Here is a 57,671-nt window from a genome sequence, read left to right on the forward strand (position 1 = left end):
GCGATGGTGCGTGCAGTATTGTTGCCCGACAGCGTTACTGCCGAAGTATTGTTGAAAACGAGCGCGCCTGTGCCGGAGGATTCGATAAAAGTCGTTCCGGCTGCCAGTGTGAAGAGCCGGTCCGTAGTGTCGCCGCTGCCGTTATAACGCAGCGTTGAACCGTTTCCGATCACGAGATTGCCCGCGGCCAGTGAAGATGCGCCGATGCTGCTGGCTTCGCCGCCATTGGACATTTTGTCGACAACCAGAACACCGCCGTTGATATTGGTTCTGCCGGTATAGGTGCTGTCAGGATTGGACAATACCCAGGTGCCTGTGCTCGCCTTGTTAAGCGATGTCACGCCGGTACCATTGTTCGTAAGCTGGGCAGCAAGCGTATTATTGCCGGTGTTTGTGCCGGTCAGGGTCAATGTCTGCGCGGTATTTGAACCACTGAATGTTACCGGCGCATTGCTGGCAAAACTGATCGCACCCGTGCCGGAGGCATCGAGCACATTACCGCCGGAAGCTCCCAGCGTGAACCGGCGATCCGTGCTGTCGCCTGACCCTATGTAGCGTAATGTCCCGCCATTGATAACGAGATTGCCGGCATCCGCGCTCGAAGCGCCGATCGAACTGTTCACGCCGCCATTGTTCAGATGAGTGACAGCCAGCACACCGCCATTGATTGTGGTCGGCCCGTCATAACTGCTGGTGGCCCCTGAAAGAGTCTGGATACCTGTACCAGCCTTGATTAGTGAACCGCTGCCCGAAATCGCACCGCTATAGGTCTGATTTGAACCATAAGTGATCGTCAGTGCGGCTCCGCCCAATGTAATTTCACCAGGTGTGCTGCTGCCGCCCTGTCCGATATAGAGCACATTGTTGTTGAAACCGGCCAGATCAACAATTGCGCCGGCATTATCCATCCGCAATCCGCTGTCGCCAAATGCGGCAGTGGATCCCGCACGCAAGGTTCCTTCGAGTGCAAACGTATGCCCGGTATAGCTATTGGCCCCTTCAAGAACCAGCGTTCCGGCACCCCGTTTTCTGAAACTGGCATTGCCGACGACTGCCCCCTCAAAGCCCAGCGTCGTTGTAGCTTCGGTCACAAAAATATCGCTTGTCCCGCCCACAGTGAGGCCGCGGTCGACGCTCACGCTGGTGCCTGTGTACTGGAGCGCTCCATTGGAAATGACAAGATTGGCTGAATCTGCGGTAGAGGCACCGATGCCGCTGGCCTGTCCGCCGTCAGCAAGACAATTTGTGCTCAGTATGCCCTTGATCGTCGTTGCGCCCGTATAGTCATTATTACAGCCGGATATGGTCAAAGTGTAGCTGCCAGTGCGCGTCAGGCCACCGGTACCGCTGATCGTACCGCTGAAGTTCCCCCCGGCGGCAACCTCAAGTGTTGCCGAACCAAGCTCGACCGCGCCGGCGCCAAAGAGACCGCCGACCGTGTTATCATAATCGTTGAGATTCAGACGCGCTCCGGCGTCGACCGTCATCGGTCCTGTGCCGAAGGCAGTCGTCGAACCGGCTTGCAACTCTCCCGCACTGACGATCGTGTCGCCCGTATAGCTGTTGTTGCCCGAGAGCAGCAGCGTTCCTGCTCCATATTTGCGCAGGCCGCCGTCTCCGACAACATCTCCGCTGAAACCGAGCGTCGTGCCAATGTCGGCAACATCGATGCCGCCCGCCGGTGTTTGCAGCGTAAAGCCGCGGTCAACACTTACACTGCTGCCTGTATATTGCAGTGTGCCGGAATTGCTCAGAACCAGATTGGCGGAGTCGCTTGACGAGGCGCCGATACCGCTGGCAAGTCCGCCATCGGCGAGCGTATTGACAGAAAGCGTACCGCCGGCAACAGTCGTTGCACCGATATAGTCGTTGCCGCCATTGGCAAGCGTCAGCGTGCCGGCACCTGTTTTCGTCAGCCCGCCATCGTCGGGGCTGGTTACTTTACCGGTGAATGTCAGGTTGGTCGAGGTATTGGCAACATCGATGGCAGCACTCGTTGCGCCGCCATTCACGACAGTAAATCCACGATCCGTAATGGTAGAGCCGCCCGTATATTGAAGCGTGCCGCTTTCCAGAACGAGATTCGCCGAGTCGCTGCTCGAAGCGCCGATGGCACTTGCGCTTCCGCCATTCCCGATGCTGTTGACGGATAAAGTGCCCTGACTGACGATCGTTGCACCGCTATAGGTGTTGGAGCCTGACAGAGTTGCGAGGCCGGTGCCGCCCTTGGTGACACCGATCGCACCGCCATTGTCCACGATCTGGGATCCAATGGTGAAATTGCCGGTGCTGTTTTGATGAATACCGACGACACCGCCGCCGGAACTCCCTGTCAGCATCCCACCCGTTATCGTCTGGTCATTCTTGCCGACACTCGGAGCAACGATAATGGTGCCGTCCACCCCAAGGGTTTGCCCGCCTGCAACCGTTACTGTGGAGGGTTTGCCAACCGTATAGCGCAAGCCACCAAGCTGAACGGTTGAGCCGACAGTTCCGAAAAAGCCGTCGACATCGGTAATATACTCTCCGTTCTGCCAGTTACCGGCATCGTCCTTGTCGGTATAATCCGCCTCGGTGAAAGCCACGATATTGCCGCCAACCACTTTGGCATAGTCGGTTCCGTTGACCGTCGCCCAGCCGCCAAGCACAGTGCTGGTTGTGGTGATGTTTCCGGTCGTAGGCAGGATAAAACTCACAATCCCGCCTGAATGAGTTACGGCCCCCAGATTGACGGTAAGGCTGCCCCCTGTACCCGAGGTCGCGCTGATCGTATTGCTGCCGGCTGTAACGCTCAGCCCATTGAAAGTCTGTTCATTGGCTGCCCCGGCACCACCTGTAATGCTGAGCCTGCCGCCAGCCATATTCAGGGCCGAAGCATTTGAAATAATATTGGAACCAGGTGCACCCGCAGCGGCGAAATCAAGCGCAAGCTCACCGCCGCCAATGATGGTGCTGCCCGTATAGGTGTTTGTGCCGCTCAGCGTCAGCTTGCCCGTACCAAGCTTCTCCAGACCGCCGCTACCGCTGATGCTTCCAGCAAAGCTCGTGCTGATGGTGCCATTGTTCGTCAGCTTGCCGCTGCCAAGTGCAACATTGCCACCAGTACCGGCCAGCGTCGGCGCAACGAGATCGTAACTGTTAAGATCGAGCGTACCGCCATTGACCGTAACGCCCGTTAGCACGCCAAAAGCAGCGGCGTTGCCAGCCCTCAGCGTGCCGCTATTGACAATCACAGCACCTTCGCGCGTGTTGGCAGCGCCGAGCGCCCAAGTGCCGGCGCCATCGCTTATGAGGTCGCCCTTGCCGCTGATAACGCCGGAAAGCGTGTTTACCCCGGCAAAGCTGCCACCGAGCGTAAAACTGTTATTGCTGGCGAGCGGATCGAGATTGACCCCACCGGAAAGTGTCAGGGCGCCACTGCCATCGTTGAGAATATTTCCCGATGCAATCGTCCACTGACGATTACTGTTCCCGCCGGTGCCAGTGTAGCTCAGCGTACCCTTATTCGAAATAGAGATGGGATCGGTACCCGCGCCGAGAGAGCTTGCAGTCCCCGCGTCCGCAAGCACCGAAGCGCGAACAGTGATGGTACTGATCTCGGATGTGCCAGTATAGGAATTGACGCCACCCAAGGTAATCGTCCGGCCAGTCTTCCCGCTGAAGTCGTACTTATCTCCGCTGAGCGTGCCCAGAAGCTCTATATCCGCATCTTCCGCGAAAAAACCGCTGGCGCCCGAAGTGAGGACATCGCCGGTTATCGACAGCGTTCCCGTACCCCGGTTACGGATGAGCGCCGCTCCCCCATACAGTTCCCAGTTGCGGTTGGAGCTGTCGCCGTCACCGAGATAGATGACATTGTCGGAATATTGGCTCGACTGGGCGAATATGATCGTGCCGTCGCTAACCGTCACCGGCGCTCCGAGGGAGCTTGCTTCACCGAGATTGCCGATTGACGTGAAATAGCTGCTGCCGGTGCCGTTGACACCGTTGAAGGTCGTGATGCCGGTATAGGTGCTGGCATCGTTGCTCATCGTGACGCCGACACCCACTGAGACTTGACCATTGCCCGTAACAAGCGCGGACCCTGCACCAGCGCCAGCCAGATTCAGCTTGCCGCCATCCCCGATATTAACTGTTCGGTTCGTATTCGCACCCGATATCGTCAACCCGACCGATGCACCAGCTGCCGTGACGATATTATTGCCAGCCGCACCCAAAGCGGCATCACTCCCCACATTGAGTGTACCTGCGTCGAGATTTATTCCGCCGGTGAATGTGTTGATGCCATTCAATGCCAGTATGCCACCTCCGGCTTTGGTCAAGCCGGATGTACCCGCGATCACAGAATTAATGGTACTCGTTCCAGTGCTGACCGTGACCGTCGGCATCACACCGCCCAGCGTTAGCGTACCGCCGCTCAGCGTATAGCCGTTCGTATTAAATGCGAGGCCATTGGCCGTGATCGGCGAGCCCAGTGTTACTGTGCCAGCCGTACCGCCAAAAATCGCGATGTCTAGTCCAGCATTGTTCCACGCAGTATAGGGGCCGCTGACCCCGTCCGCATTCGGGCTCCAGAAAGACGATGTCAGATTCCAGGTACCCGTACCGCCGGATCCGGGAGACGTCTGATTGGCATCCCAGTACTGATCAGCAGCCGCAGCCGGATAAAGCATAAGCCCGGCCAGCAAAGCCCCTGGGAGAGTGCTCGCACGCACCGCACGCGCAAAAACGGAAACAACCTGTCCAATATAGGGCGCATAGCTGGCGACCTCGCCCTTGTACTTCGTCATGCGCCCACCCCGCAGCAAGCACAGGAAAGCTCGCGCATGTGGCTGTGTTGTTCTACTTATTCTCTGAGCAACGGGATGATATCCACGCCAGTTCGACCGCTTTTTTGTCGGTGACATTATTTCTCTCCCGCGCTGCTAATTGCTTCAATAAACTCACCTGCGGTCGTCACATAATAACTGGCGGCACGCGCAGTGTTCATTGGGCTAAAAGAAAAAACACCTGCATACAGGAGCGTCCCAAAAGACTCCCCTGGACGCAATTTTCGAGCCAGAGTAATAGTCGAGTTAATGCGCCTTCTGGTTACGGGAATCGACATAATCGAGAAGGTCCTTTGTTCTGGCAGGTGTGTTTATGGTCTCAATAACAAAGATAATAATTTTTGCACAGTGTAAATAAGCTTTATGAAAAATTAGATAATACTTAATAGTTGCTTTAGTTAAAGCTAATATACTTATGGTTGTATAATGCCTGTGCAAGCAGTACGGTGCTTTTATATTTCAAGCTTTCGCGCACTACTAAAGGTTGAGGTTTCTGGCGTACTTAAAGACTGGAGCGATGAGCAACCATCGTCGACTGGTGGATCGCAACAGTTTGCGTTCTCGGTATTGATTTTTACTGATGGGTTGGAAGCTCGCTCTCACGAGCGTGTCGCAGAATGCCGTGATGGTGATGCTTTACGTCATCAATAGAGGAGGAGGCATCCATGGATGAAGTTATCATCGTTGGCGTCGCTGCCACTGTGTGTGATTGCAATGGAGCTTGTGATCGAAGGCAGGGAAGCGCTTGCGCGTCGGCATCAGGCTGATATTGGCAATGAGGCCGTATGTATCCGAACTCACGCATTTTCGTGATTGCAAATTGCTGACAAAAGTTCCTTAGATGAACGCTACAAGCAAGAGGCATTCTGTAAGATGCTTCTTAAATCATTGTTCTTCTTTAAGAAAACTGGAGCGGGCGAAGGGATTCGAACCCTCGACCCCAACCTTGGCAAGGTTGTGCTCTACCCCTGAGCTACACCCGCTCGCGCCAGTCGTTTCCGCCAAGCAGGCGCTATATGGACCAACACTTCGCCGATTGCAACAGGGAAATTGCAGGAAATGCCGTTTCCCTCAAATAAACTCTATGCTGCCCTGTAAGTAGCTGTAAAAACACTTTATTGTCCTTGAAGCCGATGGCGGTTCCGCTCCGGCGGCGAACCATATATGACTTTCAACAGGATATTTTCCGGTAAGAACCATCGAAATAGCCCGATTGCCGGGGGAAATGGAATAGATATGCCTCTGACGCCACAGGAACTTCACGATTATCTGCGCGATCTCGATATCGAGGTCAGGACTGTCGAACATCCGCCATTATTCACCGTGGCGGATTCGCAAGGCCTACGCGGGGAAATCACCGGTGGCCACACCAAGAATCTCTTTCTCAAGGACAAAAAGGACAATTTCTTTCTGGTGACGGTGGAAGAGGAGGCAGTCGTCGATCTCAAATCGATACACCATATCATCGGCGCAGCGAGCCGCGTTTCCTTCGGTAAGCCGGAAAAGCTGTTCGAATATCTGGGCGTCATTCCCGGCGCGGTGACGGTGTTCGGCGCGGTCAATGACAAAGAACATAATGTCGAGATCATTCTTGATGCAGGATTGATGCAACATGACATCATCAACGGTCATCCGCTGACCAATGAAGCCACGACTTCAATAGCGCGCGGCGATTTGATGCGCTTTCTTGAGGCAACGGGCCATAAGCCGCGTATTCTTGCCGTTTCGGAGGATGCGAAAGCCACTGTATCGGTATAGACTGCGGACGAATATTTGTTCGCCCGGCTGACTTGAAATCTGCGGACATAAGTACAAACTGAAATATCGAAACCGGTCACGCTTGCTGTCGTGCGAACCGGCAGACATGAGGAATATCCGATGACAAGCCAGAACAATCCCTATTCCAGCGCAGGCGGGCAAATGTCGGCCAATGTAACTTTTGGTGCATCGGGTGCCGCGCCGGCAGGGGCTGATCTGATCAAGGACACGACCACCGCAGGTTTTCAGGCGGACGTTATCGCCGAATCGCGCAAACAGCCGGTGCTTGTGGATTTCTGGGCACCATGGTGCGGCCCGTGCAAGCAATTGACGCCAGTGCTTGAAAACGCAGTGCGTCAGGCGGGTGGCGCAGTGAAGCTGGTCAAGATGAACATCGATGATCACCCGGCTATCGCCGGACAGCTTGGCATCCAGTCCATCCCCGCCGTGATTGCTTTCGTCAACGGCCAGCCTGCCGATGGTTTCATGGGCGCCGTACCCGAATCTCAGATCAAGGAATTCATCACCAGGATTGGCGGTCCCAGCGACCAGGAAACGGCGCTCAATGAGGCTATAAATGCCGCAGCCGAACTGCTTGAAAGCGGCGATTTCGTGCAGGCCGCCAAAATCTTCTCTTCGATTCTTCAGGCAACCCCCGACAATGTCGATGCGGCTGTTGGTCTTGCCACTTGCCTGCTGGAATCGGGCGATGCGGAAAAAGCGCGCGAAATACTGGCAAGCCTGCCTGCCGACAAGAAGGATGCGGCGTCCGTGCGGGCGCTTGAGGCCAAGTTGGCGCTGGCCGACCAGGTGAAGCTCATTGGCGATCCGATCGAGCTGGAACGCCGCGTTCAGGCGGATGGCAAGGATTATCAGGCTCGTTTCGACCTCGCGCAGGTGCGCAACGCGCAGGGACGGCGCGAGGAAGCTGCTGATGAATTACTGGCGATCATGCGGGCCGATCGCACATGGAACGACGATGGCGCGCGCAAGCAGCTTTTGCAGCTTTTTGAAGCGTGGGGCAATACCGATCCGGCAACGCTAGGTGCGCGCCGCAAACTCTCGTCTCTGCTCTTTTCCTGATCGGGAAGTCCGGAGGCGGGACTATTAGAGCATTTCCAGCAAAAGCGTGAAACGGTTTTGCGTCGGATAATGTGACAAAACAAAGATTTGGAGCGGGTCCGGTGACTCCGTTTAAACAGGAACCGCTCCAAGGGAGATTGCAATGCAAGTGGGCAATGCCCGTTACCGGACGGGCGCGGACATACCGGATGTTGTGGCGGTCTTTCCGTTGCGAGGCGCTCTGCTTCTGCCCGGCGGTAAGCTTCCGCTGAATATATTCGAGCCGCGCTATCTTGAAATGGTGGAAGCCGCCATTTCGAGCAAGCGGATCATCGGCATGATCCAGCCGCATATCCAACCGGATGAAGAGGAAAGTGACGAGCTTGACGAGACCGCAAAACCGCCTTTGAGCAAGGTTGGCTGCCTGGGACGCATAACTACATTTTCCGAAACCGGAGACGGGCGCATTCTCATTACGCTTGAAGGCATTTGCCGCTTCCGCGTGCTCGAAGAGGTTCACTGCCGCCGTCCTTATCGCCAGTGTCGCATCGCGCCATTCCTCACCGATCTCGAAGATGCGCGTGACGCCGCCAATATCGACCGCGAAGCATTGCTGCGTGCCTTCCGCGACTATCTCGAAGTGCATAATCTGGAAGCTGACTGGGACAGCATTTCACGCGCGGGAAATGAAACGCTGGTCAACGCCCTGTCGATGATGTCTCCTTTCGGAGCCGCGGAAAAACAGGCGCTGCTGGAAGCGGCGGATCTCAAAACGCGCGCGGCGACGCTGATCGCCATCACCGAAATGATGCTGGCCAAAATCAGGGATGATTATAGCTCGCGCCTGCAATGAAGATCGGGAGAAGATCGAGGAATGAAATGGCTGAATGTGAAAAGACCGATAATCTCGACGTGAAATTGCTCGAACTGCTTGTTTGCCCATTGACCAAGGGACCGCTCGAATATGATGCGGAACATCATGAATTGGTCTCGAAAAAGGCCCGGCTCGCCTACCCTATTCGCGGCGGAATCCCGATCATGCTGCCTTCGGAAGCGCGCACTCTCGATTGAGCCGCAGAGCCTTTCTGGCGCGCTTTGATGGGATATATTCCGACTGTTATATAATTTCTGATCGCGGCCTATTCTTTTTCATAAATTTCGCTGCGCTGATTATTGCTTGCCGCGCCGGTGGGTTCTATAACCCTGGCGGAACTAGAGCATTTCCAGCAAAAGCGTGAAGCGGTTTTGCGTCCAGACAAGGCGTAAAACAAATAGACAGGGCGATTCCGTCACAACGGAAATCGCTCCGTTGCGTACGAAATAATAGAGGCTTGGCATTATGGCATCCAGAAAACTCCTTCTCCTGCCCGGCGATGGCATCGGTCCCGAAGCAATGGCTGAGGTCCGCAAAATTATCGCTTTCCTCAACTCAGGCCTCAATCTCGGTTTTGAGACTGACGAGGGACTGGTTGGCGGATCGGCATATGATGCGTGTGGGCAAGCCATTTCCGATGCCGATATGCAAAAGGCGCTGGCAGCCGATGCCGTGCTGTTTGGCGCGGTGGGCGGCCCCAAATGGGATGAGGTGCCTTATGAAGTGCGCCCCGAAGCCGGACTTCTGCGCTTACGTAAGGAGATGGAGCTTTATGCCAATTTGCGTCCGGCTATCTGCTATCCGGCGCTGGCGCATTCTTCCTCGCTCAAGCCTGAAGTGATCGAAGGTCTCGACATCCTGATCCTGCGCGAATTGACCGGCGGCGTCTATTTCGGCGAGCCGAAGGAAATCATTGATCTGGGCAACGGCCAGAAGCGCGGCATTGATACGCAGGTCTATGACACCTATGAAATCGAGCGTATCGCCGATGTGGCCTTCGAGCTTGCGCGCACCCGCCGCAACAAGGTCACGTCGATGGAAAAGCGTAATGTGATGAAATCGGGCGTGTTGTGGAATCAGGTCGTCACTGCCCGCCACAAGGAAAAGCACGCCGATGTGGAACTGACGCATATGCTGGCCGATGCCGGCGGCATGCAGCTTGTTCGCTGGCCCAAGCAGTTCGATGTGATCGTCACCGACAATCTGTTTGGCGACATGCTTTCAGACGTTGCCGCTATGCTGACCGGCTCACTGGGCATGCTGCCATCCGCATCGCTGGGCGCGGCCGATGCGAAGACCGGCAAGCGTAAGGCGCTTTACGAGCCGGTGCATGGTTCGGCCCCCGATATCGCTGGCAAGGGCATTGCCAATCCAATCGCCATGATCGCTTCGCTGGGCATGTGCCTGCGCTATTCGTTCAATTTGATCGATGAAGCCGACCGCCTCGATGCGGCAATTGCCGCTGTGCTCGACGATGGTCTGCGTACGGGGGACATATGGTCGGAAGGCACAACCCGTATCAGCACCTCCGAAATGGGCGATGGGATCCTTGAAAAGTTCAGGGCATTATCTGCCTGATTTCTCATGCTATCGTGGAGCGCCGATCTGATCGTATCAAATCGGCGCTCCAGAGCATTTCCAGCAAAAGTGTGAAACGGTTTTGCGTAGGAAAATGCGTAAAAGAACAGCTCTACTGAAGCATGAAATCCGCCAAGACGCCAAAAATGAGCAGGAAAATCAGGAAGAACTGAAACTCTCGCTGCTTTATGCGTATCGCGAATATTATTCCTATTGTTTCTACCGAGAATAGAAGTGTGTCGGCCCTGACAGATGTATAATCCCGGGCAGGCAGATGGACTCGTAACTGGCTCAGATATTCGACCAGATTGAGGAACATGAAGAGTGAAAAGAGCCAGGCTTTTCTTGAGAGAAAATACTTCTCATAATCGCCATACTCTTTAACTTCATCCGGCGTCAGCGTGACGCAGACGAAAAACAGGCCGAATACGTAAAGTAGATCGAGTATATACGTATATACATCATACTGCTTGGTTTCGCTCTCCAGGAGATAATCCCACCAGAACTGGATTATCCATAGAAAGACGACCAGAACCCAACCGATATGCATATAGGAAATCTTATGCCTGTTGGGATGCTGTACGAATTTGGAAGCAAAGATAAGCAGGCGTGACAGGCACAGACTGATGCCCATGCCATTGATAATTCTCATATGAGAGAATGAATCAGCGAAATTGATCGCAGCGTCGACACCGGAAGCCAAATTGCACCTGTAATGATCTGGAGCGTCTACTCTTGCCGGAAATTCTTTAAATGTCGTGAATGTGATGGCCGCGCTCCCTTCATAAGCCGGGAGCCAAAATATCGCAGTGACGACATGATATCGCAGTGACGACATGGACTGATTGATTTATGTCGCTATGTGAATATTGAGACTCACCCTGAAAGCCCCCTCATGACCGCACGTCTTTCATTCGCGCGCGAGCGCATCAACGTTCTTCTTCTCGAAGGCATCAATCAGTCGGCTGTCGATTATTTCAAATCGTCGGGCTACACGAATGTTGTTCACATACCCAAAGCGCTCGACAAGGCAGAGCTGATCGAAGCCATCGCCTCGGCGCACATCATCGGCATCCGTTCGCGCACGCAACTGACGGACGAGGTATTTGAAGCGGCGCAGCGGCTCATCGCAGTCGGCTGCTATTCGGTGGGGACCAATCAGGTCGATCTGAAAGCAGCGCGCAAGCGCGGCATCCCGGTTTTCAATGCGCCCTTCTCCAATACGCGTTCGGTGGCGGAACTGGTGATCGGCGAGATCATCATGCTGATGCGGCGCATCTTCTCGCGCTCCGTCAAGGCCCATGCAGGCGGCTGGGAGAAATCGGCCATCGGCAGCCGCGAGGTGCGCGGCAAGACGCTGGGTATCGTCGGCTATGGCAATATCGGCTCGCAGGTGGGTAATCTCGCCGAAAGCCTTGGCATGAACGTGCGTTATTACGATACGACTGACAAGCTGCAATATGGCAATGTCATTCCGACCGACACGCTTGATGAGCTGCTCGCCATTTCCGATGTCGTCAGCCTGCATGTGCCTTCCAACAAATCGACTGCCAAGATGATTACGGAAGCCCGGCTGCGCAAGATGAAGAAGGGAGCCTTTCTCATCAACAATGCGCGCGGCTCGGTGGTGGACCTCGAAGCGCTGGCACGCATACTTGACGAAGGCCATCTGGCCGGTGCGGCGATCGACGTATTCCCGACTGAACCCGCCTCCAACAAGGATCCGTTCACATCGCCCTTGCAGGGGCTTGAGAATGTCATTCTCACCCCACATATCGGCGGCTCGACCGAAGAGGCGCAGGAGCGGATCGGCACGGAAGTCGCCCGCAAGCTGGTGGAATATTCCGATGTCGGCTCCACGCTCGGCGCGGTCAATTTTCCGCAGGTTCAATTGCCGCCCCGTCCAAGCGGTACGCGCTTCATGCATGTGCATGAAAACCGCCCCGGCATTCTCAACAGCCTGGTCAATATTTTCTCCTCGCACGGCATCAACATCGTCAGCCAGTTTCTGCAAACCGATGGCGAGGTCGGCTATGTCGTGATTGAGGCTGATGGGATGGACGATTTCAGCGATGATGTGTTTCAGGCCCTGCGCGAGATACCCGGAACAATCCGGGCCCGTCTGCTGTACTGATCAACGAGCTTTTAGACGGCTGATCCGCGTGGTTTTCCGGAGCCGCGCGGGTCGTTTATTTGCGCCCGGTGCGTAAAGTCACCGAGAAATCATTGACTCTTTTTCTAAAGAGCTTAAAAGCGCACACGGAAAAGGAGACACTCCGTGAACGCTTCCAGCGCATCACATAGCCTGTATGGAATGAATGGCCGTGCCGCCATTCGTTGTCCTATGGCGTCCGTTTCCAAAACGACCACGGCCACTTGCATTAAAACGACCACGAAAACGGTCTGATCCCTTGGCCTGCTCGCCCTCTCTCCCCGGGTCTGGCCCTGGGAAAAGGCCCGCTGGTTGGCGGGTTTTTATGGAAGCGGAGAGGACAGGAGAAGACAGATGGGATTTAAGGTAGCAATTGTCGGCGCCACCGGAAATGTCGGGCGCGAAATGCTCAATATTCTTGAAGAGCGCGGCTTTCCCGCCGATGAGGTTGTCGCGCTTGCCTCGCGCCGCAGTCAGGGTACGGAAGTATCCTATGGCGACAAGACGCTGAAAGTGAAAGCGCTCGATAATTACGATTTCTCCGACACCGATATTTGCCTCATGTCCGCTGGCGGCTCGATCTCGCAGGAATGGTCGCCGAAGATCGGCGCGCAAGGCTGTGTCGTTATTGATAATTCCTCGGCCTGGCGCTATGACGCCGAAGTGCCGCTGATCGTACCGGAAGTGAATGCGGATGCGATCGCAGGCTTTCGCAAGAAGAACATCATTGCCAATCCAAACTGCTCGACTGCGCAGCTCGTCGTAGCGCTCAAGCCGCTGCATGACGCAGCCACAATCAAGCGCGTTGTCGTCTCCACCTACCAGTCGGTTTCGGGTGCGGGCAAAGAAGGCATGGACGAGTTGTTCGAGCAGTCGCGCGCCGTTTTTGTCGCCGATCCGATCTCCACAAAGAAGTTCACGAAACGCATCGCTTTCAACGTTATTCCGCATATCGATACATTTATGGAAGACGGCTACACCAAGGAAGAATGGAAGATGATGGCCGAAACCAAGAAGATGCTCGATCCGAAGATCAAGCTGACGGCGACTGCTGTGCGCGTGCCAGTCTTTATCGGCCATTCCGAGGCGGTGAATATCGAGTTCGAAAAGCCGATTTCGGCGGAAGAAGCCCGCGAGATTCTGCGCGAAGCGCCCGGTTGCCTCGTTATCGATAAGCATGAAGATGGAGGCTACATCACGCCTTATGAATCTGCTGGGGAAGATGCGACCTACATCAGCCGTATCCGCGAGGATATCACGGTCGAGAATGGACTTGCTCTGTGGGTGGTCTCTGACAATCTGCGCAAGGGTGCCGCGCTCAACACAATCCAGATCGCGGAGCTTCTGGTTGCGCGCGGCCTGATCAAGCCGAAAGCTCTGGCCGCGTGATCAGGTTCAAAGGTTGAAGAAAAAACCCCGCGTGAGCGGGGTTTTTTATTGGCTGCTTGGTTGCGACCATGGAGAGGTGCTGTCATTCTGGTGGAAATACAGCGGATCTCTAGCAAGGTGAGAACAATGGCCAGCAAAATGCCGGAAAATGCGGGGAAGTCCGCCAAGCCAACACTTCTGGCAGGCGGAAATCCTCAAATCGCGAAAGCCTATGGTGATGCTCCGGTGCAGGCTTATATCGCAGCCATGCCGGGATGGAAGAGCGATATTGGGCACCGTCTCGACGCACTCATTACGAGTGCGGTCCCTGATGTGCATAAGGCGGTCAAATGGAATTCGCCGCTATATGGGTTGGAAGGGCAGGGCTGGTTTCTCAGCGTCCATTGTTTCACGAAGTATATCAAGGTTGCTTTCTTTCGTGGTGCATCGCTACGGCCCGTTCCGCCGGTCGAGTCGAAACACAAGGAAGTACGCTATTATCATATTTACGAGGATGACCAGTTCGACGAGGCCCAGTTTACCGATTGGGTGAAGCAAGCCAGCCAATTGCCGGGCGAACGCATGTAGCTCCGCAATGCGAGGTCTATTGGGGGCGATGACAACCAGAAAGGAAGCGATGACGATGATGGAAACAGGTAAATCCGACGCGCAGCAAGGAAACGCAGAGGTCTCTCCCTCTCATCTGATCGACGCAAGAATTCGGGAACTGGGCGACTGGCGGGGTGAAACACTGGCGCGCATTCGAAATCTCATCCAGCAAGCCGATCCCGATGTGATCGAGGAATGGAAATGGAGAGGTGTACCGGTCTGGTCGCATGCGGGGATCATCTGTACTGGCGAGACTTATAAGAATGTCGTCAAGATGACCTTTGCCAAAGGCGCCTCATTGCAGGATCCGTCAAATCTGTTTAATTCCAGCCTCGAAGGCAACACTAGGCGCGCCATCGATGTTTATGAAGGAGACAGGATTGATGAAGAAGCTTTGAAAACGCTGATCCGGGCCGCCGTGACGCTGAATACATCAACAAAAGCTGTTGCCCGTTCCCGGAAGAAATCAGGAAGCGGTTGACGGTCGCCAAAATTTGGCACCAAGACAAAAGCTTGGCTTTGTGGCCCTTCCGGTTCTGCTTGTCGAAGCGACCACTCAGCCTGCCTGTGCTTCGATATTCTCCATATCGTCATCCGACAGCCCGAAATGATGGCCGATCTCATGAATGAGGACATGGGTAATGATGTCGCCCAACGTTTCTTCATGTTCGGCCCAGTAATCGAGGATTGCGCGGCGGTAAAGAGTAATCCTGTTGGGTCCGTCGCCCGTTTGCAGGCTGAAACGCTCGCCTATGCCGTGACCTTCAAACAGGCCGAGAAGATCGAAGGGCGTTTCCAGCCCCATATCCTCGATGATCTGTTCTTCGGGAAAATCCGAAATCTGGATGACGATATCGCCGCATAGCACACGAAACTCCTGCGGCAGATGCGCAAGCGCTTCTATCGCAATGGATTCGATTGCATCCAGCGACGGCGAGAGGCGGTCCCCCCAGTCGCGGCTTTGATCTTCATGGGCCATTTCAGCCAACCGGGTCCTTTTCAATGGTTCAGGCCACCGGATTTTGAGGCAATGGGTTTGTAAGGAGACAAGCCATTATGCCCAGGGACGCTCTTGAACGTTCTTTGCTTCGAATGTATCGATGCTCTTAGCCTTTTCCATAGTTAAGCCGATATCATCCAGGCCATTGAGCAGGCAATGACGTTTGAATTCATCGACGTCGAAAGAGATCGTGCCGCCATCGGGGCCGTGAATTTCCATGGCTTCCAGATCAATCGTCAGCGTCGCATTTGCGCCGCGCGATGCGTCATCCATCAGTTTTTCGAGGTTTTCAGGGCTGACCTTGATCGGCAGAATGCCGTTCTTGAAGCAATTATTGTAGAAGATATCAGCAAAAGAGGTGGAGATCACGCAACGAATGCCGAAATCAAGCAAAGCCCATGGCGCATGTTCGCGCGAGGAGCCGCAGCCGAAATTGTCGCCGGCAACCAGAATCTGCGCATTGCGATAGCCGGGTTTGTTCAATACGAAATCCGGGTTCTCGGTACCGTCTTCGTTGAAACGCATTTCAGCAAAAAGACCCGTGCTCAGACCCGTGCGCTTGATCGTCTTGAGATAATCTTTCGGGATGATCATGTCCGTATCGACGTTGACGATCGGCAGGGGGGCGGCAACGCCCGTGAGCTTGGTGAACTTATCCATATGCGCAGCCTGTCAGTTTCATATTTCCAATTCAGGACTGGTTTACATCAGCATGGCGCAGAGTCAATGTTTGAGGGGCCGGATGCCGAATAGGTCGCAACCTTGAGAAACGCGTAATGGCAGTGCCTGCCTGCTTGCGCCATGTTGTTATTCGGTGCACAAATCTTCCATGAAAACATCTGTTCGCCCCCGCCGTTCCCTTCTGTTCGTGCCAGCCGCCAACAAGCGTGCATTGGAAAAATCACTCGCGCTTTCGGCGGATGGCGTCATTTACGATCTGGAGGATTCCGTTGCGCCCGAGGCTAAAATTGCCGCACGCGGGGCGCTGACGGCACATATTGCTCAAAACCCTCAAGTGGCCTTTGAGCGAATCGTGCGGGTTAATGCGGTCGATACACCATGGGGCAGGGATGATCTGGCGATGGCGGCAAAATCGGGTGCCGATGCGATCCTGCTGCCCAAAGTGGAGCGACCGCAGGATGTCATCGATGCCGCAAGGCTGCTTGACCGTAGCGATGCCGATCCGGCCCTGCAGATATGGGCGATGATCGAGACCGCGCGCGGCATTCTCAATGCCGATGAGATCGCCATTCTTGGCCATCGTTCGGCGGCAAGACTTGCCTGTTTCGTCGTCGGACCGAACGATATAGCGCGCGAAACCGGCGTGCGGCCTTTGCCCGGCAGACCTTATCTGGTGCCATGGCTCATGCAGATTATTCTCGCCGCTCGTGCGGGTGGACTGGGCGTGCTTGACGGGGTTTATAATGATTTTCGCGATCATGCCGGTTTCGAGGCGGAATGCGGGCAGGGAGCGGACATGGGGTTTGACGGCAAGACGCTGATCCATCCGGGCCAGATCGAAGCGGCCAACCGCGCCTTTTCGCCGACCGGCGAAGAAGTGGAACAGGCTCGCGCCGTGATCGATATTTTTGCCCGCCCCGAAAATGCCGGGAAGGGCGTGGTTTCGCTCGACGGCCAGATGGTCGAGCGCCTGCATCTGGAAATGGCCGAACGCCTGCTGGCAAAAGCGGGCCTTGATTCATGAGGAAATGAGAGAATGAAACTTTATCGATTTATCACCGGGCCGGATGATTCCGCCTTTTGCCATCGCGTCACGGCGGCGCTCAACAAAGGCTGGCAGCTTTATGGTTCGCCGACCTATGCATTCAATGCGGCGACGGGCGTAATGCAATGCGGCCAGCCTGTGGTGAAGGAAGTCGACGGCGTGGATTATACGCCCGATATCAAGCTCGGCGAATATTGATCGAAAATCAGAAAGGCCGGCTTCCCGGCCTTTCATTGTCAGTTCAGGCCGCGCTTTTCGATCATCGCATCGGGCGTTGGCATTTTGCCCCGAAAAGCCTTGTAAAGCTCTTCCGGGTCACGGCTGCCGCCTGCTGCATAGATGTGCTGCCTGAGTTTCGCGGCCAGTTCGGGGTTGAACGCATCGCCGGTTTCCTCGAAGGCGGCGAAAGCATCGGCGTCGAGCACCTCCGACCACATATAGGAATAGTAGCCGGCTGAATAACCATCGCCCGAAAAGACATGGGTGAAATGCGGCGTGCGGTGGCGCATGATGATGGCATCAGGCATGGCGAGCTTTTGCAGCGTCGCCGTCTCGAAGGCCAGCGGATCGGTGATCTTTTCCGTCCCCGTATGGAAGGCCATGTCGACCAGCGCTGACGAGGTGAATTCCACCGTGTTGAAACCTGCATTGAAGGTGCGTGCGGCCAGAACCTTATCGAGCAGCGCCTTTGGTATGGCTTCACCTGTGCGATAATGCACGGCATATTTTTCCAGCACTTCCGGCACGGTCAGCCAATGTTCATAAAGCTGCGAGGGCAGTTCCACGAAATCGCGCGAAACGGCAGTTCCAGCTACGGCAGGCCATGTCACATCGGACAGGAGCCCGTGCAGCGCATGGCCGAATTCGTGAAACAGCGTGCGCGCATCATCAAGGGAGAGCAGCGCCGGTTCGCCTGCGGCGGGCTTGGCGAAATTCATCACATTATAGATGATCGGCTTGCGTCCGCCATCAAGCTTGTGGCTCGATTGCAGCGAACTCATCCATGCGCCCGAGCGTTTTGACGTGCGGGCGAAATAATCGCCCAGAAACAGGCCGCGGGTGCTGCCGTCGGCATTGAGAACCGCAAATACCTGCACATCCGGGTGCCAGGCGGTGATGCCTTTTTGCTCCTCAAAGCGGATGCCGAACAGGCGGTTGGCCACATCGAAAGCTGCTTCGATGATCTTTTCGAGTTGCAGATAGGGCTTGAGTTCCGCTTCATCGAAAGAAAAGCGTTCGGAGCGCAGTTTTTCGGCATAAAAACGCCAGTCCCACGGCGCGACCTTGTGATTGCCGCCTTCGGCAGCGATCAGCCGTTCAAGCTCGGCCTCTTCTTCCACAGCCTTCGCGCGGGCTTTATCCCAGACCGGCTCCAGCAGTTCCATCACGGCCTTCGGCGTCTTGGCCATGGTATCGTCGAGTTTATAGGCGGCGAAATTGGCATAGCCAAGCAGGCGAGCTTTACGCTCGCGCAGTTCCACCATCTCGCGCACGATCTCGCGATTGTCGGTCTCGCCGCCATTTTCGCCGCGTTTCGCCCATGCATTGAACGCCCGTTTGCGCAGATCGCGATTTTCCGAAAAAGCCAGGAAAGGCTCGACGATAGACCGCGAAAGCGTGACTGCATAGGCATCCGGCTGGCCGCGCTGAGCGGCGGCGCTGCGCATCGCATCGCGCAGGAAATCCGGCAGGCCAGCGAGTTCCGCTTCGTCAGTGATGAACAGCGCCCAGCTTGATTCATCCTTCAGCACGTTCTGGCCGAAGCGCGCGCCAAGCCCCGCGAGCCTTTCATTGATGCCCGCAAGCTCGGTTTTTCCGGCCTTATCAAGCTTCGCGCCGGAGCGGACGAAGCCTTTCCACGTCTTTTCCAGAACCCGCTTCGTCTCAATGTCGAGATCGAGCATGTCGCGGTTTTCGTAAAGCGCGTCGATGCGCGCAAAAAGGGCCGGGTCCATCATGATGCGCGAATAATGCCGTGAGAGCTTCGGTGCAATTTCGCGCTCCAGCGCCTGGATGGCCTCATTGGTGTGCGCACCCGCACGCAGCCAGAAAACCGAGGATAGCCGGTCGAGCGCCTGACCCGAAAGCTGCAATCCTTTCAGTGTATTGTCGATGGTCGGCGCGCTGGGGACATTGGCGATTGCCTCCACCTCCGCCAGATCCTGCGCCAGCGCCGCATCGAAGGCGGGGCCGAAATCCGTATCCCTGAAAGCGTTGAAATCCGGCAGGCCCAATGGCCCGTTCCATTCGGTCAGGGCGTGATTACAGGAAGGTTTTTCGGACATGGGGGAACTCCGGTGGAATGTCATTGTTCCAGACTTAGGATCTCGGCGGGAAGGGGGCAAGGGCGTGGAGGTCGCTTCATGCTGTGGGGGCAAAAAAATCGATGCCTGCCCCGGGCAGGGCTTGACTTTGAGAGCCAGCCAGCGCACATCAGCTCCGCAGCCGGATTTTTGCCGCAACTGCAATTTTCAACCGGAGTCTTATCCTCTTATGCCAAGCGACAGTCATAGTCGATTGTTTCAGCCGTCAAGGCAAATCGTGATCTGATCGCCTGTGGTCGGTTTGCACGGTCTGCCTTTGACGGCGGATCGACAGAAAGGCAAGCCTATGACCAACACCGACTTCTCCCCGGAAGTGCTTGATATTGCCAATCTCCCGGCGGCTGCAATTGCAAGCCGCCTCGCCGATATCCGTACCGGCGATGCAGTAGAGATCGTCAATGAACTGGATGCTGATGATGCAATCGCCGTTATCGGCCAGCTTTCGCACGATGACGCCGTTCGTCTGCTCGACCAGCCGGAGCTGGAACGTGCGCCCGAAATCATCACGACCCTTTCGCCCAATATTGCCAGTCAGTTGCTGGATGATATGTCCGCAGACCGCGCCACAGACGTTTTTCAGGAATTGGAAGACGATGAGCGCGCACGCCTGTTTCCCATTCTGGCGCCCGAAACCAAGGCCGCGCTGAAAAAACTGATGGACTATCCGCCCAATACGGCGGGTAGCCTCATGACTATTGAGTTCATCGCCGTGCCGTCCGACTGGAATGTTGGACAGGCGCTTGAGCATATCCGCAAGGTCGAGCGTACACGCGAGACCGTTTACGCGATCTATGTACTGGACCCCCAGACCCGTGTTCTGCTTGGCGTCGTCAGCCTGCGCCGCCTGATTATCCGCGAGCCGTCCGAGCCGATCCTGTCGATCACGCGCGATGATGATCCAATCACCATTTCGCCGCTGACGAGCCGCGAGGATGTCGCGCGGCTGTTCCGCAAGCATGACCTTCTGGCGGTTCCGGTGGTGGATGAAAGCCGTCATATCATCGGGATCGTGACCGTCGACGATGTGCTCGACGCCATGACCGAGGAAGCGAGCGAAGACACCTATCGTTTCGGCGGTATGGAAGCGCTCGACAAGCCCTATATGCGCATCGGCTTTGGCGAGATGATCAAGAAGCGCGCTGGCTGGCTGGGCATTCTGTTTCTCGGCGAAATGCTGACCGCAAGCGCCATGCAGCATTTTGAAGTGGAGCTGGAAAAGGCGCTGGTCCTGACCTTGTTCATTCCACTCATCATGTCGTCAGGCGGTAATTCGGGTTCTCAGGCGACATCGCTGATAATCCGTGCTCTCGCCTTGCAGGAAGTCAAACTGCGCGACTGGTGGCGCGTGGCCTTGCGCGAAGTGCCGTCAGGACTGGTGCTGGGCAGTTTCCTCGGGCTGATCGGCATCATCCGCATCGTCGTATGGCAAGTACTGGGCATCTATGATTACGGCGAACATTGGATACTGATCGCCGCCACGGTTGGCATGGCACTGGTCTGCATCGTCACATTCGGCTCGGTTACGGGGTCTATGCTGCCCTTTATCCTGCAAAGACTGGGCTTCGACCCGGCCAGTGCATCCGCGCCCTTCGTGGCGACGCTGGTCGACGTCACCGGGCTGGTGATTTATTTCAGCGTGGCGCTGCTTATCCTGTCCGGGACGCTCTTATAGGCTGTTTTGACAAAAAACTGTCAGATTGTCGGTATAAAAGGCTTTGAAATGGGCTATTTGCCGGAGAAATAAGGGGCAGTTTGACGCTGCCCCTTTCTAAAAGGCAAAAAAACCTGTAAGAGCGCCGCATTGCTTTTCCGCGCGGTTAGACTGGCGCGGCTCCCAACTCATACAGAAGTGATCCTGATATGGAATTGCGTAATATCGCTATTATCGCACACGTCGATCATGGCAAAACCACACTGGTTGATGAACTGCTGAAACAGGGCGGTTCGTTCCGTGAGAATCAGCGCGTTGCTGAACGCATGATGGATTCGGGTGATATCGAACGCGAGCGCGGCATCACCATTTTGGCTAAAGCAACTTCTGCGGTCTGGAAAGATACGCGCATCAACATCGTTGATACGCCGGGTCACGCCGACTTTGGTGGTGAAGTTGAACGTATCCTCAGCATGGTTGACGGCGTTGTTGTTCTGGTCGACTCCGCCGAAGGCCCGATGCCCCAGACGAAATTCGTCGTCGGCAAGGCCCTTAAGCTCGGCTTGCGCCCAATTGTGGCGATCAATAAGATCGACCGTGCAGATGCACGTCATCAAGAAGTGGTCAACGAAGTTTTCGATATGTTCGCAGCACTTGATGCAAATGACGAACAGCTCGACTTCCCTATCCTTTATGGTTCAGGCCGTAATGGCTGGATGGCCGAGAATCCGGAAGGTCCTTCGGATCGTGGCTTGGCTCCGCTTTTTGAGCTGATCATCAAGCATGTCCCGGCACCGACTGTTGCTGAAGGTCCGTTCTCGATGATCGGCACCATTCTTGAAGCAGATCCGTTCCTCGGTCGGATCATCACCGGACGTATTCATTCGGGTACGTTGAAGCCGAACCAGGCTGTCAAGGTTCTCAACCAGGAAGGGAAAGTACTTGAAAACGGTCGCGTTTCCAAGATTCTTGCTTTCCGAGGCCTGGAGCGTACGGCTATTGAAGAAGGCATGGCAGGCGATATCGTTGCTATTGCCGGTCTTTCCAAAGGCACTGTTGCAGATACATTCTGCGACCCTTCGATCTCTGTGCCGATGAAAGCACAGCCGATTGATCCGCCAACCGTGACCATGTCTTTCATCGTCAATGACAGCCCATTGGCTGGTACGGAAGGCGATAAAGTGACCAGCCGCGTTATTCGCGACCGTCTGCTCAAGGAAGCCGAAGGTTCGGTTGCGCTGAAGATTGAAGAATCCGAAGACAAGGATTCGTTCTATGTTTCCGGTCGCGGTGAATTGCAGTTGGCGGTTCTGATCGAAAACATGCGCCGTGAAGGTTTTGAGCTCAGCATCTCGCGTCCGCGCGTTGTGTTGCAGAAAGCTGAAGACGGCACGATGCTTGAGCCCGTCGAAGAAGTTGTTATCGACGTTGACGAAGAATATTCCGGCACTGTTGTTCAGAAAATGTCTGAACGCAAAGCTGAAATGGTTGAACTGCGCCCATCCGGTGGTAGTCGCGTTCGTTTGGTGTTTTATGCACCGACCCGTGGTCTGATCGGTTATCAGTCCGAACTGATGACTGATACGCGTGGAACCGCGATCATGAATCGCCTGTTCCACGAATACCAGCCCCATAAGGGTGAAATCGGCGGCCGTAACAATGGCGTGCTGATTTCCAACGATCAGGGCGAGGCTGTGGCTTATGCCATGTTCAATCTGGAAGATCGCGGCCCCATGATCATCGAGGCTGGCACGAAGGTTTATCAGGGTATGATCGTTGGTATTCATACGCGTGATAACGATCTGGAAGTGAACGTTCTTAAAGGTAAGAAGCTGACGAATATGCGTGCATCCGGCAAGGACGAAGCGGTCAAGCTGACTCCGCCAATTCGGATGACTCTGGAACGCGCTTTGTCGTGGATTCAGGACGACGAACTGATGGAAGTGACGCCTAAGTCAATTCGTCTGCGTAAGCTTTATCTCGATCCCAATGATCGCAAGCGCTTCGGCAAGGCGCGCTCAAACGCAGCATAATGAAATAAAAACGGCGCCTTCGGGCGCCGTTTTCGTTTGGGGGTTTAGCGTTCGCCGCGCCGATAGGGCTGCATGAGCGCCTGCGGAACGCGCGCGCGCCGCGCCATGACGGCCAATGCGACAATCGACATGATATAGGGGATCATCAGGAATATCTGGTAGGGAACGGCCTTGCCATAGACCGTTTGCAGGCGAAGCTGGAACGCGTCGAAAAGAGCAAAGAGCAATGCGCCGAAAAGCGCGCGCGCGGGTCGCCACGAGGCGAAGACCACCAGCGCAATACAGACCCAGCCGCGGCCCTGCATCATGGTCGGAAAGAAGCTGTTGAAGGCTGAAAGCGTAAGAAACGCCCCGCCGACCGCCATAAGCGCGCTGCCGAACATGATGGTGAAAATGCGTACCCGGATCGGGTTTATGCCCTGTGCTTCCGCTGCATGGGGATTTTCGCCGGTCATGCGGATGGCAAGGCCAAGCGGCGTGCGAAACAGCACATAGCCAAGCAGAAGTGCGAGCGGAATGGCGATCCAGGTCAAGGCGGTCTGCGTTCCCAGCACCTGCCCGATAAAGGGAATATCCGCAATAAAAGACGGTTTGACCGGCTGGAAAGGCACGATTGCGGGCGGCGTCGAGGATAGCGGCACGAGAAGGCGGAACAGGAAGTAGCTCAGGCTCGACGCAAAAAGCGTGATGCCCAGACCGACCACATGCTGCGAAAGGCCAAGCGGGACGGTGAGCGCCGCATGGAGCAGGCCAAACAGCGCGCCTGATGCGGCAGCGGCCAGCACGCCCACCCACAGATCGGCGCCATTATAGACGGTCAGCCAGCCGATCATCGCGCCAAAGGTCATGATGCCTTCAATACCAAGGTTGAGAACGCCTGCGCGTTCGCAAAAAAGCGCGCCAAGCGTGCCGAAAATCAGCGGTGTCGCAATGCGCAGAACCGAGACCCACAGGCCGGCGGAAAGCAGGATATCCATCAACTCGTTCATCGGGCGATCCTGTATTGGGTGAAAAACAGCGCGACCAGCATGGTGAGAAGCGACAGCGCCACGGTGACATCGGCGATGAAGGAGGGAATACCGATGGCACGGCTCATGCCGTCAGCGCCGACAAACATGGCGGCGGCAAAAAGCGCGGAGAATATCGCCCCGATTGGATTGAGATTGGCGAGCATGGCGACGATGATGCCCGAATAGCCGAAGCCCGGCGACAGATCGGTAGTCACATAGCCTTTGACGCCCATCACCTGCACCGCACCGGCAAGCCCTGCCAGGCCACCGGAAATGCAGGCGACTTTAACCAAGGTGCGTCCGAGCGGAATACCTGCAAATCGGGCAGCTTGCGGGTTGAGTCCGGCGGCTTTGGTTTCGAGGCCAAAGACCGTGTACTTTTGCACATAGGCAAGGATGACGGCCAGCGCGATGGCGATCAACAGGCCGATATGAAGGCGCATGCCCGACATGATCTTGGGCAGCACGGCGGCATCGGGCACGGGTTCGGACTGTGGCCAGCCAAAGGCGAGCGGGTCTTTCATCGGCCCTTCGATCATCATCGAGACAAGCAGCACGGCGACGAAGTTCAGGAGCAGGGTCGTGACCACTTCATCGACGCCAAAGCGCAAGCGCAGGCCAAGCGGAATGAGAAGAAATATCATTCCCGCAACCGCACCGGCAATGAGCAGAACCGGGATCAGCAAGGGCGCGGGGAGTTGCAATTGCATGCCCACCGCTGCGACCGCAAGCGCTCCCATATATAATTGTCCCTCTGCGCCGATATTCCATAGCCGCGAGCGGAAGGCGACAGCGGCAGCAAGGCCGGTCAGCATCAAAGGGGTTGCGCGGGTCAGTGTTTCACTGATCGAGAGGCGGTTGCCGAACGCGCCGATAGCGATCTGGCGGAAGGATTCGAAAACCGGCGCACCAGCACTCGCAATCAGCAATCCGGCGAGGATGAAAGCGGCCAGAACGGCAATGACCGGCGCTGTCGTCACCAAAATCACGGGCCTTTTTTCGCGTCGTTCGATGCGCATCAATTCAGCCCTTTCGCGTCATTTAACTCAGCCTCTTGCCATTCACCGGCCATCATCAGTCCCAGCCTTTGCGCATCCGCCATTTCCGCATCAATGGGGGGTGACAGACGGCCTTTGACGATGGCTTGCACCCGATCGGCAAGGCCGATGATTTCATCGAGATCTTCCGAAATCAGCAGCACGGCGGCACCCCTGGCGCGGGCTTCGAGAATGCGCATATGAATGGCTGCGACCGCGCCTTCATCAAGACCGCGCGTCGGCTGTGCTGCGATCAGGATACGCGGCGCGGTTTCAAGATTGCGGCCCAGAATGAGTTTTTGCATATTGCCGCCTGAAAGCAGGCGGATACGGCTGTCAGGCGTGCCGCCGCGCACATCGAAACCCTTGATGATACGGTTGGTAAATTCACGGGCTGCGTTTCGGTTGACCAGCAGACCATGGGAGAATTGCGGATCGCGTATGCGTTCCAGCACGGCATTTTCCCATAATGTCAGATCGCCGATTGTGCCTTCCGCATTGCGGTCTTCCGGGATGCGCCCGATGCCCTGGGCTACGAAATGGCGTGGATCAAACCGGGCAACCTGCTGCCCGAACAGGGCAAGCGAGCCGCTGGCAGGATGGCTCAGACCCGAAACAAGACGGCCAAGCGCTGCCTGTCCATTGCCGGAAACGCCGATTATGCCTAGCGTTTCCCCAGCACGGACGTGAAAATTGAGTTCGGTCAGCCGGGCGATACCTTCTTCGATAAGGGTAATGTTGCGAGCTTCGAGCAATGTTTCGCCGGGCGTTGCGGCAGCACGGGCAGGGCGCGAAACGCGGCGTCCGACCATCAGTTCGGCCAGTTCTTCCTTGGAGGTATCGTGCGCTTTTCGCTCCGCCACCAGCTTGCCGCCACGCAGCACGACGATGCGATCGGCCGCTGACATGACTTCATGCAGCTTGTGCGAAATGAAGATGAGCGAAAGCCCCTGTCGCGCCATTTCTTTCAGCGTTGCGAACAATCCTTCGGCTTCCTGCGTGGTGAGAACGGCGGTCGGCTCGTCGAGGATCAGAATATCCGCGTCGTTATAAAGTGCTTTCAGGATTTCGACGCGCTGCTGCTCGCCCACTGAAAGATCACCAAGCCGCACATCCGCATCGACCTTCAGGCCGAAACGTTCGGCAATTCGTTCGATTTTGGCGCGCGCGCCAGCACGGTCGGATTTCAGTTTCCACAGGCTTTCCGTGCCGGTGATGATGTTTTCAAGCACGGTGAGATTGGGCGCAAGGGTGAAGTGCTGGTGCACCATGCCCACGCCCGAATCGATTGCCGCGCGCGGCTTGCCTTGCGGAATTTCCGCGTCCTTGACGAAGACGCGGCCTTCATCGGGCACATAATGGCCGAAGAGAATATTCATCAGCGTGGTTTTTCCAGCGCCGTTTTCGCCAAGAAAAGCGAGGATTTCGCCGCGTTCGAGCCGGAGCGAAATATCGTCATTGGCGATCAGCGCGCCAAAACGCTTGGTAATGTTTTGCAGTTCGAGAACGGTACTACTCATTGGTTCAACCCCGCTACGGGAAATTTGTGCTGCCAGCGCCGGTCTTTCTCCAGCCGCTCGCCCAGAGCAAGAAGCAGCCTGTCAGCGCCCATCGGAGCCATAAGCTGGATGGCCAGCGGCAACCCCGCCATATCCTCGCCAAAGGGAAGCGAAAGCGCCGGGAAACCGGAAATATTGCCTAGGCCCGCATAGGGCGCAAAGGCGGTCATCCTGTGCCAATGCGCCTCCACATCGCCATGATCCATCGGAAAAGAACCAAGCGGCAAGGGTGCGCGTGCAAGCATGGGCATTATCAGCACGTCAATATTGTGGAAAATCTGCCAAAGCATATGGGTGGCGCTGACCGCGCCATTCATCGCATCGTAAAGGGTGGTCGCATTGAAATTGCGGCCTCGCTCGGCAACGGCGCGCGTCAATGGTTCGAGCTTGTCTTCATCAAGAGCGAGCGCTTCGACGGCGCAAGCGAGATTGACCGAGATGATGCGGTCGAAAGCGCACGCGCTGGCCGCGACCAGCGGTGCGAGCCTGTCCGCAGCGATTTCGCTGACAGCATGTCCCCGCGTCTCGAGAAAGTGCGCCGCATCGACAACGGTCTGCATACGCTCAGACGTAACGGGAAAATCGGCAAGATCGCCACTCACCACACCGATGCGGAGGGATGAGGACAGTTCGCCGGACATCATCGCCAGATCTGGAACGAAGCCCTCGGTTCGGCCTTCGAGCAGCGGAAACAGCCTGGCCGCATCGCGTACCGAGCGGCAAAGCGCAAATTCGCTGGCGATACCAGCCAGATAATTGCCAAAGTGCGGGCCGGAGGGCATCGCGCCGCGGCTGGGTTTGAGGCCGATCAGGCCGCAAGTTGCAGCAGGCACGCGGATGGATCCGCCTGCATCGGTGGCATGGGCTATGGCGACAATACCGCTTGCTACTGCCGCCGCCGCGCCGCCGGAGGAGCCTGCGGGCGAGAGCGCTGCATCAAAAGGGTGGTGGGCAATCGGACCGCTTGCCGGTTCGCTGGCCAATGCAAGGCCGAATTCCGGCACGGTCGTCGTCCCGAAGAAATTCAGTCCTGCCTTGCGCAGCCGGTACGCAAGTTCTGAATCAGGTTGCTGCGAGGCATTCGCAAAGGCGCGCGAACCAAGCCGGATCGGCAGGCCCGCACAGGGACCGCCCAGATCCTTGAACAGGGACGGGACACCCGCAAAAGGGGCGCTTGTCGCGTCCTGAGAGCGAGCCGCATTTGCGCGGCCCAGTTGCGCATCGAGATATGAAATGGCGCCCAGGGAGCGCCAGTTTTGAGCAGCGGCAAGGGCGGCTTCCATGGCTTCACCAGCAGACAGAACGCCAGTGGCAATTGCCCGTGCAAGCGCAGTCGCATCCTGCTCTTTCATTTGGTTAGCCATATTGGCGCCGCCCCATGCCGCTGGTTAGCTTGGCTCTGTTATGTCCGCTTCCACGGTGAAAGTACCGGCCTTGATCTCGGTGCGGCGCGCCTCCATCTTGGCTTCGGCTTCTTGCGTGGCGACGCCCTTGACATAAACAATGTCGTTGCCGCCTTCCTTCATCTTGCTGAACGGCGTGTAGTCTTTGCCGGTCGGCTGTCCGGCCTTCACATCGGCAATCGCAGCATTGAGGATCGGGCGGAAATACCACATCGCATTGGCGAATACGGTGTCAGGATAACGCGGCGTGTAGTCGAGCAATGAGCCGACAGCCTTGATGCCGCGCTCCTTGGCAGCGTCTGCCGTTCCGATACGCTCGCCCAGAAGGACATCCGCGCCCGCATCAATCTGGGCAAGACCCGCTTCGCGCGCCTTCGGCGGATCGAAGAAGGTGCCGATGAAGGATGCCATGAATTTGGCATCCGGGCGGGTTTCCTTGATGCCTTGCCTGAAAGCGTTGATGAGCATGTTGACTTCCGGAATTGGCACAGCACCGACCGCACCGAAAGTTCCTGTCTTGCTCACCGAGCCTGCAAGCATGCCTGCAAGATAGACGGATTCCAGATTCCACGTACCGAATACGCCGAAGTTTTCGCCATGCGGCTTGCCTGAAGAGCCCATGATGAAAGTAGTTTCAGGATAGTCGCCTGCCACCTGCCGCGCTTCGCGTTCGACGGCATAGGATTCGCCAACAATAAGCTTGATGCCCTGTTCGGCATATTCGCGCATGGCGCGGGGATAGTCGCTGGCCGAAATGCCTTCCGAGAAGACATATTCAATGGCACCTTCATCATTGGCCTGCTGGAGCGCTTCATGCAGGCGCGAGTTCCATGCATTTTCCACCGGCGAGGCGTGAAGGCCCGCCACTTTGAGCTTTTCATCAGCGGCAAAAACGCGGGAGGCGAAAGCTGTTGCGCCGACAGTCGCCGATATGGCGAGAATATCGCGGCGGGTGAATGCGGATTTTCTTGTTATACCGGTCATGTGGACCCCTCTTATGATGTCGGTACGCATGGCCATGCGCCCGGTTGCTTCTTTTGAACACAAGGCTTCGCATTTGAGCACGAGGCTTCACTGGCAACAATTGCATTCTTGCCCAATTGGTCTCGAATTCAAGTGAATTACGAAATGATCTCCGAAAGAGACCGATGGTTTCCTATCAGCCAAGCGGCGCATAGTCTGCGGCATCGACCTGCGTCGGGCGACCTTCAATATGCAGCGCCGCTACACGCTGCGGGGTTTCGGCGATGACCTTGCCGCGCCGGACGACCGCCAGACGGTTGGCCTTCAGACGCAGTGCTTCCAGAGGATCGCGCGCCTGCAGCATGACAAAATCCGCATTGCAGCCTTTTGCAAGCCCGTAACCTTCAAGCCCCAGCGCTCTGGCCGAATTGACGGTCAATGCATCGAAAACCTGGTGCTTGCCTTCGATTGTGGTCATCTGCGCCACATGAAGCGCCATATGGCCCACTTCCAGCATGTCGGCTGAACCCATCGAATACCAGGGATCCATCACGCAGTCATGGCCGAAAGCCACATTCACGCCTGCCGCCATAAGTTCGGGAACGCGCGTCATGCCGCGACGCTTGGGATAGGTGTCGGCGCGGCCCTGAAGCGTGATGTTGATGAGCGGATTGGGAATAGCGTTCATCTGCGCTTCCGCGATCAGCGCAATCAGCTTGGTGGCGTAATAATTATCCATGGAATGCATGGAGGCAAGATGTGATCCCGACACGCGGCCTTGCAGGCCGAAACGAATGGTCTGCGCTGCCAGCATTTCCACATGGCGCGACATGGGATCGTCGGACTCGTCGCAATGAATATCGACCGGCAGGCCGCGTTCAGCGGCGATCCGGCACAACGCTTCCAGCGATGCTGCGCCATCAGCCATCGTGCGCTCGAAATGCGGAATGCCGCCGACAATATCGAGGCCCATATCCAGCGAACGGTTGACCAGATCGACCGCGCCGGGCGAGCGGTAATAGCCGTCTTGCGGAAAGGCCACCAGTTGCAGATCGAGATAGGGTTTGACCTTTTCGCGCACTTCGATCATCGCTTCGGCGGTCAGAAGGCGCGGGTCACTGACATCCACATGGCTGCGAATCGCAAGCAGGCCCTGACTGACGGCGAGATCGCAATAGCGCAGCGCGCGCTCGACCATGGCCTCACGGGTGAGCAATGGCTTCAGCTCGCCCCAGACCGCGATCCCTTCCAGAAGCGTTCCCGACATATTGAGGCGCGGCATACCGAGCGAGAGGGTCGAATCCATGTGAAAATGCGGATCGACAAATGGGGGGGTCACGAGCCGGTCGGTTGCGTCGATTTCGCGGGATGCCTGATGATCGCTGCTGGCAGCAGCAATATCGGCAATCTTGCCGTCCTTGACCAGAATGTCCTGCTTTTCACGCCCGTCCGGCAGATTTGCATTTCTTACGATCAAGTCGAACATCGGTGAAACTCCTGATAACCTTATGGATATGAGCATGAAATAGCGGCTCATTTCCAGATTGGCTTATACCGTCCAGCCTTGCCGCGCAATGCCGTGCAAACGACGAGGGGTCGTCATCCGCAGCGCAAAATGCTAGGCCGCAGGGAAAATAGTCACAGGGACGCCATGTTCACCATCGGTCGCATTGAAACCTTCGCTCAGGAGATCAGGAAGAGCCGCTTTCTTGCGATTGCCGCACCGGTGACGAACGAGCAGGCGGCGAAGGAATTTCTGGCGCAGCATTCGGATATGGCGGCGACGCATAATTGCTGGGCCTGGCGCATAGGGCAGAATTATCGTTTCAGCGACGATGGCGAGCCGAGCGGCACTGCGGGCAAGCCGATCCTGCAAGCCATCGACGGCCAGCAGCTTGATAATACCGTGGTGGTGGTAACGCGCTGGTTCGGTGGCATTCTTCTAGGGAGCGGTGGTCTGATGCGCGCTTACGGCGGCACTGCCGCCACTTGTCTGCGGCAGGCGGGAAAAACGGAAGTGATCCCGATCGTGGGCTTTTCGCTCGCATGCGATTTCTCTGATCATGCATTATTAAAGGCGCGTCTTGCGGCGGTGGATAATGTTATTATCGAGCAGGAGAATTTTACGGCAAGCGGCGTTGAAATGGCGGGCGTTATGCCCATTGCCGTCCGGGATGAGTTGTCGCGCCTTGCAATGGATATTACGCGCGGAAAGACCATCATCAGGTTTGACGACTGATCCCAAAGGGATTTGCGCGCCATCAGATACAAAGCCGTGATATATTTATGATTGACTGCGTTTGCTGTTGTACTTTTTTTGAATAACAATTACCGATTGCAGAAAATATTCATTCTTCGTTTGGTATCTTGTTTTATGCGTTGCATAACGGGCAGGTGACGGGACTTGCCGGGCCGCATATAGGCGGGGGGAATTATATATGAACGAGCGGGTACAGAGCGCGCATGTGCCATTGGCAGTGGATCTCGATGGGACGCTGGTCGCAACGGATCTGTTATGGGAAAGCCTGTTCATTCTTCTCAAGAAGAATGCCTTTTACGCATTCCTGCTGCCCGTCTGGCTTCTGTCCGGCAAAGCGCACCTCAAGCGCGAGATTGCACGCCGCATCACCATCGATGCGTCCTTGCTACCCTATCGGCAAGATTTTCTTGAATTTCTGCGGGAAGAGCATGGCCGGGGACGCAAGCTTGTGCTGGCAACCGCTGCGGCGGAGCCTCTGGCGCGAGCTGTCGCATCTGAACTTGGGATTTTCGACGCCGTTCATGCGACCGAGACGAATAATTTGTCGTCGCATCGCAAGGCGCACACCCTGACCGAGCATTACGGCCCTAACGGGTTTGATTATGCCGGAAACGACCGGGCGGACATAGCCGTCTTTCAGGCCGCGCGCGAGGCGATCATAGTCGCGCCTGACCGCACCGCCGCGCGCTTTCAAAAGGCAAATGGCGGACGTCTGTTCGCAAACAAATCTCGTGGCATCAAACCCTATCTGAAAATGTTGCGTGTACATCAATGGCTCAAGAACCTGCTGGTCTTTGTGCCTGCGTTTCTTGCCCACGATATTTCCGAGCCTGACATTTTTATGGCTGCCTGTCTGGCCTTCATTGCCTTTTCCGCAGCCGCATCGGCCATTTATATCGTCAATGACATCATCGATCTTCCGCTCGACCGCCAGCATAAAAGAAAGCGAAACCGGCCTTTCGCAAGCGGGGTTCTGAGCATTCCGTTCGGGCTGACGGTATCGGCTCTCCTTCTGCTCGTATCGGGGATCATAAGCCTGTTCCTGCCTCTCGCTTTCGTACTTGTTATGGCGGCCTATCTGGTTACGACAACGGCCTATTCGCTGCTGCTCAAGCGTATGCTGTTGGTCGATGTGATCTGCCTTGCCGCACTATACAGCCTGCGGCTTCTGGGCGGTATGGCGGCGACCCATATTCCGCTTTCCTTCTGGCTGATGGCGTTTGCCATGTTCTTTTTCCTGTCGCTGGCGCTGGTGAAGCGTTATGTCGAGTTGCAGCATTCGACCGGGACCGAGAAAGACCGGATCGCGGGGCGCGGCTACCGGCCCGAAGATATTGATATTGTCGGGCAGAGCGGCGTGGCCTCTGCCTTTACCGCCGTTCTGGTGCTTGCGCTTTATATTAACAGCGATGCGGTTCGCACCCTTTATACCTATCCCTGGTTGATATGGCCGCTGGTGCCCATCGTGCTTTATATTGTTATCCGTGTGTGGATATTGGCGCATCGTAAGGAAATGGATGACGATCCGGTCGTTTTCATTGCCAATGATTGGCGTAGCCAGTTGGTTATCCTGATTGGCGCAATGCTTCTGTTCACCGCCGGGATGCGATGATGGAACGGTCTTTCGACAGTTTCGGGCGGATCGACCAGCACAGCCGCAGTTCGATTGCGCTTGAAGATGCATGGGCTGGATTTGGAGCGCCGGAAACAAACGGGAAAAGCTTGCTGGCCTTCGGCAATGGGCGCTCTTATGGCGATAGCTGTCACAATGATGCCGGGCTTCTGGTGCCGATGCGCCCGCATAATCGCATTCTCAGCTTTGGCGAAGAGACCGGCATTCTGGAAGTGCAAGCCGGGGCGTTGTTGAGCGAGATTATCGCGGCCGTCGCACCCTATGGCTATTTCCCGGCCGTGACGCCCGGCACGCGCTTCGTAACGGTTGGCGGCGCAATCGCCAACGACGTGCACGGCAAAAACCATCATTTGCGCGGGACATTCGGCTGTCATGTCGAAAGTCTTGAATTATTGCGCTCCGATGGCGCTCGCCATCATTGCTCCAATGCGCAAAACCCGCAACTGTTTGCCGCTACCATAGGCGGCATGGGCCTGACGGGGCTGATTTTGAGCGCGCGCATCCGCCTGATGCCGGTCGGTTCTCTTGATATTGAAGAGCATATTACTCCATTCGGCAGTCTGGCCGAATATTTCGATATGGCGGAAGCCACGGATAATATGAATGAATATGCTGTTGCCTGGGTTGACCAACTGGCCAGTGGACGCTCGGAAGGGCGCGGCGTATTGATTGCGGGCAATCATGCGCGAAACGGTAATCGCGATACGGGTCGCGGCGAAGCGCGGTTTTCCGTGCCGTTTGATCTGCCGTTTTCGATGCTGAACAGGCCAAGCCTGACCCTGTTCAACGCTCTTTATTTTCATGCCAAGCGCCGAAAGCAGAAGCCGCATCTCGCAGGCTTTGGCAGCTTTTTCTATCCGCTTGACGGTGTGCGTGGCTGGAACCGCCTTTATGGGCCTTCAGGGCTTTATCAGCATCAGAGCGTGGTGCCTCTTGAGACCGCGCCGCATGTGATACCGCCCATGCTTGCCGCCAGCCGCGATGCGGGGCAGGTATCCTTCCTTACTGTGTTGAAACGCTTTGGCAATATGCGTTCGCCGGGGCTGCTGTCCTTCCCCAAGCCGGGCTACACCCTGACCATGGATTTTCCTAATCGCGGGCAAAGGACATATGATCTGTTGGCGCTGCTCGACCGGATGACCATTGAAGCTGGCGGTCGGGTCAATCCCTATAAGGATCAGCGTATGAGTGCGGCGACCTTCAGGTCGGGCTTTGCGCAGTGGCAACAGCTTGAGCAATGGCGCGATGAGCGTTTTTGCTCGGATTTCTGGCGGCGCACTGCGCTGACATCGGCATAATTGATTAGCGGGCAAAATAAATTCGGCAGGGCAGAAAAATGAAATATATTCCCTTCATCCTTTTCACGGTAATGACCAATGCGGCGGCGCAGCTTATGCTCAAACATGGCATGATAACGCTCGGGCCGGTCAGCTTTTCGGCGGACACGCTGATCCAGCGTATCTTCCAGATCGTCTTTAGTCCGTGGGTATTCGCGGGTCTGTTCACTTTCGTGATTTCCATGGCGTCGCATCTCTATGTGCTCTCGAAGGTTGATCTTTCCTTCGCCTATCCATTCCTCAGCCTTGCCTATGTGGCGGTCGCACTTTTTGCATGGCTTTTGTTCAAGGAGGAACTGGGCGCTTACAAGATTGCTGGTATCGCCTTCATTTGCATCGGAACGGTGCTGATCGCCCAGAGCGGCAGCAAGGCACCCGATGCCGGGCAGGCTGCTGCCGTTCACGATAATTCGTCGATATAAATTATAGTTGGGGCATGAATATGAGACATATTATTTTCGGTGGTGACGGCTTTGTCGGGCGCTATCTGGCGCCATCGCTTCTGGCGGACGGGCATGAGGTGATCGTCGCCGATATCGTCAAAAGCGACCTCGCACATTATCGCGACGCGGCTTTCGTTCATACCGATGTAACTGAACCGCAATCGATCCGCAGCCTGGGCATTCGTGCCGACGATATGGTCTATAATCTCTCGGCCAAGATGCTCTCGCCCATTCAGGTCCGCGCCAAGCGGCATGATTTTTTCTTTCCGGTCAATTATTATGGTACGGAGAATATTATCAAGGCGATGGACGCAGCAGGCGCAAAATCGCTGGTCCACTTCACCACGGACATGGTCTATGGCCATACTTATTCGTGGCCGCAGAAAGAAGACCATCCGTGCAATCCGCTGGGCGAATACGGGCTTTCCAAATTTAAAACCGAAGAGCTGGCTGCTGAATGGCGCACACGCGGCATGAATATCTCGCTGTTTCGTCCGCGCCTCATCATCGGCCCCGGTCGTCTGGGTATTCTGGAAAAGCTGTTCAAGCTGATTGACAACAATCTGCCGGTGCCGATGATCGGTTCAGGCAAGAATCCTTATCAGTTCATTTCTGTGTTCGACTGCGCTTCTGCGGCCTATGCCGCCTATAAGGCGGGCGTGCCGAACGAGGTCTATAATCTTGGTTCTCTCAATCCGCCGCCGGTGCGCAAATTGCTGGGCGATCTGGTCAAGCATGCGGGATCGAAATCCATTCTGCTGCCCACGCCCGCCTGGGCGGTCAAGCGGACGCTGGATTTTCTCGATTGGCTCAACATGCCGTTGATGGACCCGGAGCAATATCTGATTGCTGATGAAATGTGCGTGCTCGATGTCTCCAAGGGCGAGCGCGAACTGGGCTGGGTTCCGCAATATCGCGATGAGGACATGCTGATCGCCGCCTATGGTGAATACCGTAAAAAGCTTGCCGATGCCCGCTCCGGCGCATTGAAGGCAGCGTGAAGGACAGGATATGACAAAGACAGTTGCACCGCAAAATCTGCTCGATACCGTCAACCACACGCCAAAGCCCGATCTGCTTACAGTTGAAGATGCCAAGGCGCTTGATCTGCCGCGCATGACGGAGCTTTTCACCGCCCACCTCAATCCGGGCCAGTTGCATTTCATGAAGCTGCTCGGCTTTCACAAGATCAAGGTCGAGCGTGCCGAAGGCATGTATTATTACGATCAGACGGGTCGCAAGATACTTGACTTTTTCGGCGGCTTTGGCTCGCTCGCTCTAGGACATAATCATCCACGCATCCTCGAAGCACGGCACAAATTTCAGGAAGAGATGCGACATGAAATAGCCATCGCTTTCATGTCGCAATATTCGGCGGCTCTGGCCTATGACATTGCTGCCTGCTCGCCGGCTGATCTGGATATGGTGTTTCTGGGGTCTTCGGGTTCCGAAGCCATGGAAGCGGCGATCAAGGTCGCGGAACGGGCGGCGGGACCGAAAAAACCTAAAATTGTCTATGCCGAAAATTCCTTTCACGGCAAGACCAAGGGCGTTCTTTCGATCACCGATGGCGGTCTTTATCGTGGCGAATTCAAGCTCGTGGACAATACCGTCCGCGTACCGTTCGGCGATATTGAAGCCATTGAAAACGCTTTCCGCTCGGATCCTGAAATCGGCGTTATTGTGCTGGAAACGGTTCAGGGCGGCGGCGGCATCATCCAGGCGGATGCGGAATTCTGGCAGAAGCTGCGCCAGCTTTGCGATCAATATGGCGTCATCTGGGTGGCCGACGAAGTGCAGTGCGGCCTGGGCCGGACAGGCAAATTCTATGCCTTTGAGCATTACGACGTCATCCCGGATGTAACGGCGTTGGCGAAATCGCTGGGCGGCGGCAAGACAGCCATGGCGGCCATGATCGCGCGGCGCGATATTTACATGAAAGCCTATGGCACGCCGAAAACCGCAATGATCCATGCCATGGCGACATTTGGCGGGATCGGAGAAGCCTGCATTACCGCCATTGAAACGCTTAATGTGCTTTACGATGAGCATCTGATCGATAATTCAGCGGAAATGGGCGATTATCTTCTTGAGCGGCTGAAAGAGTTGCAGATCCGTTACCCCTCGCTTCTGAAAGATGTGCGCGGGCGGGGCATGATGGTGGGGCTGGAATTTCACGATTTCTCGCAAGCCATGCCGATGGTTCTGCGGCCCGTGCTTGGAATGCTTGATGACAAGCTCAAGGGTTCATTGCCCGGCTTCATCGGTAGCCATCTTTTGCGCGACCATGGCGTTCTGGTCGCCTTTACCGAATATAATCGCAATGTGATCCGTCTTGAGCCGCCGCTGATCTGCGAGCGGGCGCATGTGGATGAGTTTATCACTGCACTCGATGAAATTCTCGGGCGCGGCATTGTCCGTATCGTCAAGGATTTCGTGAAAGCCCAGATCAAGTAATGGGTCGGGCGCTTCCGCGCCCGACTTTTCATTATTACTTTTTGACAAGACCGGGCCGCAGAAGCAGGTTCCAGCAGGGATCGATCTCCACGACTTCCCGGTCTTGCAATGCAGAGCTATAAATCTTGTACAAGGCGAGCCGGGCGGTCGTCGCCGGGCATTTGGGTTGCAGGATGCCGTCTGTCGCCTCCACAGCCGCCCTTGTTTCGGGCGTCATTTTGGTGACGGTGCGGGATGGATCGGCGCCAATCTGGATTTCGCGGGTTGCTTCCCGGTCGAGAAGCCATGGGAACGGGTCAGTGAAATCGAGCGCCATCAGGCTGTTGAGGCGAATGCCGTTCTCCGCTTCGAATCGTTTGACGGCCTTGACCGCCTCGTCCGCTTCCATGATCCAGAACATCTGGTAGTCGAGCTCCGCATAAAGCCGCCAGCTTGGTAACTGCCCTGCTTCGGCCAGCGCTTCATAAGGTTGCGGATAGTCAGTATAATGCTGTTTGAGCAGCAGCACGCGCTCCATGATTCCTTTTTTGGTGGAGACCTGCCCGAGATTCCTGACCTCGGTTACGGACGGCTGCACATAGGTCGGCGCCACGGCAATCGCGCGCAATGTCTTGTGGGAAACCTGGCTGAAAGTTGGAATGACGCAGAAGGCGGTCAATATGACGAAAGCAAGTTTCGGCATTCCGTCGATGTGCTTGAGGCGCTGATAGATCATCAGCAGCAGTGGCCACAGAAAGATGAATTCCTGACTGCCGGTATTCTGAGTTTCCAGAATAATGCCGCCCAGCAGGGTGATTGCCAGCCAGACATAGCCACTATCGAACAGGCGGCTTGCATGGATTTGGCGGCTTGTCTCGATCCAGAACAGCACCAGAATCAGAAGGGATGCAGGCAGAATGACATCCAGCTTCCCGGACATCACGGTCAGGAAGCGGGGCAGCAATACATCGTCATTTGCCGCGACGAGCCGGACGATACTGTCGATATAGGCGGAAATCATATGTCCGTTCATTTCCAGAACGAGCAGGCCGACTACGGTGATAACGGCGGCGATCAGTACGCTTTTCACCGAAATGCGGCCCGCAAGAAGAGCCGTTAGGCCGAACAGGCCGCCAACGAGAAATCCGGTAATCTTGGTCAGAAACAGGCACAGCATCGCAAGTGCACAGAAAAGAGCAAGCTTGCGCCCGTCGCGAAGAAACATCAGCCCGCAGGTCAGCACATAAAGAAGCAGTGAGCTTTGGCGGTTATAGATGCCGAACCCGTCCAGTCCCGGATAAGAATGAAAAGACTGCGCATTGGCCGGAAAAATGGCGAATACCAGAAACGGAACAAGCAGGGCGAACGCAAAAGAGCGGTTCTGCGGTCCCAGTTCCGCCAGCACCATGGCCATCAGCGGCGCGGCAACGGCAAGCAGAGACCATTGCGCCAGCAATAATGGCTGTGCATTGGGGAAAAGATGCAACCCCCATGAGAAAAGATAGTAGCCCAATGGGCCGACGGGCGTGAGAAAATCCGCAGCCGGAATCTGGCCGGTCTTGATGCGCTGCGCAGCGTCGAGATAGAGATAGGTATCCCAATACATCGGCCCTATCGGAACGATAAGGGGAAGGACGAGCAGTCCCGCGAGAACGGCAACCACAAAAACCAGCCAGAACAAAGGCTCACGAAGGAGCCGGGTAAACCTGACTTTTTTCTTTGTCGTCGATGAAGTCGAACCGGTCAAATCTGCCCCCGCTTGATCCTGTGAATTTCCCGGAAATTTTAAGGAAACTGAACGACGCGGAAGGTCTTGTCAACGCAATGTGGCCGGCGGTGCATAGGCTCTTTATTCCCGATTTGTAGGGGTGGTAAATATATTCTGATGTCTGATACATCAGATGTTGACATATCAAGTTTTTGCTTCTATCGTCCTGACGAAGTTCGTTAATCAGCAGGTGCAGCATTGCGTGGAGATATTCCCCCACTTTCGCCCATCAAAGTGAAAAGCCTCCGGGATCATGTGCATGATAATTTGCGTGAGGCGATTATTTCTGGGCGTTTGAAGTCGGGGGAAAGGTTGAATGAGCGGCAATTGGCGGCTGACCTTGGCATCAGCACGAGTCCTCTCAAGGAGGCGTTGCGGCAGCTTGAGGGGGAAGGGCTGGTCAGGACCGAAGCGCGGCGCGGAACGTTCGTTTCGTTTAATGCGCGGCAGGCTGAGGAAATGACTCTGGCACGCGCGGCGCTTGAAAGCATCATTGCACGTCAGGCGGCCAAGCATGGATGTGAAGAGGATTTCGATTTTCTTCGTTCGGTCATCAAGGAGATGTGTGCGGCGGTGGAGGCCGGTAACGTCACCCTGCTGATCGAGCTCAACGAAAAATTTCATGAGGGTATTCACGAAGCGTCGGGATGCGAATATCTGCGGCGGCTGCAAAATGCGCAACGCATGTACGATCATGCAGCGCGGGTTACGGTATTGTCGCGCGAAGACGTTCGCCGGCAGTCCTTTAGGGAGCATGAGGCGATCATGAAAGCGGTGGTCGCCAGGAATGGGGATCTGGCTGAACGATTGATGCGCGAGCATATCGTGAAAGCCGGAGATACGCATATCGAACTGGTCTTCTGACCGGTATCTGGGAGGAAATGATGGATTTGGTGGCTTACCGCAAGATATTGCGGGGCATTTCGGGCGTGCATGCGACTGCTTATGATGCCGATGGCGGGATTGATGCTGGCCTGACGGGGAGTATTGTCGGGCGTATTGCTGGGGCTGGCGTGCATAATATTGTCACAGGTGGCAATACCGGCGAGTTTTACAGCATGAGCGTGGAAGAGGTGATCCGCCTTCAAGCAATCGCCATCAAGGCGGTCGATGGCCGAGCTGCGGTTACTGCCGCCGCCGGACGCTCGATACGCGACGCCATCGAAATTTCCAAGGCGGCAAGTGCTGAAGGCGCGAATGGTGTGATGGTTCATCACCCGCTCGATCCGTTTGCAGCACCGCATGCGCAGGTCGATTATTTCATCGCGATCGCCGAGGCGATCGACGTGCCTGTCGTTGCCTATATCCGTTCCGATCTGGTTCCACTCGACGACATGGTGCGCCTTGCCACCCATCCCAATGTTGCGGGCGTCAAATTCGCGTCGCAGAACGCCATGCTGTTTTTTGAGTGTTGCCGCGCCACCAAGGGCAGCGAGGCGACATGGATCTGTGGTCTGGCAGAAAGCTGGGCGCTGCCTTTCTATGCGCTGGGCGGGCGCGGTTTCACCTCAGGTCTGGTCAATGTGGCTCCCCAACGCTCGCTTGCGGTGTGGAATGCGCTTGAAGCCGGAGATTACGCTCGCGCGCGGGCCGTGGTGGAGAGTATCGCCGATTTTGAAGCCATGCGTACCAAATACCGCAATGGCGCGAATGTCACGGTGGTGAAGGAAGCATTGCAAATTCAAGGCTTTGCGGTGGGCGATGTACGGCTTCCCGGTTTGCCGCGGCTTGAACCGCAGGATCGCGCAGCCCTTCAGAAGATCATCGCAGGATGGGAGAGCGATGCAATTGCCTGACAAGTAGAGCCGGTCTATCCCGACAGGAGGAAGCGGAGCATGCCGGATAACCAGAATGGAGGAGAACATGAATAAAGGAATTTCACGCCGCACGTTCATGGCGGGGGTTGGCGTTGCTGCGGGTGCGGGCGTTGTGCTGCCCAAGGGCGCTGCATGGGCGCAATCGGCCAAGCTGCCATCGTCGCCGGTGGCGCTGAACGTGATCGATGCGGCGGGCAACCTTGCTCTGACGCAGCCGATTTTCGACAATTTCGCCGCAGAGCAAGCTGCGCTGGTTTCGCGCTTTACCTTCAACAAGGCCCCTGCGCCGGAACTGCCGGGCAAGATCAAGGCGCAGCAACGCGCTAGTCGCATCGATATCGATATGGTGATCGTTGGGCCCGATGCGTTGTCGGCGGGACTTGCTGATGATATCTGGACCGATATTATCGCGCTGCCAGACAATGGTCTGCCGAAATTGCAGGATATTTATCTCGACCCTGCCTGGCGTATGCAGGAAATGTCACAGGGTAAAGGCGTCGTCGTTTCTTACTATCCGTCCGGCCCGCTGCTCGAATACCATCCCGACAAGGTGAAGACCCCGCCCAAGACAGCGGAAGATCTTCTGGCCTGGGCCAAGGAAAATCCCAATAAGTTCATCTATGCGCGTCCTGCGAATTCTGGGCCGGGCCGCACCTTCCTGATGGGGCTACCCTATCTTCTGGGCGATAGCGACCCCAAAGATCCGGTGAATGGCTGGGAAAAGACCTGGGCCTATCTCAAGGAGCTGCACAAGAACATCGAATATTATCCGGCTGGAACCGGGGCTTTGATGAAGGAACTGGGCGAAGGCACGCGCGACATGACCGTGACCACCACGGGATGGGATATCAATCCGCGTGCGCTTGGCGTGGTGCCCAAGGAAATGGGCGTGAGCAAGCTCGACGGGTTCCACTGGGTTTGCGATGCGCATTATTTTGCAATTCCCAAGGGTGTATCGGAAGAAAAACTCGCCGTTCTGATGGAATTCATTAAATTCGCGCTCAAACCGGATCAGCAGGCCTATTCCTATGATGCGGGTTATTTTTATCCGGGGCCGGCGGTCAAGGATGTGACCATCGACATGGCCCCAAAGGAGAGCCAGGACGTCATCGCGGAATTCGGGCGTCCCGAATATGGCGACTGGATTGCCAACAATCCCATCGAACTGCCGCTTGAGCCGGAGGCTCTTGTGGCCGCATTCCGCCGCTGGGACGAAGACGTCGCGGCAAGTTGAATGTAGCTTTCCATGGCGGATGCTTGTGCGCCCGCCATGGATGCCAGGGGTAGGGTTTTTTACGCTATCTATTTGTTTTTACGCATAATCTTTTGCGGATTATGTTCCAGCCAACCCATTCATGGTGTTTGCGTCAATGTCATTTCAAGAACTCCGGCTCGATCGAATGAGCCGTTCATTCGGAACTTTCAATGCCCTGAAGGATATCAGCCTTACGATCAGGCAGGGGGAGTTCATTGCGCTTCTGGGGCCTTCCGGCTGTGGTAAATCCACCGCTCTCAATTGTATTGCAGGTCTTCTGGGTACGACGGGCGGCGGCATCTATATTGATGATCGGCGCGTGGATCAGCTCAAGCCCGAAGACCGCGGCTTCGGGATGGTGTTTCAGAATTATGCGCTGTTTCCGCATATGAACGTACTGCAAAATGTCGGCTTCGGCCTGAAAATGCGCGGCTTGTCGAAAGGTGAAATTGAGAAGCGTGCGCGGGCCGCATTGGCGTTGGTGCGCTTGCAGGGACAGGAAGAAAAACTCCCCGGCCAGCTTTCGGGCGGCCAGCAGCAGCGCGTGGCGATTGCGCGCGCGATTGTCATCGAACCGCCGCTGGTTCTCATGGATGAACCACTTTCCAATCTCGATGCCAAGCTGCGCCTTGAAATGCGTGCCGAAATCCGCCGTATTCATAACCAGCTCGGTTCTACGACGATTTATGTCACGCACGACCAGGACGAGGCGCTGTCGCTGGCCGACCGTATCGTGGTGCTGCGCGATGGGCAAATCCGTCAAGTCGGCACGCCCTACGAGCTTTACGAACAGCCGCGCTATCTTGATGTTGCCGCCTTCATGGGCTTCCGTAACGCTATCCATGGTGATGTTCTGCGCGTCGAAGACGGTCGGACAACGATCCGGGTTGCGGGCAGTGAATTGACGGGGCGCTCGATGGATACGCTCGCGCCCGGCAGGCAAGCAGTGCTGATGGCGCGTGGCGACGATGTTGTTTCGGGTGAGAAAAGCCACAATGCGATTGAGGCAACCGTTGAGACCATCGAATATCGCGGGCGGGAATATGTCGGCATTGCCCGGACACCGGACGGAATGGAAATGGTCTTTCACAGCTTGAACGGGGTCGAGCCAGGAAGCCTGATAAAGCTTGGAATCGATGAAAATCGCGCACTGGTCTTTCCGGGTGAGGGGTGAGCCATGGCGGAAGAAACATATTCCAATATCGCCCTCAAGCCTGGCCTTCGCCAACGGCTCGCCAATCGCGGTATTGATGGCGTGACGCTGCTTCTCCTGCCTGCGCTTTTGTTCGTGGTCGGGATTTTCATCTATCCATTTCTTTATGGCCTGATCCTCTCCTTCAATCCAATCGATGGCGGGGGTGCGCTGGCCAATTACCGCAAATTCTTCTCCGATCCATATCTTTACAAAACCATCGGGGCGACGCTCTGGCTGGCGGTTCCTGTCACGCTCATCAGCGTGCTTTTTGCGGTACCTATCGCTATGCGCGTGCGGCTGATGCGCAAGCAGCGCCTGCTGACCACAATCCTCGTGCTGCCGGTGACGTTGGGAACGGTGCTGATCGCCGAGGGCTTGCTCAACTATCTCGGACCGCAGGGCTGGTTCAGCCGCAGCCTTATGGGCATCGGCCTGATCGACGACCCGCTCAAGCTCACCAATAATTACTGGGGTGTGTTCGCCTCGCTGGTGATCACGGTTTTCCCCTTCACCTTCCTTCTCACGCTGTCCTATGTGACGGGCATCGACCCTGCGCTGGAGCGTGCCGCCGCAACCCATGGCGCAAGTAGCTGGCAGCGCTTTCGCCATGTCATGCTGCCGCTTTTGGTGCCGGGACTTGTGGTGGCGTCCTGCCTGACCTTCGTGCAGGCTTTCGCGGTCTTTCCCTCCGCCGTGCTTCTGGGCGCGCCTTCGGGGCCGACGCGCGTGATTTCAATTGCTGCCGCACAGGCTGCCTTCGAGCAATATGACGACTCCATGGCTTCCTCGATCGCCATGATCATGGCCGCTGTGCAGTTGCTTGTGGTGGGGGCGCTGCTCGGCGTGCGAACACTCTTTTATCGCGGTGCGACCGCTGGCGGGAAAGGATAATCCATGGTCCGCGACACATCCGCTCTTTCCAAACTCTGGATCACCCTCGTCTGGCTTGTTACCGGCTTCTTCGTTCTCAATGTACTGGCCGTCATCGTGGCCGTGGTGGTTTCGAGCTTTGGTACACGCTGGCTCGGTACCTGGTTTCCAGATGGATTCACGACACGCTGGTATGCCGCCGCCTGGGCCGAATTCCAGCTTTACCAGGTTCTTCTGGTGACGTTCCAGATCGTTTTCGCCGTGGTTATCCTATCGGGGTTTCTGGGGGTTACCGCTGCCTACGCCATGGCACGGCGCGATTTTGTCGGCAAGAAACTCGTGCTGCTCATCTTCCTTCTGCCGCTTCTGGTACCGCCGATCACGTTCGGCATTCCGCTGGCAACCGTGCTTTACAAGTTCGGGGTGGGGGGTACGTTCTGGGGCGTGGTTCTTGCCAATCTGGTTCCGACGGTGCCTTTCGTCATCCTCGTGATGATCCCTTTCATCGAACAGGTAGATCCCAAGGTGGAAGCGGCAGCGCGCGTCTTCGGGGCGGGCACCTTCAAGCTGTTCATCCATGTGCTGCTGCCCATGCTTCTGCCGGGTATTCTTGCCTCCATGCTGCTGGTGCTGGTGCGCACGGTCGCCATGTTTGAGCTGACCTTCCTGACCGCAGGCCCCACATCGCAGACGCTCGTGGTGGCACTGTATTATTCGGTTTTCGCGGCCGGGGTGCGCTCGGTTCAATCCATCGACGCCATGGCGGTGATCTATATGGTCACATCGCTGGTATGGCTTCTGCTTGCGCTTCGCTTCGTCAATCCGACGCAAATTGTGGCTCGCAATCGTCAACCTTCCGCACATTGAGATGGGTCATATAATGAAGATCACAGCCATTGAAACGGTGCAATTGCCGCATCTGGGTAATATATTATGGGTGCGCGTCCATACGGATGAAGGCATTATCGGACTGGGCGAAACCTTTCGCGGGGCGAATGCCGTCGCGGCCTATATCCATAGTGATATTGCGCCGCAACTGATTGGTCAGAACCCGCTGGAGATCGACCGTATCTCGAAACTCCTGCTGGAGCCTTATGTCGGCTTTCGCTCGTCGGGAGTGGAAATTCGCGCAGCGTCAGCTATCGATATCGCCCTGTGGGATATCTTCGGAAAACTGACTGGACAGCCGATCCATCAATTGCTGGGCGGGCTCTCGCGCCCTTCGATCCGCACCTATAATACCTGCGCCGGCTATACTTATAACAAGAGCGGCGCGCGCCGTTATATCGGTGATCAGGATGACGCCGCTGAAGGGCCTTACGAGGACCAACTGGCCTTCCATCGCGATGCGGGTGCGCTGGCCAAAAGCCTGCTATCGGAAGGCATTCTGGCGATGAAAATATGGCCATTCGATCCTTTTGCGGTCGCAAATGGCGGCAATTTCATTCATGCAACCGATCTCGACAAGGCGCTCACGCCCTTCCGCCAGATTCGTGACGCCGTTGGCGACCAGATGGAGATCATGGTCGAATTCCATTCTATGTGGGATCTGACTTCGGCGCTCGCCATCGCCCGTGAACTCAAAGCCTTTCGCCCGTTCTGGGCGGAAGACCCGATCAAGATGACCAATCCGCAGGCGCTCGCCGTTTATGCGCAGCAATCGGGCATTCCGGTCTGCGCCAGTGAGACGATGGCGACTCGCGCGCAGTTTCTCGATGTACTGCGGGCAGATGCATCCGATTATGTCATGCTGGATATTTCATGGTGCGGCGGGCTTTCCGAAGCCAAGAAGATAGCCACCATGGCGGAAACCTTCCAGCGGCCGATTGCTCCGCATGATTGCACCGGGCCGGTGGTTTTTGCGGCGTCCATTCATCTGTCGCTCAATGCGCCCAACGCGATTTATCAGGAATCCGTGCGCGCCTATTATAGTTCTTGGTACCGCGATCTGGTGACGGTGATGCCGCGTATCGAAAATGGCGTGATCTATCCTTTTGAAGGTGCGGGACTGGGGCTGGAATTGTCGGATTTCGTCCTCGACCATCCAGAGGTTGTCCGTCGTACTACGGAGGCCGTATGATGGGGCCGTTTCGCTGTATAGCTGATTTGCGCGGGCAATTGATGGAAAGCCCGATTTGGGATGACAAGCGAGAAACGCTTTTCGCCTGCGATATTCAGGGCCGGAAAATCCATGAAATCGATCTTGATCATGGGCCATTGCGCGAATGGGCCTTCGAGGCAGAGGTGGCGTCCTTAGGGCTTGCGGAAAGCGGTAGGCTGGTGGTGGCGTTAGCCCGTCAGGTCATTGTGTTCGACCCTGAAGCTGAAACACGCGAAACACTCTGGAATGGCTATGACGAGCCGCAGACCTCGCGTCTCAATGACGGCAAGGTCGGTCCGGACGGGGCTTTCTGGGTCGGCAGCATGGATGGACGGCCTGTGCGTGAACCCATATCGAAGCTTTATCGTGTGACAGCCGATGGCCATGCGGAAATAAAGGCACAGGGTTGCGAAGTATCCAACGGACTGGCGTGGACGTCTGACGGCGCGACCCTGTTCCACAGTGATTCACGCGGACCATGGATCGACCGCTATGATTTCGATGTGGCGGATGGGGAGATTTCGGGCCGCACACGTATCTGCACCCTCGACGAGGCAAGCGGCAGGCCGGACGGAGGCGCGTGCGACGCGCAAGGCGGTTACTGGAGCGCGGGCGTTTCGGCGGGTTTCCTCAATCACTTTGATCGGGGAGGGCGGTTGCTTGGGCGTTTCCCTGTGCCGGTTCCCGCGCCCACCATGCCGTGTTTCTGTGGTCCTGATCTGACACTTATAGCCATTACATCGCATCGACTGGTGGCGCAGGATGCGCTCGATGCAGCGCCGCAATCGGGCGGGGTGCATCTGGCGCAAGCGCCGGTCGCCGGGGCGAAAATAGCGCGGATGAGGGGAGTTTGACGCAATGAAACATCTGCTTCTCACCGGCGCTTCCGGCAATCTGGGCCGCATGTTGGCACCAAGACTGGCGCAGGCGGGTTATCGCTTGCGCCTCTCGGATATTGCGCCCTTTCCTGATGAATTGCCGGAAGGGGCTGAATTCATTCAAGCGGATCTGAGCGACGCCACAGCGGCTGTCGGTCTGGTGCGCGGAACCGATGCGGTGCTGCATTTTGGCGGAATCAGCATCGAGAAGCCATATGATCAGATCGTCAGCGCCAATATTCTTGGTGTCACGCATATTTTCGAGGCTGCGCGTGCACAAAAACAGCGGATTGTTTTTGCCAGTTCCAATCACACGATCGGTTTTTACCGGCGCGACGAAGTGCTTGCTGTCGATGATCCGCTTCGACCCGATGGCTATTACGGCATCTCCAAGGCCTATGGCGAATTGCTCGGCAGCATGATGTTCGACAAGCACGGCATTGAAAGTGTGCATATGCGGATCGGCTCCTGCCTGCCGCGCCCGACCGAGACGCGGCATCTGGCGACATGGCTGTCGCATGATGATCTGGTGCGGCTTCTGGTGGCGGCGGTCGAGGCCCCCGAAACGGGCTTTGCCATCGTCTGGGGCATATCGGCCAATGCTGGCCGCTGGTGGGTGAAGGATGATGCCGCGCGTATCGGTTATGAACCGCAGGATGACGCATCGCTGTTTGGCGCGCTGGCAGAAACCGGTGATCCGGTGTCGCGGCGGTTTCAGGGCGGGACATTCACGGCGCAGGATTATTCGCGCGAGGATTGATGCCTGTGAGCGGTGAGTTTTCGGGAAGGCATGCACATGATAAGAAAGACTTATAAGGATCTGCGTTCGGCGCGCTGGATGCTGCCTGACGACCAGCGCTCGTCGGGCCATCGTTCCAGAACCATGCAGATGGGTTACGACCCTGTGGATTGGGAAGGCAAACCGATCATCGCCATCATCAATACATGGTCCGATGCCCAGCCGTGCCACGCCCATTTCAAGGATCGTGTCGAATGGGTGAAGCGCGGCATTTTGCAGGCCGGCGGCTTCCCGCTGGAACTGCCAGCGCTCTCGCTTTCCGAAAGCTATGTGAAGCCCACCACCATGCTTTATCGCAACCTGCTGGCGATGGAAACAGAGGAATTGCTGCGCTCGCATCCGGTCGATGGCGCGGTGCTGATGGGCGGCTGCGACAAGACCACGCCTGCGCTTGTCATGGGTGCGATCAGCATGGGGCTGCCCTTCATCTTCCTGCCCGCAGGCCCCATGCTGCGCGGCAATTATGCGGGAAGGGTGCTTGGCTCGGGCACCGATATGTTCAAGTTCTGGGATGAGCGCCGCGCTGGCACCATCGGCAAGAAGGAATGGGAAGGCATTGAGGGTGGCATTGCGCGCAGCTACGGCCATTGCATGACCATGGGCACCGCTTCCACCATGACAGCCATAGCCGAAGCCATGGGCCTGACCTTGCCCGGCGCATCTTCGATCCCGGCCGCAGACGCCAACCATCAGCGCATGTCCACCCAATGCGGTCGACGCATTGTGGAGATGGTCTGGGAGGACCTGACGCCCGATCGCATCCTCACGCCCGTAGCGGTGAAAAACTCCGTCGTGGTCGCCATGGCCACTGGCTGCTCCACCAATGCCATTATCCATCTCATCGCCATGGCGCGCCGCGCGGGCGTTCCGCTGGAACTGGATGACCTTGACAGGATCGGGCGCACGACGCCGGTTCTGGCCAATATAAGGCCGTCCGGCAGCACCTATCTGATGGAGGATTTCTATTATGCGGGTGGGCTACGGGCGCTGATGAAACAATTGGGCGACAAGCTCGATCCAGCGGCCATCACAGTGACCGGAAAACCTCTCACCGAGGGTCTTGAAACGGTGGAGGTGTGGAATGACGATGTTATCCGCCCGCTGTCCAATCCGGTCTATCATGAAGGTTCGCTTGCGGTGCTCAAGGGCAATCTCTGTCCCGATGGCGCAGTCATCAAGCCTGCTGCCTGCGATCCAAAATTCCATCGGCATTCAGGCCCGGCACTGGTGGCGGACAGCTATCCGGACCTTAAAAAGATCATCGACGATCCTGATTATCCGCTGACGCCGGATACGGTGCTGGTGCTGCGCAATGCCGGGCCGCAGGGCGGGCCGGGAATGCCCGAATGGGGCATGATTCCCATGCCAAAAGCGCTCTTGAAGCTTGGCCTGCGCGACATGGTGCGTATTTCCGATGCGCGCATGTCGGGAACCAGTTTTGGCGCCTGTGTGCTGCATGTCACGCCCGAATCCTTTGTCGGCGGACCGCTGGCGCTGCTCAAAACCGGCGATATGGTCGAACTCGACATTTCGGCGCGCAGCCTCAACATGCTGGTCCCGGAAGAAGAACTGGCGCAAAGGCGTACAGCATGGCAGGCCCCGCAGCCCAAATATGAGCGCGGCTATGGCTTTGTCTTTTCCCGGCATATCGAGCAGGCCGACAAGGGCTGTGATTTCGATTTTCTTAAAACCGACTTTGGCCGTCCCGTAGACGAGCCGGTCATTTATTGAAAGGCGGCTTCGATGGCAGACTATATTCTCTCCGAAGAAACCCGCGCCAAGCTGAAAAATGTATCGACGGCATCGGTTGCCACAGCACTTTACAAGCGCGGCCTGCGCAACCAGTTTATTCAGGGAGCGCGGCAGGTGGCATATAAAGCGGAAAACATGGTCGGGCAGGCCTTCACGCTACGCTATATTCCAGCGCGCGAAGACCGCAACCCGCTTGCTGTCTTTCGCAATCCCGAGCATAAGCAGCGCGTTGCGATCGAAACCTGCCCGGAAGGCTGGGTTCTGGTGATGGATGCGCGCAAGGATGCGCGCGCGGCTACTGCGGGGTCTATCCTCATAACGCGGCTGGCTTTGCGCGGTGCTGCGGGCGTGGTGTCGGATGGCGGCTTTCGCGATGTCACCGGCATTGGCGAGCTTGACATGCCCGCCTATTGCGCCGGGCCGTCGGCTCCCACCAATCTTACATTGCACGAGGCCATCGACATCAATGTGCCGATTTCCTGCGGCGATGCAGCGGTGTTCCCCGGCGACGTTCTTGTCGGCGATGCCGATGGGGTCATGGTGATCCCGGCGCATTTGTGCGAGGAAATCGCCGATGAATGCCTCGGCATGGAAGATTATGAGGCGTTTGTTCTGGAGGAAATCAATCAGGGCGCGGGGATAATCGGGCTTTATCCATGCACCAAGGATGAAAACCGGCGCAAGTTTGAAAGCTGGGTCCAGAACAGGAAATAGGTGATGGCCCGTCGCAATGCCGGGCCATGCCCTGATCGGTGACTATTTCAATGCGGCTTGAAAACTGTCGTTGAGAACGTCGAGCAGGTGGTCCGCATTGGCCTTGCTGAAGATCATCGAAGGGCGCATTTTCAGGACGCTATCAAAAGGCCCTTCGGTTCCCATCAAGATGCCGCGCTGGCGTGCGCCATCGTTAATCGCTTTCGCAAGATCAGTTGCAGGTGTTTTTGTCTTGCGGTCGGTCACCAGTTCGATGCCCAGAAACAGCCCCTGTCCGCGCACATCACCGATAATGTCGTAACGGTCCTGCATTTTCCTGAAGCCGTCAATGAGATAATTGCCCACATCAAGCGCGTTCTCGCGCAGCTTGTCGCGCTCGATGGCATCGAGGACCGCCAGACCGGCAGCACATGAAACCGGGTTGCCGCCGAATGTATTGAAATATTCCATGCCATTGTTGAAGCTTTCGGCTACTTCGTGCGTCGTAACCACCGCCGACATGGGATGGCCATTGCCGATGGGCTTGCCCATGGTCACGATGTCGGGAACCACATCCTGCATTTCAAATGCCCACCAATGGCTGCCGACCCGTCCGAAGCCCACCTGCACTTCATCCGCAACGCACAGGCCGCCTTCGGCGCGCACCATGGCATAGACTTCTTCAAGATAGCCGTCGGGCAGAAATACCTGCCCCGCGACGCTGGGTATGGATTCGGCTAGGAACAGAGCAGGGGAGCGGCCCTGCTTGCGCATGGTTTCGATCTGTTCGGCGATGCTTTGCGCAAAGCGCTTTCCATATTCGTGTATCGGCCAGTCCTCAGGCGCGCGATAGCTGTCGGGGATGATGGCTTCATAGACATGATCGGGCCGTCCCTTGCCGCCCTTGCGCTTGTATTTATAGGGGCTCAGATCGATCAGTTCCTGCGTCGTGCCGTGATAGGCCCAGTCCAGAACGAGCGCCTCGCTGCGCCCGGTATGATTGCGCGCCATGCGCAGCATGAGGCTGTTTGCCTCACTGCCTGAACAGGCAAAAGAAGCCACACAAAGGCCATCGGGCAGGGTTGCGGTCAGGCGCTGCGCATAATCGATGATATTGTCGTGCAGATAGCGCGTATTGGTGTTGAGCAGGGCCGACTGGCGCGTAATTGCTTCAACGACTTGCGGATGGGCGTGGCCCAGATGGCAGACATTGTTGAAACAGTCGAGATAGGCCCGCCCGTAATTGTCAATCAGCCATACGCCGTCGCCGCGCACGAATTTGATCGGCTCGGAATAGGAAATTGACAGGTTGGGCAGCAATATTTCCTTGCGCTTGCTGATGATTTCGGCGCGCGTATGGCCCGTCTGGCGATAAGTCTCGGGCGGAATCCCGGCCAGATCCGATACGTCGGGGAAAATATCTGCCCAGACATCCAGATATTCCGCTTCGCCAACACCAAAAACCTGGGTTGCTGTAAGTTCTGTGTCCGTTGAAATTTGCAAGTGAAGATGCGGAGTCCAGCCGCCATTTTCATGGATGCCGCCCATGTGCCCAACCAGATCGCCTGCGGCAAGTTTCTGCCCCGGTGCAAGGCGCGACAGCGCTTCATGGGCCATATGGCCCCAAAGGGTGACGAAAGGCGGACAACCTTCGGGCCTGTGTTCGAGCGTGATCAGGCCGCCATAGCCAAGCGGCTCCTTCTCTATTTCAACGCTTTTCACCGTTGCGTCGAGCGGCGTATAAAGCGGTGTTCCCGCTGGCATGAAAAGATCGACGCCAAGATGATGCACGCGCCGCACACCCTCAATGAAGCGCGATTCAAAAGCCTTATCGGTATAGACAGTGCGTTTTTCGCCCCAGGGACCGATGCCAAGCTGGATATTATTGGCTTCGCAGAAACCATCCCACCAATTGGTTGCCTCCTTTGCCCGCTGCTGGGCGGAGGCGATGGTCATTTCATGCGTTTCGTCCCCATAGGGCACGATGGCCTTGGTCAGGGTCGCGGCGTCTGGATGTAGGATAGGCGCGAAAGTCTTGCGGTTATCGGCGAGCCAGGCGCGAATGGCCGACGCGCCGTCGACCGCATCGAATCCGCAGGCCTTGCGAAGGATAGCGGTGGCAAAGCGCGCATTCATTGCGTCCATTTTTTCCAGCAGACGCCACGCCGGAGCCTCGCTGATGGCGAGATAGGGGTTGTCGTCGGTCTGGTCATGCCGTGACGCGGAAATCGTAACGCTGGTCACGAGGCGCATGGCGATAAGATCGAACAGAATGTCGATCTCTTCCGGCTGCAACGGGCAGGTTTCATGAAAGCCCGATGCAAGTGATGCCGCAGCGCCAATTGGGTCCTGCATATCCAATATGGAATAGGCGCAGGCAATCGCCACTTCGGCAATCAGAACCGTATGAACCGCATCGCCGAAATCGATCAGCCCGGCAATGCGGGCAGGCTCTGCGGCGCTGACCAGCACATTCCAGTCATTGGCATCATTATGAATGACCTGCGCGCGTAGAAATGGCAGTTTTGGAGCGACATGGGCATCAAAACGGTCGAGAAACCGTTCGACCAGCGCCCTTTTGGCGCTGTCGCGAATAAAATGGAGCCGCGAGCGCGCCCGGCTCGCATGGCGAATATCCCAGTCGATATCGCGAAGCGCGCCCGGATGAATGAAGCCTTTCAATGCCTGATCGAGCCTGCCGAGCGAGCGGCCAAGATTTTGCATCAATCCGAGCGTGCGCTCGACATTGGCAAGCGGCGTTCCCGGCAGCCACTCAACCATGCGTATGGCGTGTTTGTCGCCATCGGTCGTAATGGTGGAAGCAAGAAAATTCCCTGAAACACCTGCTTTGAGCTGGGGGACGGGCAAATCGCTCGCATGCGAAAGATGCCGTAACAAAGCGGTCTGAAATTCGCTTTCGATACGCGGCTCGCTGGAATTGATGATCTTCAGCACCCATTTGGGCTGACCGTTCACATCGAGCCGGAAATTGCGGTCGCGCTCGCTGTCCAGCAGCGCGGCTTTCGCTGTCACGCCGAAAATTTCCTGTGCCAGCTTTTCAGCTTCCGTAGTCGAGAGGTTTGGTGAAGGATGGGACAGATCGGTCATGACCATATTTTCCGCATTGCATTTCATGATGGGAACTTGGCATGGTTCTGGTTTTGGGGCATCAAGCAAGATGTCGGCAAGACCGGCAAAATGCCGGAATGAACCGGCATATGGACGGTCATGCGAACAGGAACATTATGCAGAAGCTCGATGCCAAAGATCGCGAAATCCTGGCCATAGTTTCCAGAGACGGACGCATAGCGCACAAAACTCTGGCGGGGCGTATCGGGCTTTCGCGCAGCGCCACCAGCCAGCGCGTCGCCAATCTTGAGAAAAGCGGAATTATCAGGGGCTATCGCGCCGATATTGGTGAAATCGATACCAACATCATTCGCGCCGTAATTCTGATAAATCTCAAGCGGACGCCTGCTATGGAGCTTCTCGATGTACTTGCCCGGCACACCGAAGTGCGGCGCGTGTCTTCGGTAAGCGGCCAGCTTGATCTGATTGTCGAACTGGAAACGTCAACAATCGATAATCTGAACCGCGTGCGGGATTTGCTGGCGACGCATGAGAGCGTGGAGGACCTTACGACCGCCATCGTGTTGCGCCGTGATATCGACCGCGATTAGAGCGGGTTGGTAGGCATTTTCTCCAACCGGAAACAACGACTCCAGTATAATCAGAGAATTTTAAACCCGCCGGACGGCGGGTTTAAATATTTCAGTCAACATATCTGGCTTATGCCAAGGCGCTAATGCCTCGTGCTTTGATATTACCAACTGGTTTTCAATCCAATCTTCCCGCTCAGCCGGTAATTGTCACCAAAACTATCCAGTCCGCTGGCTAAAGTTGCATTGCCATAGAGGGCAAATCTGGAGTTAGCCCATTGGTGGGTTCCTCCAGCTCCGATTTCAAGCCAGGTGCGGTCGGTTTCGCCAGCTTGGAACCGGACGGAACTGACCTCGACCCCATGGGACTGCGGCAGTAGCTCGCGATAGATATTGGTGATCCCATACAGGTCTAGGCTTTCTGTTCCACCGGCATCGTCCTTCCATTCGTTTCGATAGTTTGCCGATAGTCCCGCGCGCAGCACTAGGCTATCCATGTCATTCAACCGAACAGCCGCTTGATAAGAATCTGTGAAAGAATCAAGCTGGACGGATGAATAGATAAGCTGCATTTGCGGTGTGAGAGACCAGTTTTCATCGATCTTCACGTCCTGGCCAGCTTCGATGCTAACACCATAACCGAAGGCTTTTTGCCCGGTTACAGGTGCGGTGCGGGTATCGTGCGACTCGAAATCGGTATCATACCAGGTCAGGTGCGCCTGCGTATCGACATACCATCCGGCATTGCCATACCAGGTGAGTGCGCCGCCCACACCGTAACCGTCCGTAACGACCTTACCTGCTCCATGCGGGGAACTGATACGGGCATTGTCCGCTGCATAATTCAGCCAGAGACTGCCGAACAGTTCACCCGCTTCATTGGCAACGAATTGACCATCGATGCCAGCGGAAACCTTCCAGATGTCCTGGCTGAACTTGTTTGCAGTTGTGGAGCCCGATGGTTTGAACTGGCTATGCGCCATATCGATCCGTCCCCAGATAATACCTGCATTATCCGGGCTGCCGGAACCGGACGCCTCTATTTTCCCCGATTGTGTTGTGTCAGCACCCAGTCGCTGTCCGACGCGTTCGCGTAGCGAGGTCGTCATGTTCTGATTCAGGTTGTTCAGAATCTGACCATAAGCCGTATAAAGCGGTATAGCCGGGTTGTAACGATTGGGGGGAGGCGTTGGACCAGGGGTGTCCCCGGTGTATTGGCTACGCAAATACCAATCATTATCCGACCCGCCACTCATGCCTTCATTCAAGGTATAAGCATAGGCACCGGCAATCACAGCGTGTTCGCCCTGGCGCGTTACATAATCACCGTCCAGATGGAATACGCCGCCTGCTTGGCCGCCAATGCTGATGACGCGTATGCCATCCTTGGTTTGGGCACCGGCTCCTCCCATATTGTGCACGACCACTGTGGTATTGCCAGAAGTGTCTCCGGCAATTTTCAGGTGATCGGTGGCAGAGGTGTCGTCTCCCAATGTGGTTTCGATAATGAGCGTACCGTTATCCCCTTCATAGTCTCCTGTAACCGTAAGGGTTCCTGTGGTATTGGAGCCACCCGGCATGATCGTTCCCATATTCTGGACCGCGCCGACCGTACCCGTGCCCGAAAGGACGGTATTCTCATTGATATTAAGTTGCCCGCCATGCACTAGATTGACGACCAGTTCACCTGCAAGAAGGTTTGTGGTGCCGTGAAAGTCGGGTGATGCAGTGAGGAATGTAGTGGTTCCACCACTGGTCAAATTCAAAGTGCCCGTGCCGTTAAACTGGTTTTCCAGAGCGATGTCGCCAGCCTTGTTAAAATCAAGAATGCCTTCCAGATCGACTGGCCCTGCAATATTGCCGGTTGTTCCCCCGGTGCCGACCTGAAGATGCGCGCCAGCGTCTATGGCCGTTCCGCCTTCATAGGTGTTTGCACCAGATAGGATTACTGAACCTCCAGCTATGTGCAGCTTGCCTGCACCGGAAATTTCACCGGCAAACTCTGTGTTTTGGCCATCAGAAATCGTCAGGTTTTTCGAGCCGAGCAAAACCTTTCCGGTTCCTGCTCCAGCGAGGTCCTTGATGCTTGCTTCGTCACCGTCGATATTTTCAATCGACAGCTTGGCGTTAACCGTAATCCCATCCGAAGAAGCCAATGTGCCTTGCCCAGCGAGTGCCAGCGTGCCTTCCTGAATGATTGTGCGGTCGGTGAAACTATTCTGGCCCGAGAGGGTAAGAGAACCGGTCCCGGTTTTGATGAGGCCGCCAGCGCCGCTGATAACTCCGCTCAGTTGAGAATCGTAACCTTGCGTATCGATTGTGCTGCGAGGAGAAAGCACCGATACAGCGCGTGCCGTATCGAAACTGCTATCATATTGCAGCGTACCATTCCCGATAGAAATATCGCCAGCAGCGTCACCCAGGTTCACATCGGATGACACTCTGAGCGTACCGGCCTTTATGGATGTTCCGCCCGTATAGGTGTTGGTGCCTTTCAGGACCAGAATACCAGCGTCGGCTTTTTGCAGGCGTCCGGCACCGGTTAGCTCGGAATTGATAGTTGCGAGTGTTTGAGTTGCATTGCCCGAGCCATCGCCCACGCGGATGTCATTATCGTCTGCGAGAAGCGTGATAGCGCCTCCTTCTACGATATAGCCGTCAGTGATGAACTGCATGCCCGACACATTTACCGCACCATTCGTATCGTCGACGGTAACTGTTCCAGACTGTCCTTCGAATACTGCGAATGCCCCATTGCTGTAATTGCCATTCAGCGAGGCTTCGGAATCTGTCCAGTTATTCAGCGTCCCCCCTGTCTCCCAGACGCCGGCGCCTCCATCGATAGTCCCGCCTCCAGTGCCGCCCGGATTCCAAAAGTGCAGAATCTTGTCGGCGACATAGATAAGATCAATTGAATTGGGATCCGATAGGCGCAGCGAGAAACCGGCTCCGGGGGTGGTTCCCAAAGTGGGATCGGTTCCTAGCTTGCTGCCGGCATAATCCACGAGATGATAAACACCCGCTGCCATTGGCGCTGCCGCGGCCACGTCGATTTGCGCCCCGGAAAGATCAATATTCCCACCGACATTGACGGTTATCGTATTGTGTAGAGCGTCGGACCCGTAATCATATTCGAGATGGGAATTGTTTGCGGTTAAATTTCCGATGATGTTGAGTGCATGGCTGTTCAGGCTTTCATCGACGAAACTGCGCAGTTTACCGGTTGCCGCAATATTGACCGATCCGCCGATCGTTCCTTTGCCGGCAAGAGATGCGCCGCCGGCAACATTCACCAGACCAGTAGCGGCGGTCTGGTCGCCGTCGATTTGCAACTCCCCGGCCTGCACCGTGGTGGTGCCTGTATAGGTGTTCGCCCCAGCCAGGATGGCAGTTCCTCCACCCTGTATCGTCAGATTGCCTGCGCCGCTGATGACGCCACCAAACTGGCCGGTATGAGCGCCCACGTCTATCACGCCATTTCCGGCACCAAGTTCCATCTGTCGGGAACTCGAAAAATCAGCACTCGTCTCCAGTGTTCCTCCGTCGAGCGTCAGTTTTCCGGCTGCATCTCCCAGATTAGCATCGCTGGATACATCGAGAATGCCGCCCGTTACAAATACCCCGCCGGTAAAGGTGTTGGTCCCTCTCAAAGATAGTTTGCCGGTCCCTTTTTTATTGAGCGCACCGTTGCCGGATATTGTTCCGTCAAGCCCGACATTATGTACATCGGTATCGATATTGCTGCTTGCGGAGGTAAGCGTTACCGACCGGCTTGTGGTGAAATTTCCAGCAGCCTTGAAAGTGGCGTTATCGATGGTGAGCTGCCCATTCGTATTTCC

At 56.2% G+C, this 57,671-nt stretch carries 45 protein-coding genes and 1 tRNA gene (2 of these 46 cut by a window edge); 31 read left to right on the plus strand and 15 right to left on the minus strand.

The genetic code is table 11. From position 1 onward, the window contains the following. Together KUG47_RS15950 and KUG47_RS15955 are read right to left on the minus strand one after the other, a co-directional pair. Positions 1–4,790, minus strand: the beginning of a protein-coding gene (locus KUG47_RS15950; protein WP_254799599.1) for an autotransporter-associated beta strand repeat-containing protein. 6,514 nt of this gene lie to the left of the window's left edge; only the first 4,790 of its 11,304 coding nucleotides appear in the window; it begins with the start codon at positions 4,788–4,790; the stop codon falls past the left edge of the window. A gap of 947 nt (positions 4,791–5,737) precedes the next feature. Further along, a tRNA-Gly gene (locus KUG47_RS15955) sits at positions 5,738–5,812 on the minus strand. A gap of 253 nt (positions 5,813–6,065) precedes the next feature. On the opposite strand from KUG47_RS15955, the gene KUG47_RS15960 reads away from it, so the two are divergent. The 5 genes from KUG47_RS15960 to leuB all read left to right on the plus strand — a co-directional run bounded on the left by KUG47_RS15960 (position 6,066) and on the right by leuB (position 10,101). Further along, a complete protein-coding gene (locus KUG47_RS15960; RefSeq protein ID WP_217678966.1) occupies positions 6,066–6,587 on the plus strand; it encodes a prolyl-tRNA synthetase associated domain-containing protein in 522 nt (173 codons plus the stop codon). A gap of 120 nt (positions 6,588–6,707) precedes the next feature. Beyond that, a complete protein-coding gene (gene trxA, locus KUG47_RS15965; protein WP_217678967.1) occupies positions 6,708–7,670 on the plus strand; it encodes a thioredoxin in 963 nt (320 codons plus the stop codon). Between the two features lie 142 nt (positions 7,671–7,812). Beyond that, a complete protein-coding gene (locus tag KUG47_RS15970) occupies positions 7,813–8,502 on the plus strand; it encodes an LON peptidase substrate-binding domain-containing protein (RefSeq protein ID WP_217678968.1) in 690 nt (229 codons plus the stop codon). Positions 8,503–8,528: 26 nt separating this feature from the next. After that, on the plus strand, positions 8,529–8,720 hold the full coding sequence (locus KUG47_RS15975) for a Trm112 family protein (RefSeq protein WP_217678969.1): 192 nt from the start codon (positions 8,529–8,531) through the stop codon (positions 8,718–8,720). Positions 8,721–8,988: 268 nt separating this feature from the next. Next, positions 8,989–10,101 carry a 3-isopropylmalate dehydrogenase gene (gene leuB, locus KUG47_RS15980; RefSeq protein WP_217678970.1) on the plus strand — a complete coding sequence of 371 codons (1,113 nt, stop codon included), beginning with the start codon at positions 8,989–8,991 and terminating at the stop codon, positions 10,099–10,101. A 112-nt stretch (positions 10,102–10,213) separates the two neighbouring features. Here leuB and KUG47_RS15985 read toward each other — a convergent pair whose 3' ends face one another. Then, complete coding sequence (locus KUG47_RS15985; protein ID WP_217678971.1) at positions 10,214–10,804, minus strand: hypothetical protein; 591 nt, start codon at positions 10,802–10,804, stop codon at positions 10,214–10,216. Between the two features lie 192 nt (positions 10,805–10,996). On the opposite strand from KUG47_RS15985, the gene serA reads away from it, so the two are divergent. The 4 genes from serA (at position 10,997) to KUG47_RS16005 (ending at position 14,711) form a co-directional block, all read left to right on the plus strand. After that, the gene (gene serA / locus KUG47_RS15990; protein ID WP_217678972.1) at positions 10,997–12,235 is read left to right on the plus strand and encodes a phosphoglycerate dehydrogenase; all 1,239 of its coding nucleotides are present in this window, start codon (positions 10,997–10,999) and stop codon (positions 12,233–12,235) included. A 372-nt stretch (positions 12,236–12,607) separates the two neighbouring features. Continuing rightward, positions 12,608–13,642 (plus strand): aspartate-semialdehyde dehydrogenase, encoded by a 1,035-nt coding sequence (locus tag KUG47_RS15995; RefSeq protein WP_217678973.1) that lies wholly within the window; start codon positions 12,608–12,610, stop codon positions 13,640–13,642. A 126-nt stretch (positions 13,643–13,768) separates the two neighbouring features. Then, complete coding sequence (locus KUG47_RS16000; protein ID WP_217678974.1) at positions 13,769–14,209, plus strand: DUF1801 domain-containing protein; 441 nt, start codon at positions 13,769–13,771, stop codon at positions 14,207–14,209. A 49-nt stretch (positions 14,210–14,258) separates the two neighbouring features. After that, positions 14,259–14,711 carry a DUF1801 domain-containing protein gene (locus KUG47_RS16005; protein ID WP_217678975.1) on the plus strand — a complete coding sequence of 151 codons (453 nt, stop codon included), beginning with the start codon at positions 14,259–14,261 and terminating at the stop codon, positions 14,709–14,711. Positions 14,712–14,786: 75 nt separating this feature from the next. Here KUG47_RS16005 and KUG47_RS16010 read toward each other — a convergent pair whose 3' ends face one another. Next, positions 14,787–15,209, minus strand: a complete 423-nt coding sequence (locus tag KUG47_RS16010; RefSeq protein ID WP_217678976.1) for a metallopeptidase family protein — start codon at positions 15,207–15,209, stop codon at positions 14,787–14,789. A 75-nt stretch (positions 15,210–15,284) separates the two neighbouring features. Next, positions 15,285–15,890, minus strand: coding sequence for a 3-isopropylmalate dehydratase small subunit (gene leuD / locus KUG47_RS16015; RefSeq protein ID WP_217678977.1), 606 nt, complete (start codon positions 15,888–15,890; stop codon positions 15,285–15,287). A 169-nt stretch (positions 15,891–16,059) separates the two neighbouring features. On the opposite strand from leuD, the gene KUG47_RS16020 reads away from it, so the two are divergent. Together KUG47_RS16020 and KUG47_RS16025 are read left to right on the plus strand one after the other, a co-directional pair. Beyond that, positions 16,060–16,935 (plus strand): HpcH/HpaI aldolase/citrate lyase family protein, encoded by an 876-nt coding sequence (locus KUG47_RS16020; protein ID WP_217678978.1) that lies wholly within the window; start codon positions 16,060–16,062, stop codon positions 16,933–16,935. A gap of 12 nt (positions 16,936–16,947) precedes the next feature. Beyond that, positions 16,948–17,154 (plus strand): DUF1737 domain-containing protein, encoded by a 207-nt coding sequence (locus KUG47_RS16025; RefSeq protein ID WP_078336905.1) that lies wholly within the window; start codon positions 16,948–16,950, stop codon positions 17,152–17,154. A gap of 38 nt (positions 17,155–17,192) precedes the next feature. Here KUG47_RS16025 and KUG47_RS16030 read toward each other — a convergent pair whose 3' ends face one another. Further along, the gene (locus KUG47_RS16030; protein ID WP_217678979.1) at positions 17,193–19,241 is read right to left on the minus strand and encodes a M3 family metallopeptidase; all 2,049 of its coding nucleotides are present in this window, start codon (positions 19,239–19,241) and stop codon (positions 17,193–17,195) included. Between the two features lie 325 nt (positions 19,242–19,566). On the opposite strand from KUG47_RS16030, the gene mgtE reads away from it, so the two are divergent. Together mgtE and typA are read left to right on the plus strand one after the other, a co-directional pair. Then, complete coding sequence (mgtE, locus tag KUG47_RS16035) at positions 19,567–20,952, plus strand: magnesium transporter (protein WP_217678980.1); 1,386 nt, start codon at positions 19,567–19,569, stop codon at positions 20,950–20,952. Positions 20,953–21,140: 188 nt separating this feature from the next. Continuing rightward, a complete protein-coding gene (gene typA, locus KUG47_RS16040; protein ID WP_217678981.1) occupies positions 21,141–22,964 on the plus strand; it encodes a translational GTPase TypA in 1,824 nt (607 codons plus the stop codon). Between the two features lie 44 nt (positions 22,965–23,008). On the opposite strand, the gene KUG47_RS16045 is transcribed toward typA, so the two are convergent. The 6 genes from KUG47_RS16045 to KUG47_RS16070 all read right to left on the minus strand — a co-directional run bounded on the left by KUG47_RS16045 (position 23,009) and on the right by KUG47_RS16070 (position 30,422). Then, positions 23,009–23,953, minus strand: a complete 945-nt coding sequence (locus KUG47_RS16045) for an ABC transporter permease (protein ID WP_217678982.1) — start codon at positions 23,951–23,953, stop codon at positions 23,009–23,011. Next, positions 23,950–24,993 carry an ABC transporter permease gene (locus KUG47_RS16050; protein WP_217678983.1) on the minus strand — a complete coding sequence of 348 codons (1,044 nt, stop codon included), beginning with the start codon at positions 24,991–24,993 and terminating at the stop codon, positions 23,950–23,952. The genes KUG47_RS16045 and KUG47_RS16050 overlap by 4 nt, the downstream gene beginning before the upstream one ends. After that, positions 24,993–26,531 carry an ABC transporter ATP-binding protein gene (locus KUG47_RS16055; protein WP_217678984.1) on the minus strand — a complete coding sequence of 513 codons (1,539 nt, stop codon included), beginning with the start codon at positions 26,529–26,531 and terminating at the stop codon, positions 24,993–24,995. The genes KUG47_RS16050 and KUG47_RS16055 overlap by 1 nt, the downstream gene beginning before the upstream one ends. Then, the gene (locus KUG47_RS16060) at positions 26,528–27,934 is read right to left on the minus strand and encodes an amidase (protein WP_217678985.1); all 1,407 of its coding nucleotides are present in this window, start codon (positions 27,932–27,934) and stop codon (positions 26,528–26,530) included. The genes KUG47_RS16055 and KUG47_RS16060 overlap by 4 nt, the downstream gene beginning before the upstream one ends. Before the next feature lie 24 nt (positions 27,935–27,958). After that, positions 27,959–28,948: a BMP family protein gene (locus tag KUG47_RS16065; RefSeq protein ID WP_422718102.1), complete on the minus strand. Its 990-nt coding sequence runs from the start codon at positions 28,946–28,948 to the stop codon at positions 27,959–27,961. A gap of 184 nt (positions 28,949–29,132) precedes the next feature. Then, complete coding sequence (locus tag KUG47_RS16070; RefSeq protein WP_217678987.1) at positions 29,133–30,422, minus strand: amidohydrolase family protein; 1,290 nt, start codon at positions 30,420–30,422, stop codon at positions 29,133–29,135. 165 nt (positions 30,423–30,587) lie between these two features. Between KUG47_RS16070 and KUG47_RS16075 the strand changes: the two genes are divergently transcribed. From KUG47_RS16075 to KUG47_RS16100, 6 genes are all read left to right on the plus strand, one after another. Beyond that, positions 30,588–31,175: an IMPACT family protein gene (locus KUG47_RS16075; RefSeq protein WP_217678988.1), complete on the plus strand. Its 588-nt coding sequence runs from the start codon at positions 30,588–30,590 to the stop codon at positions 31,173–31,175. Positions 31,176–31,374: 199 nt separating this feature from the next. After that, positions 31,375–32,808: a UbiA family prenyltransferase gene (locus tag KUG47_RS16080; protein WP_217678989.1), complete on the plus strand. Its 1,434-nt coding sequence runs from the start codon at positions 31,375–31,377 to the stop codon at positions 32,806–32,808. Next, positions 32,808–34,127, plus strand: coding sequence for an FAD-binding oxidoreductase (locus KUG47_RS16085; protein ID WP_217679012.1), 1,320 nt, complete (start codon positions 32,808–32,810; stop codon positions 34,125–34,127). The genes KUG47_RS16080 and KUG47_RS16085 overlap by 1 nt, the downstream gene beginning before the upstream one ends. Positions 34,128–34,165: 38 nt before the next feature. Next, complete coding sequence (locus tag KUG47_RS16090) at positions 34,166–34,588, plus strand: EamA family transporter (RefSeq protein WP_217678990.1); 423 nt, start codon at positions 34,166–34,168, stop codon at positions 34,586–34,588. Between the two features lie 20 nt (positions 34,589–34,608). Further along, the gene (locus KUG47_RS16095) at positions 34,609–35,610 is read left to right on the plus strand and encodes an NAD-dependent epimerase/dehydratase family protein (protein WP_217678991.1); all 1,002 of its coding nucleotides are present in this window, start codon (positions 34,609–34,611) and stop codon (positions 35,608–35,610) included. 10 nt (positions 35,611–35,620) lie between these two features. Beyond that, on the plus strand, positions 35,621–37,066 hold the full coding sequence (locus tag KUG47_RS16100; protein WP_217678992.1) for an aspartate aminotransferase family protein: 1,446 nt from the start codon (positions 35,621–35,623) through the stop codon (positions 37,064–37,066). A gap of 34 nt (positions 37,067–37,100) precedes the next feature. Here the strand turns inward: KUG47_RS16100 and KUG47_RS16105 are convergent, their stop codons facing one another. Beyond that, positions 37,101–38,792, minus strand: a complete 1,692-nt coding sequence (locus tag KUG47_RS16105; protein WP_422718099.1) for a hypothetical protein — start codon at positions 38,790–38,792, stop codon at positions 37,101–37,103. Positions 38,793–39,068: 276 nt separating this feature from the next. On the opposite strand from KUG47_RS16105, the gene KUG47_RS16110 reads away from it, so the two are divergent. The 11 genes from KUG47_RS16110 to KUG47_RS16160 all read left to right on the plus strand — a co-directional run bounded on the left by KUG47_RS16110 (position 39,069) and on the right by KUG47_RS16160 (position 50,194). Further along, entirely contained in the window at positions 39,069–39,677 is a 609-nt protein-coding gene (locus KUG47_RS16110) for a GntR family transcriptional regulator (protein WP_217679014.1), read from the plus strand. 20 nt (positions 39,678–39,697) lie between these two features. Next, positions 39,698–40,609 (plus strand): dihydrodipicolinate synthase family protein, encoded by a 912-nt coding sequence (locus tag KUG47_RS16115; protein WP_217679015.1) that lies wholly within the window; start codon positions 39,698–39,700, stop codon positions 40,607–40,609. A 67-nt stretch (positions 40,610–40,676) separates the two neighbouring features. After that, on the plus strand, positions 40,677–41,864 hold the full coding sequence (locus KUG47_RS16120) for an extracellular solute-binding protein (RefSeq protein ID WP_217678993.1): 1,188 nt from the start codon (positions 40,677–40,679) through the stop codon (positions 41,862–41,864). 121 nt (positions 41,865–41,985) lie between these two features. After that, on the plus strand, positions 41,986–43,059 hold the full coding sequence (locus KUG47_RS16125) for an ABC transporter ATP-binding protein (RefSeq protein WP_217678994.1): 1,074 nt from the start codon (positions 41,986–41,988) through the stop codon (positions 43,057–43,059). Between the two features lie 3 nt (positions 43,060–43,062). Continuing rightward, positions 43,063–43,971 carry an ABC transporter permease gene (locus KUG47_RS16130; RefSeq protein ID WP_217678995.1) on the plus strand — a complete coding sequence of 303 codons (909 nt, stop codon included), beginning with the start codon at positions 43,063–43,065 and terminating at the stop codon, positions 43,969–43,971. Positions 43,972–43,974: 3 nt separating this feature from the next. Then, positions 43,975–44,817 carry an ABC transporter permease gene (locus KUG47_RS16135; RefSeq protein WP_217678996.1) on the plus strand — a complete coding sequence of 281 codons (843 nt, stop codon included), beginning with the start codon at positions 43,975–43,977 and terminating at the stop codon, positions 44,815–44,817. A gap of 13 nt (positions 44,818–44,830) precedes the next feature. After that, positions 44,831–46,030: a mandelate racemase/muconate lactonizing enzyme family protein gene (locus KUG47_RS16140; protein WP_217678997.1), complete on the plus strand. Its 1,200-nt coding sequence runs from the start codon at positions 44,831–44,833 to the stop codon at positions 46,028–46,030. Beyond that, the gene (locus tag KUG47_RS16145; RefSeq protein WP_217678998.1) at positions 46,027–46,905 is read left to right on the plus strand and encodes an SMP-30/gluconolactonase/LRE family protein; all 879 of its coding nucleotides are present in this window, start codon (positions 46,027–46,029) and stop codon (positions 46,903–46,905) included. Before KUG47_RS16140 ends, KUG47_RS16145 begins: the two co-directional genes overlap by 4 nt. Before the next feature lie 4 nt (positions 46,906–46,909). After that, positions 46,910–47,689, plus strand: a complete 780-nt coding sequence (locus tag KUG47_RS16150) for an NAD-dependent epimerase/dehydratase family protein (protein ID WP_217678999.1) — start codon at positions 46,910–46,912, stop codon at positions 47,687–47,689. A gap of 36 nt (positions 47,690–47,725) precedes the next feature. Then, the gene (gene araD, locus KUG47_RS16155) at positions 47,726–49,459 is read left to right on the plus strand and encodes an L-arabinonate dehydratase (RefSeq protein WP_217679000.1); all 1,734 of its coding nucleotides are present in this window, start codon (positions 47,726–47,728) and stop codon (positions 49,457–49,459) included. 12 nt (positions 49,460–49,471) lie between these two features. Beyond that, positions 49,472–50,194 (plus strand): ribonuclease activity regulator RraA, encoded by a 723-nt coding sequence (locus KUG47_RS16160; RefSeq protein ID WP_217679001.1) that lies wholly within the window; start codon positions 49,472–49,474, stop codon positions 50,192–50,194. 42 nt (positions 50,195–50,236) lie between these two features. Here KUG47_RS16160 and KUG47_RS16165 read toward each other — a convergent pair whose 3' ends face one another. After that, a complete protein-coding gene (locus tag KUG47_RS16165) occupies positions 50,237–53,281 on the minus strand; it encodes an aminotransferase class III-fold pyridoxal phosphate-dependent enzyme (protein ID WP_217679002.1) in 3,045 nt (1,014 codons plus the stop codon). A 137-nt stretch (positions 53,282–53,418) separates the two neighbouring features. On the opposite strand from KUG47_RS16165, the gene KUG47_RS16170 reads away from it, so the two are divergent. Next, positions 53,419–53,853 carry an Lrp/AsnC family transcriptional regulator gene (locus KUG47_RS16170; protein ID WP_217679003.1) on the plus strand — a complete coding sequence of 145 codons (435 nt, stop codon included), beginning with the start codon at positions 53,419–53,421 and terminating at the stop codon, positions 53,851–53,853. Positions 53,854–53,996: 143 nt separating this feature from the next. Here KUG47_RS16170 and KUG47_RS16175 read toward each other — a convergent pair. Then, on the minus strand, positions 53,997–57,671 hold part of the coding region annotated (locus KUG47_RS16175) for an autotransporter outer membrane beta-barrel domain-containing protein (protein ID WP_217679004.1) (this coding region is incomplete at its 5' end). The annotated region continues 1,491 nt past the right edge of the window; 3,675 of 5,166 annotated nt are visible.

It is taken from the genome of Falsochrobactrum tianjinense, from assembly GCF_019100495.1.
Classification (GTDB): Bacteria; Pseudomonadota; Alphaproteobacteria; order Rhizobiales; family Rhizobiaceae; genus Brucella; species Brucella tianjinense.

Bases quoted from the DNA above. Each gene is read 5' to 3' on its own strand.
- KUG47_RS15960 (WP_217678966.1), top strand. From the start codon at position 6,066: ATGCCTCTGACGCCACAGGAACTTCACGATTATCTGCGCGATCTCGAT.
- trxA (WP_217678967.1), top strand. From the start codon at position 6,708: ATGACAAGCCAGAACAATCCCTATTCCAGCGCAGGCGGGCAAATGTCG.
- KUG47_RS15970 (WP_217678968.1), top strand. From the start codon at position 7,813: ATGCAAGTGGGCAATGCCCGTTACCGGACGGGCGCGGACATACCGGAT.
- KUG47_RS15975 (WP_217678969.1), top strand. From the start codon at position 8,529: ATGGCTGAATGTGAAAAGACCGATAATCTCGACGTGAAATTGCTCGAA.
- leuB (WP_217678970.1), top strand. From the start codon at position 8,989: ATGGCATCCAGAAAACTCCTTCTCCTGCCCGGCGATGGCATCGGTCCC.
- serA (WP_217678972.1), top strand. From the start codon at position 10,997: ATGACCGCACGTCTTTCATTCGCGCGCGAGCGCATCAACGTTCTTCTT.
- KUG47_RS15995 (WP_217678973.1), top strand. From the start codon at position 12,608: ATGGGATTTAAGGTAGCAATTGTCGGCGCCACCGGAAATGTCGGGCGC.
- KUG47_RS16000 (WP_217678974.1), top strand. From the start codon at position 13,769: ATGGCCAGCAAAATGCCGGAAAATGCGGGGAAGTCCGCCAAGCCAACA.
- KUG47_RS16005 (WP_217678975.1), top strand. From the start codon at position 14,259: ATGACGATGATGGAAACAGGTAAATCCGACGCGCAGCAAGGAAACGCA.
- KUG47_RS16010 (WP_217678976.1), bottom strand. From the start codon at position 15,209: ATGGCCCATGAAGATCAAAGCCGCGACTGGGGGGACCGCCTCTCGCCG.
- leuD (WP_217678977.1), bottom strand. From the start codon at position 15,890: ATGGATAAGTTCACCAAGCTCACGGGCGTTGCCGCCCCCCTGCCGATC.
- KUG47_RS16020 (WP_217678978.1), top strand. From the start codon at position 16,060: ATGAAAACATCTGTTCGCCCCCGCCGTTCCCTTCTGTTCGTGCCAGCC.
- KUG47_RS16025 (WP_078336905.1), top strand. From the start codon at position 16,948: ATGAAACTTTATCGATTTATCACCGGGCCGGATGATTCCGCCTTTTGC.
- KUG47_RS16030 (WP_217678979.1), bottom strand. From the start codon at position 19,241: ATGTCCGAAAAACCTTCCTGTAATCACGCCCTGACCGAATGGAACGGG.
- mgtE (WP_217678980.1), top strand. From the start codon at position 19,567: ATGACCAACACCGACTTCTCCCCGGAAGTGCTTGATATTGCCAATCTC.
- typA (WP_217678981.1), top strand. From the start codon at position 21,141: ATGGAATTGCGTAATATCGCTATTATCGCACACGTCGATCATGGCAAA.
- KUG47_RS16045 (WP_217678982.1), bottom strand. From the start codon at position 23,953: ATGAACGAGTTGATGGATATCCTGCTTTCCGCCGGCCTGTGGGTCTCG.
- KUG47_RS16050 (WP_217678983.1), bottom strand. From the start codon at position 24,993: ATGCGCATCGAACGACGCGAAAAAAGGCCCGTGATTTTGGTGACGACA.
- KUG47_RS16055 (WP_217678984.1), bottom strand. From the start codon at position 26,531: ATGAGTAGTACCGTTCTCGAACTGCAAAACATTACCAAGCGTTTTGGC.
- KUG47_RS16060 (WP_217678985.1), bottom strand. From the start codon at position 27,934: ATGGCTAACCAAATGAAAGAGCAGGATGCGACTGCGCTTGCACGGGCA.
- KUG47_RS16070 (WP_217678987.1), bottom strand. From the start codon at position 30,422: ATGTTCGACTTGATCGTAAGAAATGCAAATCTGCCGGACGGGCGTGAA.
- KUG47_RS16075 (WP_217678988.1), top strand. From the start codon at position 30,588: ATGTTCACCATCGGTCGCATTGAAACCTTCGCTCAGGAGATCAGGAAG.
- KUG47_RS16080 (WP_217678989.1), top strand. From the start codon at position 31,375: ATGAACGAGCGGGTACAGAGCGCGCATGTGCCATTGGCAGTGGATCTC.
- KUG47_RS16085 (WP_217679012.1), top strand. From the start codon at position 32,808: ATGGAACGGTCTTTCGACAGTTTCGGGCGGATCGACCAGCACAGCCGC.
- KUG47_RS16090 (WP_217678990.1), top strand. From the start codon at position 34,166: ATGAAATATATTCCCTTCATCCTTTTCACGGTAATGACCAATGCGGCG.
- KUG47_RS16095 (WP_217678991.1), top strand. From the start codon at position 34,609: ATGAGACATATTATTTTCGGTGGTGACGGCTTTGTCGGGCGCTATCTG.
- KUG47_RS16100 (WP_217678992.1), top strand. From the start codon at position 35,621: ATGACAAAGACAGTTGCACCGCAAAATCTGCTCGATACCGTCAACCAC.
- KUG47_RS16115 (WP_217679015.1), top strand. From the start codon at position 39,698: ATGGATTTGGTGGCTTACCGCAAGATATTGCGGGGCATTTCGGGCGTG.
- KUG47_RS16120 (WP_217678993.1), top strand. From the start codon at position 40,677: ATGAATAAAGGAATTTCACGCCGCACGTTCATGGCGGGGGTTGGCGTT.
- KUG47_RS16125 (WP_217678994.1), top strand. From the start codon at position 41,986: ATGGTGTTTGCGTCAATGTCATTTCAAGAACTCCGGCTCGATCGAATG.
- KUG47_RS16130 (WP_217678995.1), top strand. From the start codon at position 43,063: ATGGCGGAAGAAACATATTCCAATATCGCCCTCAAGCCTGGCCTTCGC.
- KUG47_RS16135 (WP_217678996.1), top strand. From the start codon at position 43,975: ATGGTCCGCGACACATCCGCTCTTTCCAAACTCTGGATCACCCTCGTC.
- KUG47_RS16140 (WP_217678997.1), top strand. From the start codon at position 44,831: ATGAAGATCACAGCCATTGAAACGGTGCAATTGCCGCATCTGGGTAAT.
- KUG47_RS16145 (WP_217678998.1), top strand. From the start codon at position 46,027: ATGATGGGGCCGTTTCGCTGTATAGCTGATTTGCGCGGGCAATTGATG.
- KUG47_RS16150 (WP_217678999.1), top strand. From the start codon at position 46,910: ATGAAACATCTGCTTCTCACCGGCGCTTCCGGCAATCTGGGCCGCATG.
- araD (WP_217679000.1), top strand. From the start codon at position 47,726: ATGATAAGAAAGACTTATAAGGATCTGCGTTCGGCGCGCTGGATGCTG.
- KUG47_RS16160 (WP_217679001.1), top strand. From the start codon at position 49,472: ATGGCAGACTATATTCTCTCCGAAGAAACCCGCGCCAAGCTGAAAAAT.
- KUG47_RS16165 (WP_217679002.1), bottom strand. From the start codon at position 53,281: ATGACCGATCTGTCCCATCCTTCACCAAACCTCTCGACTACGGAAGCT.
- KUG47_RS16170 (WP_217679003.1), top strand. From the start codon at position 53,419: ATGCAGAAGCTCGATGCCAAAGATCGCGAAATCCTGGCCATAGTTTCC.